Genomic DNA, 57,671 nt, shown 5'->3' with positions numbered 1-57,671 from the left:
TGGAGAACGGCGGCGGCAAGTCCGTACTCCTCAAGCTGATCTTCTCCGTGATGCTCCCCGGGCACCGCAACACGCTCGGTGGAGCCAGCTCCGGTGTGCTGCGGAAGTTCCTGCTCGCCGACGACTGCGGACATGTCGTCCTGGAGTGGCAGCACACGCTCACCGGTGAGCTGGTGGTGGTCGGCAAGGCGAGCGAGTGGCGGGGGCGGCAGGTCTCCAACGACCCGCGGAAGTTCGCCGAGGCCTGGTACTCCTTCCGGCCCGGCCCGGGGCTGAGCCTCGACAACCTGCCCGTCGCCGAGTCGACCGCCGTACGGCCGCCGGTGGAGGGCGCCTCCGGTGCCCAGGGGCGGCGCCGCACGATGAAGGGCTTCCGGGACGCGATCACCGACGCGGGCAAGGCGTATCCGCATCTCGAAGTGCACTGGGAGGAGATCCACGACCGCTGGGTCGAGCATCTGGGGGAACTGGGTCTCGATCCCGAACTCTTCCGCTACCAGCGGGAGATGAACGCCGACGAGGGTGAGGCCGCTGGCCTCTTCGCGGTCAAGAAGGACTCCGACTTCACCGACCTGCTGCTGCGCGCGGTCACCGACACCCGGGACACGGACGGGCTCGCCGACCTGGTCGGAGGCTTCGGCAACAAGCTGGGGCGACGGTCCGAACTGATCGCCGAACGGGACTTCACCGCCGGGTCCGTGGATCTGCTCGGCCGCATCGTCGAAGCAGCGGAAACACGTTCCCGCGCGCGGGACGTCCACGCCGGTGCGGAGCGCCGGACACGCACCCTGGCCCGGCGGCTGTCCGCGCGGGGCGTCCAGGAGAGGGTCAGGGCCGGTGATCTCGCCCAGCGGGTCACCGCGGCGGCGTACACCGTCACCCACTCCGAGGGCGGGCGGGAGCGCAGCGCGCTGATCGCCGCCGAACTCGCCTTCCGGCATGCCTCACTGGCCCTCGCCGCGGCGGAGAAGACGGCAGCCGCACAGAAACGCGAACTCGCCGACGCGCGCACCATGCACTCCGCCTGGCAGGCCGCCGAGCTCGTCCTGCGGCACCGCGCCGCCGCCGACCGCTCCGCGCGCGTGGCCGTCGCGATCCGCGAGGCCGAACGGGACGCGGCCCCGGCGCTCGCCGCCCGCGCCAAGGCCGCCGTGGACCTCGTACGGGCGCTGCACTCGGCGGCGGAAGGCGCGGAGGCGCTGGCCAACGAGGAGGAGGAGCGGTCCGCCGCCCTTCAGGAGATCAGCGAGGCCGCCCACCGGGACTCGACCGGCGCGGCCACCGAGGCACAGCGCGCCCGCAGCGAGGTCGGGCACCTGCGGCAGCGGCTCAGCGAGGTGGAACAGGAGACCGCCGAGGCGGTGCGCGCGGGCTGGCTCGACGACAGCGCTCCCGACGCGGACCCGGCCCGGGCCGCGCTCGCCGCCAGCGACGCCGAGAAGACGGCCGTAGAGGCCTGGGACACCTCCCGTGAGGCGTCCAGGCGGGCTTCCGAGCACGCGCGGGAGGCGGCTTCCGCCGAGTCCCGCGCGGAGCTGACGGCGGCCCGCGCGGCTGACGCCGCCACGGCGGCCGAGCGCGCGTACGACGCCGAGCGGCGCACCGCCGAGGCCCTGGCGGCGGAGGAACGGCTCGCCGACCTGCTGAGCCTGCCGTCTGCCGGTGGTACGCGACAGCGGGGACGGGCCGCGGTGCCGCGCCAGCACGGGGCGAGCGAGGGCGAGGGCCAGGGCCAGGACGGTGCCCGCGTCGACGCGGAAGGGGTCGACGGTGGGACCGGGGCAGTGGTGAAGGGTTCCCCCCGTGCCGCCGACGAAGGTCACCTGACCCCCGAGGAGCTGGACCGCTTCGCCGACGAACTCCATGAACTCCTCGACGGCGGAGTCACCTCCGCCGAGCGGCAGCTCTTCGAGCTGCGGACCGCCGCCGCCGACGACGCCCGGATCCTCGGCGCGCTCGGTGACGGCGGGCTGCTGCCTGCCGGCCCCGATGTGCTGGCCACCGTCGAGTTCCTCGGCGAGCACGGCATTCCCGCTCTGCCCGGCTGGCGCTATCTCGCCCAGGCCGTCGACCCCGTCGACCACGCGCGCGTGCTGGCCGCCCGCCCCGAACTCGTCGACGGCGTCATCATCACCGACCCCGGCACGCACGCGCGTGCCCGCGAGGCCCTCGCCGACGCGGCCCTGCTGCCCCGCTCGGCCGTGGCGGTCGGTACGGCAGCCGCCCTGCTCGCCCCGACCCCGGCCCCCGGACCGGGCGACGGCGACGTGTTCCTCGTACCGCCGAACCCGGCCATGCACGACGAACACGCCGCCGACGAGGAACGTCAGGCGCTGCGGGCCCGGGCGGGCGAGCGCGAGGAGGAGATCCGCACGCTCGCCGCGCGGCTCGGCAAGGACCGGGAACTGGGCGCGCGGCTCGCCTCCTGGCGCACGGGCTGCCCGGCCGGGCGGCTCGGCGAGCTGGCCCGGGCCGCGCACGACGCGCGTGCTTTCGCCGAGGAGGCCGAGGCCGAGCTGGCCGAGGCGCGGACCGTGCGGGCCGAGGCCGACGAGGTGGCGAGCGAGGCGTCCCGAGTCCGGGACGAGCGGCAGGAGGCCGCCCAGCGGGCCCGGCGTGCCGCCGACGCGCTCGCCGGCCTGGCGTTCCGGTTGCGCGAACGCGCCGGCTGGCAGGTCAAGGTGCGTGAACTGGCCGACGAGGCCGTCGAGTCCGAGGCCCGCGCCCAGGTCTGCCTGGAGCGTGCCCGGTCCGCCGACGAGGACCGGCGAGCTGTCCAGCGCGCCGCCGACGACGCGCGCCGCACGGCCCGCGCCCTGCGCGCCGAGCGCGCGGAGATCGCGGGCGCCCCCGATGAACTGCCGGAAGCCGACGAGGACGCCGCGAAGTCGTCGCTGCCCGCCCTCCGCGAGGCCTACCGGGCCGCCTCCCAGCTGTACGAGAAGGTCGGCGTCGGGGCCGACCTGCGGGCGGAGCAGGCGCGCTCCGAGAGCGACGAGAGCGCCGCGCGCGCGGACCTGGACCGGCTGAGCAACAAGGTGCGCACGCGCGCCGAGCAGTTGCTGCAGGCACCCGAGGGGTCCGACGGACCGTCACGGCAGGCCGCCTCCGCGCGGGCCGAGGAACTCGTCCAGCTCCTGGAGACCCGGGTGTCCACGGCCAGCGAGCAGCTCGGCCGACTGCGCGGCGAGGCCGAGCGGCACGCGCCCGAGGACGGCGAGGCGCACACCGAGCTGGCCGAGGAACTCGTCCCGCGCGACGCCGAACACGCTCAGGTACTGCTGCGCACCGCCACCACCGAACTCGCCTCCCGAACCGAGGCATTGGCCCAGGCCAGAGAGGCGCACGCCGAACTTCTCGGCTCGCACCGAGCAGCCGAGGACGCGGCCTCCGGGTTCGACGAGATCGCCGCGATGCTCCGCGACCTGCTGCGTGAGCACGCCTCGGACGATGAGCAGGAAGCCCCGGAGCCTTACCCCGGCAGTCCGGAGGAAGCCCGGCAGTCGGCCGCCGAGGCCCGCCGCTCCCTGCGCGGCTGCGCCGCCGACCTGTCCGCGGCCGAGGCCGCCGTGCGCGAGGCGAGCGACATTCTCGTACGGCATGCCAACTCCACGCGGTACGAGGCGGTGCGCACCCCCGCCCGCCAGCAGATCCGTGAACTGCCTGCGTCCGCGCTGCCCGAGCACGCGCAGAAGTGGGCTGACGCCTTCGCACCCCGACTCCGGGTCCTGACCGACGAGTTGGCGCAGCTGGAGCGGAACCGGGACTCGATCGTGGACCGGCTGCGCGGGCTGGTGGAGTCGTCACTGGCCACCCTGCGGTCCGCCCAGCGGCTGTCCCGGCTGCCCGAGGGACTCGGCGAGTGGTCCGGGCAGGAGTTCCTGCGCATCCGGTTCGAGGAGCCCGACCAGGCGACGCTCACGGAGCGGCTCGGCGAGGTCGTCGACGAGGCGACCCGGGCGGCCGTGAAGAAGAACTCCGACCTGCGCCGGGACGGAATGTCCCTCCTCCTGAGGGGAGTTGGCGCCGCCCTGCAGCCCAAGGGCATCGCCGTCGAGATCCTCAAGCCCGACGCCGTACTGCGCGCCGAACGCGTGCCTGTCGGGCAGATGGGTGACGTGTTCTCGGGCGGTCAGCTGCTCACCGCCGCCATCGCCCTGTACTGCACAATGGCCGCGCTCCGCAGCAACGACCGGGGCCGCGACAAGCACCGGCACGCCGGCACACTGTTCCTCGACAACCCCATCGGGCGAGCCAACGCGACCTACCTGCTGGAGCTCCAGCGAGCCGTGTCCGACGCGCTCGGCGTCCAACTCCTCTACACCACCGGCCTGTTCGACACGACCGCGCTCGCCGAGTTCCCCCTCGTCATCCGCCTCCGCAACGACGCCGACCTCCGCGCGGGCCTGAAGTACATCAGCGTCGAGGAACACCTCCGACCGGGACTGCCCCAGCAGGCCCCGGCCGGGGAGGGCGACGCGGTGCACAGCGAGATCACAGCGACGCGAATGTTCAAACGTCCGACGACATCAGCAAGTTAGGGGCGCGGGGAACTGCGCGACCAGCCACAACGGCGCGTCAGTTCCCCACGAACCGCACCACCCCTACGCGTCCCCCTTCAAGAGCTCCGCACACTTCTCCCCGATCATCATCGTCGTGATGCACGGATTCACCGTCACCAGATCCGGCATCACCGACCCGTCGGCAACCCGCAACCCTTCAACACCCTTGACCCGCAACCGCGCGTCCAGCGGAGCCGACGCGTCGTCGTCGGCACCCATCTTCACCGTGCAGGCCGGGTGGTAGACGGTGTTGTGGGTCTTGTGGATGTAGTCCAGCAGCTCGTCGTCCGTCCGGACATCCGGCCCGGGGGCCAGTTCCGCCCCCGCCCAGCCGCTCAGCGCGGGCTGGGCGGCGATCCGGCGCGCCAGCTTCAGCCCGTACGTCATCACGCGCGCGTCGTGCTCGTGCGTGAAGTACCGCGGATCGACCTTCGGCTTGTCCCGGTAGTCGCGGGTACGCAGCCTCACCGTGCCGCGCGACTTCGCCCGGGTGACGTTGGGAGTGAGGCAGAAGGCGTTCTCCGAGGTCGGGTAGCCCCAACGCGCCGTGTTCATGTCGAACGGCACCGAACCGTAGTGGAACATCAGGTCGGGCCGGTCCAGGCCCGGTTCGGTGTCGTAGAAGATGCCCGCCTCCCACCACTGGTTGGACATCGTGGGCATCGGCTGCTTGGCGTCCCACATGATGACGCCCTCGGGGTGGTCCTGCAGGTTCTCACCGACGCCGGCGGAGTCCACGACCACTTCGACGCCGACCTCGCGCAGCTGTTCGGCCGGTCCGATACCGGACAGCATGAGCAGCTTCGGGGTGTCGATCGCCCCGCAGGACACGATGACCTCGCGGCGCGCCCGGACGGTCCTGGTGTGGATGAGATCGGGGTCGAGGTACTCGGCGCCCACGCACCGACGCCCCTCCAGCACGAGCTGCTTCGCCCGCACCCCTGTCCGTACCTCCAGATTCGGCCGCCTGCCCATGACCGGATGGAGATAGGCGACGGAGGACGACTGACGGATGTTGTTCTCGTCGGAGTTGATCTGGAACCAGTTGGCCCCGCGGAGCACGGTGTTCCCGGAGTTGAAGGGCGTGGTGGGGATGCCCGCCTGTGCGCACGCCTCCAACAGGGCGGCGCCGCACGGGTCCTCGCTCTTCACCGTACGGAGCTTCACCGGGCCGGTGCGGCCGTGGTGGTCGCCGGGGGCGTCGTTGGTCTCCAGGCGCCGGTAGAGCGGGAAGAGGTCCGCCGCGCTCCAGCCCGTACAGCCCGCTGCCGCCCAGTCGTCGAGATCCTCGGCCGGGGCCCAGAAGGCGATGCAGGAGTTGTGGGAGGAACAGCCGCCGAGCACCTTCGCGCGGGCGTGCCGCATGAAGCTGTTGCCGCTGGCCTGCGGTTCGACCGGGTAGTCCCAGTCGTAGCCGGACTCCAGCAGGCCCATCCAGCGTTCCAGTTTGAGGACGTCGTCGTCGCCGACGTCGCTCGGGCCCGCTTCCAGCACGCACACGGTGACGGACGGGTCCTCCGAGAGCCGCGCGGCCACCACGTTGCCGGCGGTGCCTCCGCCCACCACCACGTAGTCGAACTCGTCGGTGGTCATGAGTGATTGGTCCATGGGGGATTGCTCCATCAGTGCTCGACCTCCTTCAGTCGGCCGCCGGGGCGGCGAGGGGAGCGACCGGCGCGGCCGGGGTTCCCTCAAGACGGTGTCCGGCGAGCACACCCGTCCGGTGCCGCTGGACGAACCAGTAGTAGGCGAAACCGCCACCCGCGATGACCGAGACGAACAGCACGGCGCCCCACTGGAGGTACCAGTGGAAGGGGGCGGTGGCGTTGTAGACCGAGGCCCGGGGCCAGATCAGGTTCGTCGTCATGGCGCCGCCCCAGATCACGGCCACGATGTTGACCAGCAGGCCCCAGCGGCCCAGCGAGAACTTGCCGTCGCCGGCCGGCTGCCACCTGCCGCGCAGCCGTGCCACCAGCATGGGTACGGTCACGCCCAGATAGGCGAGGTAGATCATGATGATGCCGATGCTGGTGACGACGGTGAAGATCTGCGGCTGGCGGATGTTGACCACCAGGATCGCCAGCGCCAGCACACCGACGATCACGGCGGGCAGCACCGGCGTCTGGAAACGCGGGCTGACCTTCGCGAGCAGGGAGGACGCCGGGAGGTTGTTGTCGCGGGCCATCGCGAACGCCAGCCGGATCGCCGCCGTGTGGACGGCCAGCGCGCAGACGGTGACCGCGATCAGCACGCACCACAGCATCGCCTTGCCGGCCGTCGGCCCGAGCACGTCGAGCACGACGTACTGCAGACCGTCCGTGGACAGCTCCTTGCCCTTCAGACTGGAGACGCTCATCAGCGCCAGAAGGAGGATCAGGCCGCCGAGGACGAAGGAGGCGACGATCGCCCGGATGATGGCGCGCGGCGCGTTCCGGGACGGATCGCGGGACTCCTCACCGAGCGAGGCGGCGGTGTCGAAGCCGTACATGACGTACGCGGACGCCAGCGAGGCCACGAGGAACGCGCTGAGGTAGCCGGCGCCGTGGCCCGCGCCCGTGCCGTTCGTCTGGGTGACGACCTGCGGGCCTCGGGTGATGTGCACGGCGAACAGGACGATCAGCACCACTGTGGCGACGAGCTCGATGAAGACACCCGCCGTGTTGATCGTGGCCATCAGCTTGACGCCGAAGGCGTTCACCACGGTCGTGAACAGGATCAGGACGCCGGCCAGGATCACCGCGTTGGTCGCCACGTCGTACTTGCCGGTGCCGTCACCGACGATCTGGAACACGCTGGAGATCTGCGGCAGCGTGAGCTGGTAGGCGAGTGCCACCGCGGCGATCGACACGATCGAGGCGATCAGCATCATCCAGCCGGCGAGCCAGCCCAGATGCGGATTGCCGATCTTCTTCGACCAGTTGTAGACCGAGCCCGCCACGGGATAGCGGGCGGCCAGCTCCGCGAAGCAGAGCGCGACCATGAACTGGCCGACGAACACCATCGGCCACGACCACCAGTAGGCGGGACCGCCGCTGCCGTAGCCGAAGTAGAACAGCTGGAAGGTGCCGGTCAGGATCGAGATGTAGCTGATCCCGGCCGCGAAGGTGTGGAAGTTGCCGAGGGTGCGCTTGAGCTCGGGTTTGTAGCCGAACTCGGCGAGTTCGGCGTCGTCCGTGTGCCCTGGGCCTGTCGGTTGTTCGGTGGTTGCCATGAGCGGACTCCTGGGGGACCGGGGAAGGGGAGGGAGCGGCTCGATGCGGGTGCCGGGATGAACGGGTGGGACCAATGGGGGCGCGCGTTCAGGACACACACGAGGGGAACGGTGCGAACAGGGCGCGTAAGGGGCGCGCAGGTGGCGCTACGAGAACCAGCCCTGCGGCGAGGGATCGGTGTTGCGGTAGATGTGCTTCGCCTCGCGGTACTCGGCGAGTCCCGAGGGCCCGAGTTCACGGCCGAAGCCGGACTGCTTGTAGCCGCCCCACTCCGCCTGGGGGACGTACGGGTGGTAGTCGTTGATCCACACCGTGCCGATCCGCAACCGGGCCGCGACCCGCTGGGCCTTGGCCTCGTCCGTGGTGAAGACGCCTCCGGCGAGCCCGTACACGGTGTCGTTGGCGAGGCGGACCGCCTCCGCCTCGTCCGTGAACCGCTCTACGGTGAGCACCGGCCCGAACGACTCCTCCTGCACGACGGCCATCCGGGCGTCGCACTCGTCGAGCACCGTCGGGGGGTAGTAGAAGCCGTCGTCGAGTCCCTCGGGACGCGCCCCGCCACAGCGCAGGACCGCGCCCTCGGCCAGGCCCTGGGCGACATACGCCTCGACCTTCGCACGATGTGCCTCGGAGATCAGCGGGCCGGTCTGGGCCTCTTCGTCGAACGGGCCGCCGAGCCGGATCAGCTGGGCCCGCCGGACGACCTCGTCGACGAACCGGTCGTGCAGTGAGTCCTGCACCAGCAGCCGGGCCCCGGCCGAGCAGACCTGTCCGGAGTGCAGGAACACCGCGGTGAGCGCCATGTCGACGGCGGTGTCGAAGTCGGCGTCCGCGAACACGATGTTGGGGTTCTTGCCGCCGAGTTCGAGCGCGACCTTCTTCACGGTGCCGGCCGCGGCGGCCATGAGCCTGCGGCCTGTCTGGAGTCCGCCGGTGAAGGAGAGGAGGTCGACGTCCGGATGGTCGCCGAGCGGTGCGCCCGCCTCCGGACCGGCGCCGAGGACGAGGTTGGCCACGCCTGCCGGCAGTCCGGCCTCCTCCAGGAGCCGCATCAGATGGATCGCGGTGTGCGGGGTCAGCTCGCTCGGCTTGAGGACGAAGGTGTTCCCTGCCGCGAGCGCCGGAGCGACCTTCCACGCGGTCTGGAGGAGCGGGTAGTTCCACGGGGTGATCAGGGCGCAGACACCCACCGGTTCGTACACGACCCGGCTGTCCACGTCCGGCGAACCGGTGTCGATGACCCGCCCGGTCTCGCTTGCCGCGAGCCGACCGAAGTAGCGGAAGCAGTTGACGATGTCGTCGATGTCGTAGGCGCTCTCCACCAGGCGTTTTCCGGTGTCGAGGGATTCCGCGCGGGCCAGTTCGTCCTTGTCGCGGACCATGAGGTCGGCGACACGCAGCAGCAGGTCACCGCGTTCGCTCGCCGGTGTACCGGGCCAGGGGCCCTCGTCGAAGGCGCGGCGTGCGGCCGTGATGGCCTCCACCGTGTCCTTGCCGCCCGCCTCGTCGACGACACCGACCAGAGAGCCGTCGGCGGGACAGCGGATCTCCCGGGTGCGCTCGTCGAGCGCTGACCTCCACGTACCGCCGATGAAGAGTTCGGGCATGTTCTCGTTCCTCCTGGTCAGCGCCGCATCAAAGGCGCCCCTTGCGAGAGGGCGCCTTACCGGCCGACGACGATTCATGCCAAATGTGATCTTCGACACGTCTGACCGGATGGTCGGCGGGCCATGGCCGAAAGGAGCGGCTCCCCTGGTGAGCCCTTTGTCCGGCACCAGCACACCACCGTTCGGGCGCGCCCGCGATTTCGTCGAGGGGGAGCGCTGCCGAGCATGGTGCTGAGGGAAGGGAACGGCGCGGAGGTGAGTGCGGGCCGGACCGTTGCGCGGCGGCGCCTCGTGACGCCTTCGATGATCAGCTATTGGCCGCGGTGCTCGCTCCAGCGGAACGCGATGCTCGTGCGGCGGCCGTCAGCGTTCGTTCATGCGGGCTCGCTCCGCCGAGCGAGGGGAGTGGCGCAGCCGCGGGGAGCGCGCCATGCATGCCCGGGCCGGCTCGGCTCGGACGCGTCCTGCCCGCCCGTGTCCTGCCCACCCGGGGCCTTCTCGCCCGGGCGCCTGCTAAGGGTGAGACAGCTGCCCGGACCCGCCGCTCTGCCTGCGTATGCGCTCCTGGGACCTGGCGGTCACCCGCGCTTGCCGCCGGGCCTTGCGGCGCTCGCGTCGCAGCGCCCGCGCCGTGCTGCTCGGGGTCGACACCACGCCGTTGCGCTGGTTCCAGACCTGGCGGGTCACCCACACGTCGAGCGCCGCCCAGGTGGCCACGACGGTGCTGGCCACGCTGCTGATCACCATCGGGAAGGCCAGCCAGGAGCCGGCCAGCGTGGACAGGAAGGCCACCATCGCCTGGATCAGCGTGACCGAGATGACGAGCACCGCTCGAACGGCCGCCGTACGCACCGGATCCGGCAGACGGCGCCGACGCGCGGGCTCCTCCACCCACAGCTGCCGGTATGCCGGCCGGGGCTCCGTCCGTGCGGACGAAGGGAGTTGCCCGGTCGCACCGGGGGTGGCGGACGGTTCACCGCCGCCGCCCGTGTCCTGACTCGCGCTGATACTCCTGGCGCCCTCGTGCACCACCAAAGGTGCCGCCACGTCGTTCCCGAGCGTTTCGCGTCGTTCCGCCGTGCCCATCACGTGTCACTCCCCACCGCCCAGCAGACCGCCCGTCCCGGTGTCGGTGACACCGGCTCCCCAGTGGTTGCCCGGCTAACGCTGTTTTACGCGGTCTGGACGCGGGATGCGGAACTGCTGACGGCTCCGGCACCCATTGCCCATGTACAAAGACGATCAGCGTGTCTCGAAGATTCCCATCAAACGTAAAAATCCAGCCAAACGGCCAAGTTGGCCCAGGGGTGCCGTGGCGCGGTCGGTGTCGGATTCGAGGAGGCAATCTCCCGCAATGACGGGACAACTCGCCATGTCTCGCCGGGAGCACGGCAGTTCAGTACCCAGACAGGTCTTCGAGTTAGCTGCGGGGCAGTAGTAGGCTCACGCCGATTATTGACGCACATGTGTACCCCCGCGTCGACGGGGGCGAGCTGGGGGAGGCCATGCGCTTTCGCGGGAAGTCCATCCGCCGGAAGATCGTGGCGCTGCTTCTCGTGCCGCTGGTGTCCCTGACCGCGATCTGGGGCTTCGCCACAGTGCTCACGGGTCGTGAGGCGGCCGAGCTGTTCAACGTCTCGTCGATCGTGGAGAAGGTCAGCTACCCCACGGAGGACGCTGTACGCGTGCTTCAGCAGGAGCGCCGCCAGACCCTCGTCTATCTCGCCGACCCCCGTGCCTCCGACGCGCTGGCCGCCCTGCGGCGCAGCCGCACCGCCACCGACGCGGTCATCGACAAGATCCGCGCCAACGCCGACAAGTCCGACGTGCGCAACTCGATCAGCGACAGCGACAGCGAGCGACTCACCGCCGTCCTCGAGGCGTTCGACGGCATCGGCCCCCTGCGCCGCAGCGTCGAGGAGGGCACCGTCACCCGGTCCCAGGCCCTCGACCTCTACAACCGCCTGGTCGACCCCTGTTACGTCCTGCTCTCCAACCTGCACATCATCGACAACCTGGAGATGGACAAGCAGGCCCGGGCGCTCGTCAACACCGCCCGCGCCCGCGAACTGCTCTCCCGCGAGGACGCCTTGCTCGGCTCGGCCCTGGTCGTCGGCAAGCTTTCCCGCGACGAGTCCCGCGACATCTCCGACCTCGTGGCCCAGCGCACCGTCATGTACGACGTCAGCCTGCCGCTGCTCCCGCTGTCGGACCGCGCACGCTACGACCGGTTCTGGAAGAACGCTTCCACCGCGCCGCTCAGGGTGGCCGAACAGGCCGCCATCGGCGCCGAGTCCGGCCACCCGAGGGGCGTCACCGCGAAGAGCTGGGACACCACCGCGGGCGATGTCCTCGACGAACTGCGCGAGCTCAACGACGAGTCGGGCGACCGCTACCAGGACCGGGTCCGTCCGGTCGTGATGGGCGTCATCGTCAAGGCCGTCGTCGCCGGCGTCCTCGGACTGGTGGCCCTGCTGTTCTCGCTCTTCCTGTCGGTACGCATCGGCCGCGCCCTCATCCGCGACCTGCGCCAACTGCGCCTGGAGGCCCACGAGGCGTCCGGCGTACGACTGCCCAGCGTGATGCGCCGGCTGTCGGCCGGCGAACAGGTCGACGTGGAGACCGAGGTCCCGCGCCTCGAGTACGACAAGAACGAGATCGGCGAGGTCGGTCAGGCCCTCAACACCCTCCAGCGCGCGGCCGTCGAGGCGGCCGTCAAGCAGGCCGAACTCCGCTCCGGAGTCTCGGAGGTCTTCGTCAACCTCGCCCGGCGAAGCCAGGTCCTGCTGCACAAGCAGCTCACCCTGCTGGACACCATGGAACGCCGGACTGAGGACACCGACGAACTCGCCGACCTGTTCCGCCTCGACCACCTGACCACCCGTATGCGCCGGCACGCCGAAGGCCTGGTGATCCTCTCCGGGGCCGCCCCCTCCCGGCAGTGGCGCAAACCAGTCCAGCTGATGGACGTCGTCCGCGCGGCCGTCGCCGAGGTCGAGGACTACGAGCGCATCGAGGTCCGCAGGCTGCCGCGTATGGCCGTCACCGGACCCGCCGTCGCCGACCTGACGCACCTCGTGGCCGAACTCCTGGAGAACGCCACGGTGTTCTCGCCCCCGCACACCGCCATCCAGGTTCTGGGTGAACGTGTCGCCAACGGCTTCACCCTGGAGATTCACGACCGGGGTCTGGGCATGGCCGCGGAAGCACTTCTCGACGCCAACCTGCGCCTCGCCGAGACACCCGAGTTCGAACTGTCCGACACGGACCGGCTCGGCCTGTTCGTCGTCAGCCGGCTCGCTCAGCGGCAGAACGTCCGGGTCTCCCTCCAGCCGTCCCCGTACGGCGGCACGACGGCCGTCGTCTTCGTCCCCGACGCGCTTCTCACGGACGACGTCCCGGACACCAACGGCATCGGCTTCCGCCTCGACCGCGCGCATCCCTCCAAAGAGGCCGAGTTCGAGGGGAGCCGCAGGGCCGCGCTCTCCCCGGCGCCCGTACGCCTCCCTGGCCTGCCCCCCTCGCTCATCGACGGGCCGGTCGAGCTCGAGGCGCCGGTCGACCTGGACTCCCTGAACGACTTTCCCGGTTCCTTCGACGACGCGGACAGCGAACAGGGCGTACTTTCCCGTAGTCGCCGCTCGGTCACCGGGGTGCCGGGCGACCTGAGCGACCCCTTGGAGCTGCCGCGCCGCCGGACCCCCAAACTGGTCAGTTCCCACGGCCGTCCGGTCACCGAGCAGTCGTCCCGCCGCAACCCGTCGCCGGACGAGCAGCCGGCGGAGAACGCGGGCGCGACGGATCCCGACACGCTGGCCCCGCTCCCGGCACGCCGCCGGGGCGAGGCAGCGATCCGCCGGGAAACCGACCCGCGTGAGGGCTTCGGCGACCGCTCGGAGTCCCCCGGGCGCCCCTGGGACGGCAGAGGGAAGTCGGTGGAACCCTTTGCCTCGCGCTTCGGCGACCGATCCGTCGGCGACCGTCCCGACGTGCCCGCCCGTGGCCCCGCCGGGCGAGCGGAGACGGCCCGTGACAGCCTCGGTGGCCGGTCGCCCGAGGCCCCGGAACTTCCGCAGCGTGACCGGCGCGGTGGTTCCGGTACGGCGCCCGACCCCGCCGCGTCCGGTACGGCGGGGCTGCCCCGCCGGGTCCGGCAGGCCAACCTGGCTCCCCAGCTCAGGGACGGCCCGGAGCGGCGCACCGAACGGATGAACCCACGTACCCAGGACGGGGCCGAGCTCCTCGATCGTGACGCCGACGAGGTCCGCAGTCGCATGGCCTCGCTGCAGCGCGGCTGGCAGCGTGGTCGTGAGGAGAACGCCGTGGGCGACGTCGCCACGGACGGCACAGCACAAGGAACGAGTAAGGGGGACGGTCGATGACCGCACCGAAGGCGACCGGCCAGACCGCGAGCGACAAGGCGTCGGGGGAGCTCAACTGGCTTCTCGACGACCTCGTCGACCGGGTCGCCAGTATCCGCAGAGCGCTTGTGCTCTCCGGCGACGGACTGCCCACCGGGGTCTCCAAGGACCTCAGCCGGGAGGACAGTGAGCACCTTGCCGCCGTCGCCTCCGGATTCCACAGCCTCGCCAAGGGTGTGGGGCGCCACTTCGACGCCGGCAACGTCCGTCAGACGGTCGTCGAACTCGACGACGCGTTCCTGTTCGTGACGGCGGCCGGGGACGGCAGCTGTCTGGCCGTGCTGTCGGACGCGGACTCGGACGTGGGCCAGGTCGCCTACGAGATGACTCTCCTGGTGAAGCGTGTCGGTGTGCATCTGGCGGCTGCTCCGCGCACCGATCTGCCCGCAGGCGGGTAGTGGGATGACATGAGCGCAGACGGTCAACCCAGAAGCCACTGGTTCGACGACGAGGCGGGACCGGTCGTCCGTCCGTACGCCATGACGCGAGGCCGCACCAGCCATGCGGCCCAGCACCGCCTCGACCTGATCGCGGTGGTCATCGCGGAGGCGCACGCCGACGACCCGGAAGCGGATCACACGCTGTCCCCGGAACACGTGGACATCGTCGAACTCTGCCGTGACGCTCCCCAGTCGGTTGCCGAACTCGCTGCCGAACTCAATCTCCCGATCGGCGTGGTGCGGGTGCTCATCGGGGACCTCGTGGACGAGGAAATGGTTCATGTGACGCGTCCCGTGCCCCCCGCCGAGCTGGTGGACGAGAACATTCTGCGCGATGTGATCAACGGCCTCCGAGCGCTCTGAGGAGCGCGCGGTGGGGGACAATGGCCCGGCGGAGAGGGGCGGTTCGCCGTCTCCGGTGCAACGAGCCGATGACGTCATCGAAACCCCCCGGCGGCGGGGGTCACGGCCCACCGCCGACCGATCCCGAACAAGCAGGAGAAGAGACCGATGATCTTCGGGCGTTCTGAACGCGGCAAGTCCCCGGTCGAGCCCGTCACGCTCAAGATCCTCGTGGCCGGCGGATTCGGCGCGGGCAAGACGACCCTCGTCGGCGCGGTCAGCGAGATCAGGCCGCTGCGTACCGAGGAACTGCTCACCGAGGCGGGCCGCCCGGTCGACGACCTCCGAGGGGTGGAGGGCAAGCACACCACCACGGTGGCCATGGACTTCGGCCGCATCACGCTCCGCGAGGACCTCGTGCTCTACCTCTTCGGTACGCCCGGACAGGACCGCTTCTGGTTCCTCTGGGACGAGCTCGCCACCGGAGCGCTGGGCGCGGTCGTCCTCGCCGACACCCGCCGGCTGGAGGACAGCTTCGCCGCGGTCGACTACTTCGAACGGCGCTCCATACCCTTCCTGGTCGGCGTCAACTGCTTCGACGGAGCTGCCCGTTACCCGTCGGAGTCCGTCCGGGCGGCGCTCGACCTCGACCCCAACGTGCCGCTCGTGCTGTGCGACGCGCGCAACCGGGAGTCGGTCAAGGAGGTCCTCATCGGAGTCGTCCAGCACGCGATGGCGTACGCGGCCGACCGCCGTGCGACCGTCACCACCTGACCGCCCCGCACCATCCCGCTCGCGCACGGCCCGTACCCCCGCCGACCGGGGTACGGGCCGCGGTCCAGTGCCACGCGCGCGCGTGGACCTGCGCGTGGACCTGTGTGACGACCGGTGGCGCTAGCCCCGGCCGTCGTCCTCCCAGCCGAAGCTCTTCTCCACGGCCTTGCGCCAGTTGTGGTATTCGCGGTCGCGGACCGTCGCCTCCATGGCGGGCGTCCACTCGACGTCCTTCTGCCAGTGCGACTTCAGCTCGTCGAGGTCGTTCCACACCCCGGTCGCCAGCCCCGCCGCGTACGCCGCTCCCAGGCAGGTCGTCTCGGAGACCTTCGGGCGGATGACCGGCACCCCGAGGACGTCAGCCTGGTGCTGCATCAGCAGGTTGTTCTTCGTCATGCCGCCGTCCACCTTCAGGGTCGTGATGCTCACCCCGGAGTCCTGGAACATGGCGTCCACGACCTCCCGCGTCTGCCAGCTCGTCGCCTCCAGCACCGCACGCGCCAGATGCCCCTTGGTGACGTACCGCGTGAGGCCCGTGACCACGCCGCGCGCGTCGGAGCGCCAGTAGGGCGCGAACAGGCCGGAGAAGGCGGGCACGATGTACGCGCCGCCGTTGTCGTCGACGCTCGCCGCGAGCGTCTCGATCTCGTCGGCGGTACGGATGATGCCGAGCTGGTCGCGGAACCACTGCACCAGCGCCCCGGTGATCGCGATGGATCCTTCGAGGCAGTAGACAGGAGCCTCGCCGCCGATCTTGTACCCCATCGTGGTCAGGAGACCGTTCTTCGAGGCGACGGGCCGGCTGCCGGTGTTGAGCAACAGGAAACTGCCGGTGCCGTACGTGTTCTTGGCCGTCCCCACGTCGTAGCAGGCCTGGCCGAACACCGCGGCCTGCTGGTCGCCCAGCGCGGAGGCCACGGGGACGCCCGCGAGCTGGCCCACCGCCGTGCCGTACACCTCCGAGGAAGACCTGATCTCGGGGAGGATCTTCTCGGGGACGTTCATCGCCGACAGGATGGACGCGTCCCATTGGAGGGTCTCCAGGTCCATCAGCATCGTCCGGCCGGCGTTGGTGACGTCCGTGACGTGCCGCCCGCCGTCCGTGCCGCCCGTCAGGTTCCAGATCAGCCAGGAGTCGATGGTGCCGAAGGCGATCTCGCCGCGCTCGGCGCGGGCGCGCAGGCCCGGCACGTTGTCCAGCAGCCAGGCCGCCTTGGGGCCGGAGAAGTAGCTGGCCAGGGGCAGTCCCGTCTGCTCGCGGAAACGATCCTGTCCGTCGGAGCCGCCGAGTTCGTGGCAGAGCGCGGCCGTCCGTGTGTCCTGCCAGACGATCGCGTTGTGGACCGGTTTTCCCGTGGCGCGGTCCCACAGGACCGTCGTCTCGCGCTGATTGGTGATGCCGAGCGCGCTGAGCTGGTCGGCGCGCAGCCCGGCCTTGGCGAGCGCGCCCGCGACGACCGCCTGCACCTTCGACCAGATCTCGGTGGCGTCGTGTTCCACCCACCCGGGCTTGGGGAAGATCTGGCGGTGCTCACGCTGGTCGACGGCGACGATCGCGCCGTCCTGGTTGAAGACGATGCAGCGACTGGACGTGGTGCCCTGGTCGATCGCGGCGACGAACTTGTCCGTCATGACGTCCCCTTCGTGGGAATCTCCGGAAGTCTGCAGCCCCGGAAAGGCGTGCGTGCGCGTCAGAAGGCTGCCTTGAAGACGAGCCCGGCCAGCACACCGCCGATCAGCGGCCCCGCCACCGGGATCCACGCGTAACTCCAGTCCGAGGTGCCTTTGTTGGGGATCGGGAGCAGCGCGTGGGCGATGCGCGGGCCCAGGTCACGGGCCGGATTGATGGCGTACCCGGTGGGCCCGCCGAGCGACAGCCCGATTCCGACCACCAGGAAGGAGACGATCAGGATCGACGTGCCGGACTCGCCGAGCCCCTTGGTCAGACCGAACGCGAGGATCGGCAGCACCAGACCCATGGTCGCGATGATCTCGGTGACGAGGTTCGCGACGGGATTGCGGATCGCGGGCGTGGTGGAGAAGATCCCGAGCGTCGGCTGGGCGATTTCCTCCTCGGCGTTGGCCTGGAACTGGGCGAAGTAGACCAGCCAGCACAGGACCGCGCCGAGGACGGCACCGACCATCTGCCCGGCGATGTAGACGGGCACCTTGTCCCAGTCCCCGGTGTCGACGGCGATCCCGATCGTCACTGCGGGGTTGAGATGCCCGCCGGACAGAGGCGCGGCGGTGTACGCCCCCGCCAGCACGCCGAAGCCCCAGCCGAACGTGATGACGACCCAGCCGGCGTCCTTCGCCTTGGAGTAGTTCAGTAGGACAGCGGCGACCACGCCGGTGCCGAAGAGGATGAGAATCGCCGTACCGATGATCTCGCCGACAAAGATGTCCCCATTGCTCATGGTGGCTCCTGGGCCCTCGCCCGGGGCGATCCGGCCCCGGGCGATCTTGCAGAGTGCGTTCCCATGGCTACTTCAGCCGAGACGAGCGTGCTGCCGCAGCCGCATCGCACCCAGAAACAGGGCCCATGATCCGGACGGGTCCCGAACGGCGCATTGTCTGCATACGCCGAGAATGTGCGGCGAGGCCGACTGACACCGGAAGTGTTCTCCGGCGTCCTGTGGGCGTCAAGGTGGGCGACGACAATGAACACGCCTCACCGCACCGCGATCACCGACGAACCGTGCCCGAACAGACCCTGGTTGGCCGTGATACCCACGCGTGCCCCGGCGATCTGCCGGTCACCGGCCTCTCCTCGCAGCTGCCAAGTCAGCTCGCACACCTGGGCGATGGCCTGCGCGGGCACGGCCTCTCCGAAGGAGGCCAGGCCGCCGCTGGTGTTGACGGGTATGCGCCCGCCCGGAGCCGTCGCGCCCTCCCGCAGCAGCTTCGCCGCCTCGCCCTCGCCGCACAGCCCCAGATCCTCGTACCACTGCAACTCCAGGGCCGTGGACAGGTCGTAGACCTCTGCCAGGGAAAGGTCCTCGGGACCGATGCCCGCTTCCGCGTAGGCCGCCTGCGCTATCGAGGACCGGAACGTCCCGTCCGCCGGCTCCACGGTCACCGCCGAGTCCGTGGCGATGTCCGGCAGGTCCAGCACGGTGGTGGGGTATCGGGGCGTCACTGTGGACACCGCCCGGATCCGCACCGGCTCCACCACCCCGTGCCGGCGCGCGAACTCCATACCGGTCAGCACCAGCGCGGCCCCGCCGTCGGAGGTGGCGCAGATGTCGAGCAGCCGCAGCGGATCGGCGACCACCGCGGACGCGGCGACCTCGTCGGCGGTGACCCGCTTGCGGTAGCGCGCGTTCGGGTTGAGCGCGCCCAGAGCGGCGTTCTTGACCTTGACCTGCGCGAAGTCCTCCAGGGTGTCGCCGTGCAGTGCCATCCGCCGCCGCGCGTACAGCCCGAAGTACGTCGGGTTCGTCGCCCCCAGGACCCGGAACCGCAGCCAGTCCGGGTCGTCGGCCCGGTTCCCGCCCGCAGGCCGGAAGAACCCCTTCGGTGCGGAGTCGGCGCCCACGACAAGCACCACTTCCGCGAGCCCGGCGAGGATCTGCGCTCGGGCGACGGCGACCGCCTGCGCCCCGGACGCGCACGCCGCGTACACGCTGGTCACCCGGGCACCCTGCCAGCCCAGCGCCTTGGCGAACGTCGCCCCCGCCACATAGCCGGGGTAGCCGCCGCGCACGGTGTCGGCACCGACGACCGAGTCGACGTCCCGCCAGTCGACGCCCGCATCCGCGAGTGCCGCGCGCGCGGCGGCCGAGCCGTACTCCGTGAAGCCGCGTCCCCACTTGCCCCAGGGGTGCATGCCCACGCCGAGCACTGCCACCTCTCCGGTCATTTCATCGCCCCCGTCGGCCGCCAGTGCCAGGTCGTCCAGGTCGTCTCCGCGTCCTCGTGGAGCACACCCGCAGCGACCTCCACCTCCATACCCACCGTCAGATCGGCGACGGTGACCCCGGGAACCGCCTGTCCCAGCACCACCATCCGCTCGGACTCCAGCTCCACAGCGATCAACGCGTACGGCTCCCACGGAAGTTCCGAATCGGTCACATACGGTGACGGAGGCCGGTACCGGCTGTCGGTGTACGACCAGACGCGACCGCGCCGGGACAGGGGCACCTCCGCCAACTCGCCGCCCGGGCACCCCGGATTGCGGCAGTGGACGTCCTCACGGGGGAAGAAGACGGAAGCGCAGGCCGAGCAGCGGGTGCCGAGCAGCCGGAACCCCTCCTCGTCCTCGGTGAACCACCCGGCGACCACAGGTGTACGGCTGCGTGCCACATCCCCTCCAGAGCTGAATCTGACGGAACGTCAGAAGTGTGGCACGGTCACATCGGATTGGGCAGCCGTCGCACAGAACCGCACAGGCCCTGTGTGCGTCGTCGTAGCGGGAGGGGACGGCCGGGGCCCACGGGGGTGGTTCCGGCCGTCCCCTCCCGCTACGGAGGTGTCCGGGGGTGCCCCCGGAAGGCCTTCGTCCACATGATCGGATACAGTCCGCGGCGTGTCCGTAAACCAACTCTCAACCGACAAGTCCGCGCCGAACTCCCACTGTTCGAGCTGCGGAGCGCCCTACGGAGAGGGCGTTTCCGGCTGGCCTCGTACCTGCCCCTCCTGCGGCACCGTGGCCTACCGCAACCCGCTGCCCGTCGCGGTGGCACTCCAGCCCGTGTACGACACCAAAGGCGCCGCCCTCGTCGTCATCACCCGAACCATCGCCCCCGCGCGCGGAGGCACGGCCCTGCCCGGCGGGTACGTCGACCACCGCGAGGACTGGCGGCAGGCCCTGGTCCGTGAGCTTCGGGAGGAGACGGGCATCGAGGCGGCGAGCCGCGACGTCCGTCTCGCCGACGCCCTGAGCTCGCCCGACGGGCACCTGCTGCTCTTCGGAGTCCTGCCCGAACGACCCGCCGACCACCTGCCGCAGTCCGCCGCCACGGACGAGACGGACGGCTGGCACCTTCTGCGCAGGCCGGAGGAGCTCGCCTTCCCGCTGCACACGGTGGCCGCACGCGCCTGGTTCGAAGGCCGCTACTGAGCCCGCTCAGAGCCCCTGGAGCCCTCGTACCCGCACGGGGTGGGGCGGCTGCTCGTTCACGCCGTCCTCCCCCTCCCGCTCGACGACCACCCGTCCTCCCTCCCAGCGTGTGACGTACCGCTCGATCTCCGACTCCTCCCACCCCTCACCCGCGTCCGGCACCACCAGCCCGCCTCCGGTACGCCCCCGCGCGGGCGCCCACGCCTCCAACTCCAGACGGCCGTCGTCGCCCCGTACGGGCACGACGGCGCCCGCGCGCGCGAGAACCGGGATCCGCGACAAGGGGGTGTCGACCAGCACCTGACAGGGCCCCTCGTACGCCTGCTCCGTCACCGTGTCGTACCAGCGCCCGCGCGGCAGCCGCACCGCACGCCGGTCGGCGCCCGGGGCGAGGACCGGCGCCACCAGAAGACAGTCACCCAGCAGGAAGGCGTCCTCGCAGTCCCGCAGAGCACGGTCCTCGGGCGCCCCCCACCACAACGGCCGCACATAGGGCGCCCCCGTGCGGCGCGCCAGATGCGCCAGCGTCATGAAATACGGCAGCAGGCGCCGGCGTTCGCCGAGTGCCTCACGCGCGTGGGCGAGGACGTCCGCACCGAACTCCCAGGGCGCCCCGCATCCCGCCCGCAGACCCGTGCGCGTACGGAACAGCGGCAGGTAGGCGCCCAGTTGCAGCCACCGCAGATACAGCTCAGGCGACGGACTCCCGTCGAAACCGCCCACATCGGATCCCGAGTGGGGCACCCCGCACAGCCCGAGGCCCATGACCAGGGACAGTGACGAGCGCAGCCCCGGCCAGCCCGTCCCAGCGCCTCCCGACCACGCTCCGCCGTAGCGCTGCATACCCGCCCACCCGGAGCGGGAGAATATGAACGGCCGCTCCTCGGGGGCGAGTTCGCGGAGTCCTTCGTAGGCCGCTTGGGCCATGCACAGGGCGTACACATTGTGCGCCTCACGATGGTCGCCGCCGCGTCCCTCCAACGCGTGGCGGGCCGAGCGGGGCAGGGTCGACTCTCCGAACGCGGTGAAAGACGTCGGCTCGTTCATGTCGTGCCAGAAACCGGCGAACCCCTGCCCGAGCCGCTCCTCGTACATCCGGCCCCACCAGGCACGCACGCGCGCATGCGTGAAATCGGGATAGACCGACTCACCGGGCCACCCGACTCCCCGCACCAGCTGCGCCGACGCGTCCTGTACGAAAACGTCCTCCGCGCTCCCGCTGTCGTACACCGCGTTGCTCGGCTCGGCCCTGACCGCCGGGTCGACGACCGACACCAGCCGTATGCCGTCGCGCCGCAGATCCTCGGCGAGGGCCGGCAGCTTGGGAAACTGCTCCTGGTCGACCGTGAACACCTGGTGCTCGTCGAAGTGGCCGATGCCGAGATGAACGGCGTCGAGCGGCAGCTCGTGCTCCTGACAGCCCGCGACGATCCGCCGCACCTCCTGCTCACCGCCGACGCCCCGGTACGCGTGATGGTGGCCCAGAGCCCACGCGGGGGGCAGCGCGGGCGCCCCAGTGAGGGTGGCCCAGGTGTGCAGCACGCGCGCGGGGGTGCCCACCATCATCCAGCAGCGCAGCGGCCCGCCGTCCGACCGCAGTTCGCACGTCCCGGTCCGGTCGTGTCCCGAACCCGCCCCTTCCTCACCCTCCCGCAGCGTCACCGTGGCGTCCCAGGTGGTGTCATGGAACACCAGATGGGTCGACGCGTCCGCCACCAACAACTGCACCGGCATGGTGATGTACAGCGGATCCTCGTCAGGACGGAAGGCACGACCGGGATCCCTGTTCCACAGGCGGTACGTTCCCTCGCGCAACCGGGGCCCCGAGGCGCGCCCGCCGAGCCCGTAGAACCGTGCGTCCGCGGCCACTTCGGAGCGTTGCGTCCAGCGGCTCGGACCGCCGCCCACGGGATCCCACCACCGAGGCGGAAGTTCCCGTCGCAGGCTCACCCCTCCGGGGGTCAGCACTTCCACCGCCCCGTGCCGGGAGACCACGACCGTCACCCGCTCGGCCACGACCCGCCAGCCACCCTCCGTGTCCGGCTCCAGCGAGGCGCGGGGATCCGGCTCCGGGCAGCGGTCGGCGAGTGCGTACGACGGCTCGGGACCGGCCCCGTCCCAGCCCCAGAAGACCGCCCCGTTGACGGCGACCATGATCCGCAGCTCGGACCTCGCGAACCGGATGACACCGCCACCCGGCCCCGGCTCCACCTCCCGTACGGGCCCGGGCACCCGCGCGCGCTCGGCGCCCCGCGGCGACAGCCCGGCGGCGTCGGCACGCCTTCTGCGCCAGGCGGCCCGAACGGTGCGCAGCCCGTGGGCAGCCCCCGCCGAACCGACCGCCTTCACCGAACGCACCAGGTCACGACCTTCCATGCTGCTCAGCCTGCCACTGACTTCCCCCGATGGACGCGCTGTTCAGCAGCCGTTCACCCCGGTAGGGACCACATCTTCATCTTCACGACACGGTCCCCGCGCGGCGCACCCTGGTGCCGGAGTCGATCAGATGGCATGGTCCGTGTCAGCCGAGTCACGCGCACAGTCCGGGAGCCGCCCCATGTCCACCACGAACCCCGCGCCCCTCTGGCAGCCCGACCGAGAACGCATCGCCCGGGCCCGGATCACCGGGTTCCAGGCCTGGGCGGCCGAGCACCACGGGGCCCCCGCCGACGGCGGCTACCCAGCACTGCACCGTTGGTCAGTGGACCGGCTCGACACGTTCTGGCAAGCAGTCACCGAGTGGTTCGACGTGCGCTTCTCGACGCCCTACGCGCGCGTGCTCGGCGATCGCACGATGCCCGGCGCGGAATGGTTTCCCGGCGCGACACTCAACTACGCCGAGCACGCCCTGCGTGCAGCCGACACCCGCGCGGACGAGCCTGCCCTCCTGCACGTCGACGAGACCCACGAACCACGCCCGGTTACCTGGTCCGAACTGCGCCGCCAGGTCGGTTCCCTCGCCGCCGAACTCCGTGCACTCGGAGTGCGCCCGGGAGACCGCGTGAGCGGCTACCTCCCGAACGTTCCCCAAGCCGTGGTCGCCCTGCTCGCCACGGCCGCCGTGGGCGGCGTATGGACGTCCTGCGCCCCCGACTTCGGAGCCCGCAGCGTCCTCGACCGCTTCCAGCAGGTTGAACCGGTCGTGCTGTTCACCGTCGACGGCTACCGATACGGCGGCAAGGAGCACGACCGCCGTGACACGGTCGCCGAACTCCGCCGCGAACTTCCCACCCTGCGCGCCGTCATCCACATCCCGCTGCTGGGCGCCGAGCCTCCCCAAGGCGCCCTGGAATGGTCCGCCCTCACCTCTGCGGATGTGGCACCCGTCTACGACCAGGTCGCCTTCGACCACCCCCTGTGGGTGCTCTACTCCTCGGGCACGACCGGCCTCCCCAAGGCGATCGTCCAGTCCCAGGGCGGCATCCTCGTCGAACACCTCAAACAACTCGGCCTGCACTGCGACCTCGGGCCCGAGGACCGCTTCTTCTGGTACACGTCCACCGGCTGGATGATGTGGAACTTCCTCGTCTCCGGCCTCCTGACAGGCACCACGATCGTCCTCTACGACGGCAGCCCCGGCTATCCCGACACGGGCGCGCAGTGGCGGATCGCCGAACGGACGGGGGCGACCCTCTTCGGCACCTCGGCCGCGTACGTCATGGCCTGCCGCAAGGCCGGCGTGCACCCGGCCCGGGATTTCGACCTCTCCAAGGTGCAGTGTGTCGCCACCACCGGATCGCCCCTGCCCCCCGACGGATTCCGCTGGCTGCACGACGAGTTCGCGAAGGACGGGGAGGCCCTGTGGATCGCCTCCGTCAGCGGCGGCACGGACGTGTGCTCCTGCTTCGCAGGAGCCGTGCCGACGCTCCCGGTGCACATCGGTGAACTCCAGGCGCCTGGCCTGGGCACCGACCTCCAGTCCTGGGACCCGAGCGGAAACCCCCTCGTGGACGAGGTCGGCGAACTGGTGGTCACCAACCCGATGCCGTCCATGCCCATCCACTTCTGGAACGACCCCGACGGCAGCCGCTACCACGACAGCTACTTCGACACCTATCCCGGAGTGTGGCGCCACGGCGACTGGATCACGCTCACCTCGCGAGGCTCCGTGGTCATCCACGGCCGTTCCGACTCCACACTCAACCGTCAGGGCGTACGGATGGGGTCGGCCGACATCTACGAAGCCGTCGAACGGCTGCCCGAGATCAAGGAATCCCTCGTCATCGGCGTCGAACAACCCGACGGCGGCTACTGGATGCCCCTCTTCGTCCACCTCGCGCCCGGAGCCGTCCTCGACGAGGCCCTGCTGACCCGCATCAAACAGACCATCCGTGAACAGCTCTCCCCGCGCCATGTCCCCGACGAGGTCATCGAGGTCCCGGGCGTTCCACACACCCTCACCGGCAAACGCATCGAGGTTCCGGTCAAGCGCCTTCTCCAGGGAAGCCCCCTGGAGAAGGCGGTCAACCCCGGCTCCATCGACAACCTCGACCTGCTGCACTTCTACGAGGAGCTGGCCCGCAAACGCGCCTGACCAGCTCACGGCAACAGCGGTCAACCGCCGTAGGCGGCCTCGGACTCGACCAGTACAGCGGCGCAGTCCGAGGCCAGCTCCTCCTCGACGACGCGGTCGTAAAAGTCGGCCTGCCCCTCTGTATCGCCCACACCGGCAGCGCGCCGACCGGCGTCACCCAGGGCGCGTACCTCGGTGTCAACGGACTCGCGCAAGCGGTCCAGCGCAGCATCGGACCACTGACCGTAACGGCGGCGATCGCGCCGGCCCTCTCGGTTGGACCACTTTTGGTGCCGGCATCGCTGTGACCTGCGTGATCCAACACCGCGTCGTCCGCGACCGCCTGACTCGAAGGGCTTTGTCAGTGCCTCCGGTTACTGTGAGTGAGCATTGATCGACAGCGCACAGGGGGAACCATGGCGAACACCGGGCAAACAACCACGCGGCGCGCGCTGCGCCGAGAAATCGCGGGCACCATCGGCCTGCTCACCGACGAGCACGACTTCCGGGCGATGCGGCGCTACCGCACCTTCACCTTCGACAACCACACGGCCTACCTCCGGGAGGTGGAGGCTCTCCTGAGGAGCCTCGCCGCCCAGGGCAACCACACCACCGTCGCGCTCTTCGATCCGGAGGAGTACGCCGAATTCTGCACCGCCACCGGCCTCGACCCGGACGCCCCGGCCAGCCGCACCCGCTTCACAGCGGAACTCGCGACCACGGGCCCGACCGTTCCGTACGACGGCCGACCTCTCGCCGAACTGCTCCCGGACCTGGTCGACGAGGCCGTCCGACAGGCGACCTGGGAGTACGCCGCCACACTCCTGGCACGTATCGGCGCCTGCGCGTCCTGCGGTGAGGACATCGGGCGCGCGGCCTTCGCCCGCGCTTCGAGCCTCCTCGTCCGCATCATCGACACTGCTCCACAAGGAAACAGGCATCTCGTCTGCAGTGTCACGACGCCGGTCGAAACACTGATCGCCGTCCTTCACGCCGACGACGACAGCGAGGGCGCCGCGGAACTCGACGAGGCCGAAGCCCTCGAATTCACGACGGTCCTGGCGCTCGGACTCGCCACGCAGAGCCCCGGCGGCCTCGTCATGCGCACCACAGCCCCCGGCGACTGCGACCGCATCTACGGCTGGCGCCTCCGCGCCAACGGCGTCGAGCCGCTGACCGCCGGCGAGGTCTTCGACGCCTACTGCACCGACGCCGAATCGGGCGACCTCATCTCCCCGGAACCGGACGTCGACTACTGCACACCCCCCGACCTCGCAGAAGGGGAGCCCACGACGGGACACGCTCACTGAAACGAGAACGGGCGAGGGGCGCCCCACGCCAAGTGGAACGCCCCTCGCCCGACGAACGGTCTGGACTGGGCCCGCCTGATCGAACAGGCGGGCAGACCGGCTACCTACTCGCCTGACAGCACCGCCTGAGCGGCATCGCGAGCCTCGTCGGCGCTGTCCACAGCGCGGGCCGCTGCGGCGGCCCGCTCACACTGAGCGAGCGTGTACTTGGCCAGCGACGCCCGTACGTAAGGAATCGAAGCCGCACCCATGGAAAGAGAGGTGACACCCAGACCGATCAGTACACACGCGAGCAACGGATCCGCCGCTGCCTCACCACAGACACCACAGCTCTTGCCCTCGGCCCTGGCCGCCTCGGCGGACAGCGCGACGAGGTCGAGCAGGGCGGGCTGCCACGGATCCTGCAAGCGAGAAACGGCACCCACCTGACGGTCCGCGGCGAAGGTGTACTGCGCGAGGTCGTTGGTTCCCAGGGAAAGGAACTCGACCTCCTGCAGGACCGAGCGCGCCCGCAGAGCGGCGGACGGAATCTCCACCATGGCGCCGAACTTCGCCCGCAGCCCGGCCGCACGGCACGCGTCCGCGAACGCCTTGGCGTCGGCGCGGTCCGCGACCATGGGGGCCATGACCTCAAGGTGGACAGGCAGCCCCTCCGCGGCTTTGGCGAGTGCCGTCAGCTGTGTCTGCAGCACATCGGGGTGATCGAGCAAGGTCCGAAGACCGCGCACACCAAGAGCCGGATTCGGCTCGTCGGCCGGTGTCAGAAAGTCAAGTGGCTTGTCCGCGCCCGCGTCGAGCACGCGTACGACAACGCGCCCCTCGGGAAAAGCCTCAAGAACCTGCCGGTACGCCTCGACCTGCTTCGCCTCGGACGGCGCGTTCTTGCTGTCGTCCAGGAAAAGGAACTCGGTACGGAAGAGACCGACACCCTCGGCCCCGGCCTCGATGGCAGCCGGCACGTCCGCAGGACCTCCGACATTCGCCAGCAGCGGCACCATGTGGCCGTCGGAGGTGGAGCCCGGCCCGGACGAGGCTGCCAGCGCCGCCTTGCGCTGGGCCGCTGCCGCCCGCAACTGCGCTTTCCGTTCTTCACTGGGTTCCACGAAGATCTCACCCGTGCTGCCGTCCACCGCGATCACGGTGCCCTCGGCGAGTTCACCCGCACCGGGCAACGCCACCACGGCGGGAACCCCCAGGGCCCTGGCCAGGATCGCGCTGTGGCTGGTCGGCCCGCCCTCCTCGGTGACGAAGCCGAGTACCAGAGTCGGGTCCAGCAGCGCGGTGTCGGCGGGAGCGAGGTCACGAGCGATGAGGACGTACGGCTCGTCGCTGTCGGGGACACCGGGCATGGGAACCCCAAGCAGCCGGGCGACGATACGATTCCGCACGTCGTCAAGATCGGCCACGCGACCAGCCAGGTACTCGCCGGCACCCGCCAGCAAAGCACGGTATGCGGCGAACGCGTCGTACACACCCCGCTCGGCCGTACTGCCGACCGCGATTCGCCGGTCCACATCCGCCATGAGCTCGGGATCCTGGGCCATCATGGCCTGCGCCTCGAGCACCGCCTGGGCCTCGCCGCCCGCCAGATTGCCGCGCGCGTTGAGGTCCGCCGCTACAGCGTCAACGGCCTGGCGCGCACGTCCTTGTTCGCGTTCCGCATCCTCCGCCGGAATCTGCTTGGCAGGCGGTTCGAGTACCGCCGTCCCCATGTGTCGAACCTCGCCGATCGCCACCCCGTGGCTCACGCCGACGCCTCGCAGCGTTGTCTCCATCTCACCGTCTCCGATAGTGCGGCGGGTCCCGCCACCGCGGTGGTCTTCCTGCTCGCCGTCATGGAACGGCGCTGACGTCACTGCCAACCGAAGAGGGCGTCCCCGGCCTTCACGGCGCCGTCTTCAATGAGACCGGAGAGGGAATCAGCCGTGGCTTCGAGTGCCACGATCGGGCACACCGGGGACTTGCCCGCAGCTTCCACGGCGGCCGGGTTCCAGCGCACCACGCTCTGACCACGTGTCACGGTGTCGCCCTTGTTCACAAGCAACTCGAAGCCCTCGCCATTGAGCTGCACGGTGTCGATACCGAGGTGAGTGAGTACGCCGTGTCCCTCGTCGTCAACGACCACGAAAGCATGCGGGTGGAGCGAGACGATGACTCCGGTGACGGGGGCGACGGCCTCCGAGGGCTCACGTACGGGGTCGATCGCGGTGCCGGGGCCGACCATGGCTCCGGAGAAGACGGGGTCCGGCACGGCGGCCAGTCCGATGGCACGCCCTGCTAGAGGGGACGTCACGCTGGTCAAGGGAAGCCTCCCGGGGGTGGAGATTCATTACCGGCCGTCGCTGCCTGTCCCGGACGGCACACTGTTGAGCAGCGTATGTCATATGAAGTGCCGGTTCCGTGTGAGAGACGTCGGTTGGCGTCCCTGGCTCACCGCGGAATCGATTTGCGCCTGCTCCGAACGCCCGTGTACTGTTGCACTCCTGCTTGAGGCCGAGTGACGAGATCAAATGTCCTCGCCCGGCAGCATCCAACTTTGTCAGATCCCCTCCAGGATCTCGTTCCGCATGCCTGCTGAACGGTGGTCAGGGAGACGGAAAAACGCTGATAGAGTTTGGAACACCGAAGGGAAGCGCCCAGAGGAAAGTCCAAGAATGTTTCTTGGGTGAGTACGAAGGAAGCGTCCGTTCCTTGAGAACTCAACAGCGTGCCAAAAATCAACGCCAGATTTGTTGATACCCCGGCTCACGGAATGTTCTGTGAGTTCGAGGTTCCTTTGAAGTAACACAAACACAGCGAGGACGCTGTGAACGGTCGGGCTTATTCCGCTTGACTGTTCCGCTCTCGTGTGTGTGCACCGGATATCCGGTAAACATTCACGGAGAGTTTGATCCTGGCTCAGGACGAACGCTGGCGGCGTGCTTAACACATGCAAGTCGAACGATGAAGCCTTTCGGGGTGGATTAGTGGCGAACGGGTGAGTAACACGTGGGCAATCTGCCCTGCACTCTGGGACAAGCCCTGGAAACGGGGTCTAATACCGGATAATACCTTCCCTCGCATGGGGGTGGGTTCAAAGCTCCGGCGGTGCAGGATGAGCCCGCGGCCTATCAGCTTGTTGGTGAGGTAGTGGCTCACCAAGGCGACGACGGGTAGCCGGCCTGAGAGGGCGACCGGCCACACTGGGACTGAGACACGGCCCAGACTCCTACGGGAGGCAGCAGTGGGGAATATTGCACAATGGGCGAAAGCCTGATGCAGCGACGCCGCGTGAGGGATGACGGCCTTCGGGTTGTAAACCTCTTTCAGCAGGGAAGAAGCGAAAGTGACGGTACCTGCAGAAGAAGCGCCGGCTAACTACGTGCCAGCAGCCGCGGTAATACGTAGGGCGCAAGCGTTGTCCGGAATTATTGGGCGTAAAGAGCTCGTAGGCGGTCTGTCGCGTCGGATGTGAAAGCCCGGGGCTTAACCCCGGGTCTGCATTCGATACGGGCAGACTAGAGTGTGGTAGGGGAGATCGGAATTCCTGGTGTAGCGGTGAAATGCGCAGATATCAGGAGGAACACCGGTGGCGAAGGCGGATCTCTGGGCCATTACTGACGCTGAGGAGCGAAAGCGTGGGGAGCGAACAGGATTAGATACCCTGGTAGTCCACGCCGTAAACGGTGGGAACTAGGTGTTGGCGACATTCCACGTCGTCGGTGCCGCAGCTAACGCATTAAGTTCCCCGCCTGGGGAGTACGGCCGCAAGGCTAAAACTCAAAGGAATTGACGGGGGCCCGCACAAGCAGCGGAGCATGTGGCTTAATTCGACGCAACGCGAAGAACCTTACCAAGGCTTGACATACACCGGAAACATCCAGAGATGGGTGCCCCCTTGTGGTCGGTGTACAGGTGGTGCATGGCTGTCGTCAGCTCGTGTCGTGAGATGTTGGGTTAAGTCCCGCAACGAGCGCAACCCTTGTTCTGTGTTGCCAGCATGCCCTTCGGGGTGATGGGGACTCACAGGAGACTGCCGGGGTCAACTCGGAGGAAGGTGGGGACGACGTCAAGTCATCATGCCCCTTATGTCTTGGGCTGCACACGTGCTACAATGGCCGGTACAATGAGCTGCGATGCCGTGAGGCGGAGCGAATCTCAAAAAGCCGGTCTCAGTTCGGATTGGGGTCTGCAACTCGACCCCATGAAGTCGGAGTTGCTAGTAATCGCAGATCAGCATTGCTGCGGTGAATACGTTCCCGGGCCTTGTACACACCGCCCGTCACGTCACGAAAGTCGGTAACACCCGAAGCCGGTGGCCCAACCCCTTACGGGGAGGGAGCTGTCGAAGGTGGGACTGGCGATTGGGACGAAGTCGTAACAAGGTAGCCGTACCGGAAGGTGCGGCTGGATCACCTCCTTTCTAAGGAGCATCTAGGCCGCCAAGCTTGCTTGGTGGTCCAGGGCCAGTACATCGGCGCATGTCCGATGCTGGTTGCTCATGGGTGGAACGTTGATTATTCGGCACTCTTGACTGTCTTCTCCTTCCAGTACTGTCCTTCGGGGCGTGGAACGTTGAGGGAAGCGGTGAGAGGGCCGGGCACGCTGTTGGGTGTCTGAGGGTACGGCCGGAAACGGTCGCCTTCAGTGCCGGCCCCAGTGAACTCGCCCGTGTGGGTGGGGTGGTGGGTGGTTGGTCGTTGTTTGAGAACTGCACAGTGGACGCGAGCATCTGTGGCCAAGTTTTTAAGGGCGCACGGTGGATGCCTTGGCACCAGGAACCGATGAAGGACGTGGGAGGCCACGATAGTCCCCGGGGAGTCGTCAACCAGGCTTTGATCCGGGGGTTTCCGAATGGGGAAACCCGGCAGTCGTCATGGGCTGTCACCCACATCTGAACACATAGGGTGTGTGGAGGGAACGCGGGGAAGTGAAACATCTCAGTACCCGCAGGAAGAGAAAACAACCGTGATTCCGGGAGTAGTGGCGAGCGAAACCGGATGAGGCCAAACCGTATACGTGTGAGACCCGGCAGGGGTTGCGTGTGCGGGGTTGTGGGATCTCTCTTTCACAGTCTGCCGGCTGTGAGGCGAGTCAGAAACCGTTGGTGTAGGCGAAGGACATGCGAAAGGTCCGGCGTAGAGGGTAAGACCCCCGTAGTCGAAACATCAACGGCTCGTTTGAGAGACACCCAAGTAGCACGGGGCCCGAGAAATCCCGTGTGAATCTGGCGGGACCACCCGTTAAGCCTAAATATTCCCTGGTGACCGATAGCGGATAGTACCGTGAGGGAATGGTGAAAAGTACCGCGGGAGCGGAGTGAAATAGTACCTGAAACCGTGTGCCTACAAGCCGTGGGAGCGTCGCGCATTGAGTTTACTCAATGCGTCGTGACTGCGTGCCTTTTGAAGAATGAGCCTGCGAGTTTGCGGTGTGTTGCGAGGTTAACCCGTGTGGGGAAGCCGTAGCGAAAGCGAGTCCGAATAGGGCGATTCAGTAGCGCGCTCAAGACCCGAAGCGGAGTGATCTAGCCATGGGCAGGTTGAAGCGGAGGTAAGACTTCGTGGAGGACCGAACCCACCAGGGTTGAAAACCTGGGGGATGACCTGTGGTTAGGGGTGAAAGGCCAATCAAACTCCGTGATAGCTGGTTCTCCCCGAAATGCATTTAGGTGCAGCGTCGTGTGTTTCTTGCCGGAGGTAGAGCACTGGATAGGCGATGGGCCCTACCGGGTTACTGACCTTAGCCAAACTCCGAATGCCGGTAAGTGAGAGCACGGCAGTGAGACTGTGGGGGATAAGCTCCATGGTCGAGAGGGAAACAGCCCAGAGCATCGACTAAGGCCCCTAAGCGTACGCTAAGTGGGAAAGGATGTGGAGTCGCACAGACAACCAGGAGGTTGGCTTAGAAGCAGCCACCCTTGAAAGAGTGCGTAATAGCTCACTGGTCTAGTGATTCCGCGCCGACAATGTAGCGGGGCTCAAGCGTACCGCCGAAGTCGTGTCATTCCAGCAATAGGGCCAACGCCTGCTGGGATGGGTAGGGGAGCGTCGTGTGCCGGGTGAAGCTGCAGCGGAAGCTAGTGGTGGACGGTTCACGAGTGAGAATGCAGGCATGAGTAGCGATACACACGTGGGAAACGTGTGCGCCGATTGACTAAGGGTTCCTGGGTCAAGCTGATCTGCCCAGGGTAAGTCGGGACCTAAGGCGAGGCCGACAGGCGTAGTCGATGGATAACCGGTTGATATTCCGGTACCCGCTGTGAAGCGTCAAACATTGAACCAGGCGATGCTAAGTCCGTGAAGCCGCCCCGGAGCCTTCGGGCAAGGGGGAGTGGTGGAGCCGACGGACCAGACCTGCAGTAGGTGAGTGATGGGGTGACGCAGGAAGGTAGTCCATCCCGGGCGGTGGTTGTCCCGGGGTAAGGGTGTAGGCCGTGCGATAGGCAAATCCGTCGCACATTAAGGCTGAGACCTGATGCCGAGCCGATTGTGGTGAAGTGGATGATCCTATGCTGTCGAGAAAAGCCTCTAGCGAGTTTCATGGCGGCCCGTACCCTAAACCGACTCAGGTGGTCAGGTAGAGAATACCGAGGCGTTCGGGTGAACTATGGTTAAGGAACTCGGCAAAATGCCCCCGTAACTTCGGGAGAAGGGGGGCCATCACCGGTGAGGAAACTTGCTTTCCGAGCTGGGGGTGGCCGCAGAGACCAGCGAGAAGCGACTGTTTACTAAAAACACAGGTCCGTGCGAAGCCGTAAGGCGATGTATACGGACTGACGCCTGCCCGGTGCTGGAACGTTAAGGGGACCGGTTAGTCACATTTCGGTGTGGCGAAGCTGAGAACTTAAGCGCCAGTAAACGGCGGTGGTAACTATAACCATCCTAAGGTAGCGAAATTCCTTGTCGGGTAAGTTCCGACCTGCACGAATGGCGTAACGACTTCTCGACTGTCTCAACCATAGGCCCGGTGAAATTGCACTACGAGTAAAGATGCTCGTTTCGCGCAGCAGGACGGAAAGACCCCGGGACCTTTACTATAGTTTGATATTGGTGTTCGGTTCGGCTTGTGTAGGATAGCTGGGAGACTGTGAAGTGGGCACGCCAGTGTCTGTGGAGTCGTCGTTGAAATACCAGTCTGGTCGTGCTGGATGTCTAACCTGGGTCCGTGATCCGGATCAGGGACAGTGTCTGATGGGTAGTTTAACTGGGGCGGTTGCCTCCTAAAGAGTAACGGAGGCGCCCAAAGGTTCCCTCAGCCTGGTTGGCAATCAGGTGTTGAGTGTAAGTGCACAAGGGAGCTTGACTGTGAGACCGACGGGTCGAGCAGGGACGAAAGTCGGGACTAGTGATCCGGCGGTGGCTTGTGGAAGCGCCGTCGCTCAACGGATAAAAGGTACCCCGGGGATAACAGGCTGATCTTCCCCAAGAGTCCATATCGACGGGATGGTTTGGCACCTCGATGTCGGCTCGTCGCATCCTGGGGCTGGAGTCGGTCCCAAGGGTTGGGCTGTTCGCCCATTAAAGCGGTACGCGAGCTGGGTTTAGAACGTCGTGAGACAGTTCGGTCCCTATCCGCTGCGCGCGCAGGAACATTGAGAAGGGCTGTCCCTAGTACGAGAGGACCGGGACGGACGAACCTCTGGTGTGCCAGTTGTCCTGCCAAGGGCATGGCTGGTTGGCTACGTTCGGGAGGGATAACCGCTGAAAGCATCTAAGCGGGAAGCCTGCTTCGAGATGAGTGTTCCCACCCCCTTTGAGGGGTTAAGGCTCCCAGTAGACGACTGGGTTGATAGGCCAGATCTGGAAGCCCGGTAACGGGTGGAGGTGACTGGTACTAATAGGCCGAGGGCTTGTCCTCAGTTGCTCGCGTCCACTGTGTTGGTTCTGAAACCACGAACAACCCCACCCCCGTTGGTTATGGGGGGTGGTGCGGTTGATATGTGTTTCACCGTGTTTCGGTGGTCATAGCGTGAGGGAAACGCCCGGTTACATTCCGAACCCGGAAGCTAAGCCTCACAGCGCCGATGGTACTGCAGGGGGGACCCTGTGGGAGAGTAGGACACCGCCGAACTCCTTTTAAAGCTCCGGCTCTTGGGCATACCGCCCGAGAGCCGGAGCTTTTTTGCGTTGAGGTAAGGTCAGGGGGCATCATTGGCTCATTTTCCTCAGGAGGCCCCCGGGTGGAGGTCCAGGAGACCCGCGTCCAGACAGACCGGGTCCTCACCATCCCGAACATCCTCAGCATGGCGCGCCTCGTCGGCGTCCCCATCTTTCTCTGGCTGATCCTTCGGCCTGAGTTCGGTGGTCCGCAGAGCGACGGCTGGGCACTCCTGGTGCTGATGCTGAGCGGGATCAGTGACTATCTGGACGGCAAGCTCGCGAGGCGCTGGAACCAGATCAGCAGCCTTGGCCGGCTCCTCGATCCCGCCGCCGACAGGCTCTACATTCTCTCGACTCTGGTTGGGCTCACCTGGCGCGAGATTCTGCCAATCTGGTTGACCGCTGCACTGCTGGCGCGAGAGCTGGTTCTGCTGGTGATGGTGGGCATCCTCAGGCGTCATGGGTACCCGCCGCCGCAGGTGAACTTCCTGGGGAAGGCGGCTACCTTCAACCTGATGTATGCCTTCCCCCTACTTCTGCTCAGTGACGGAAGTGGATGGATCTCGTCACTCGCTGCTATTTTCGGATGGGCGTTCGCAGGATGGGGTACAACCCTGTACTGGTGGGCAGGAGTCCTCTACGTGGTACAAGTCCGCCGGCTGGTCCGTGCGGACGCCATGGCCGATTGAGCTCGCCGATTGGGCGACTGTAGTGGCTCGATGGCCCGCGTCGTAAATGTGCGGGACAATCAGGACGGGTGAAGTCGGCTAGACCGTCTCTTCAAGGAGGACGCTTCCGACATGAAGGCCGTCGTGATGGCCGGAGGCGAAGGCACACGCCTTCGCCCAATGACCTCAAGCATGCCCAAGCCGCTCCTGCCGGTGGCCAACCGGCCGATCATGGAGCACGTGCTGCGGCTGCTCAAAAGGCATGGGCTCAACGAGACAGTCGTTACTGTCCAGTTCCTGGCATCGCTCGTCAAGAACTACTTCGGTGACGGCGAAGAGCTCGGGATGGAGCTCTCCTATGCCAATGAGGAGAAGCCACTCGGTACTGCCGGAAGCGTCAAGAACGCCGAAGACGCGTTGAAGGACGACACTTTCCTCGTCATCTCCGGTGATGCCCTGACCGACTTCGACCTCACCGAGCTCATAAATTTCCACAAGGAAAAAGGTGCGCTCGTCACCGTCTGTTTGACGAGAGTGCCGAATCCACTGGAATTCGGTATCACGATCGTCGACGAGGAAGGCAAGGTCGAGCGTTTCCTCGAGAAACCGACCTGGGGTCAGGTCTTCTCCGACACCGTGAACACGGGCATCTACGTCATGGAACCCGAGGTCTTCGACTATGTCGAGGCCGATACTTCCGTCGACTGGTCCGGTGATGTCTTCCCTCAGCTGATGAAGGAAGGGCGGCTGGTCTACGGCTACATCGCCGAGGGGTACTGGGAAGACGTCGGTACGCACGAGAGCTACGTGAAGGCACAGGCCGATGTCCTTGAGGGCAAGGTCGATGTCGAACTCGACGGGTTCGAGATGTCCCCCGGTGTGTGGGTCGCGGAGGGTGCCGAGGTGCACCCCGATGCCGTGCTCCGCGGGCCCCTCTACATCGGGGACTACGCCAAGGTCGAGGCCGGTGTGGAAATTCGCGAACACACCGTTGTCGGCTCGAACGTCGTCGTGAAGAGCGGAGCGTTCCTGCACCGGGCCGTGGTGCACGACAACGTGTACATCGGCCAGCACAGCAATCTGCGCGGCTGCGTGGTCGGAAAGAACACCGACATCATGCGCGCGGCGCGGATCGAGGACGGAGCGGTCATCGGCGACGAGTGTCTCGTCGGTGAAGAATCGATCATTCAGGGGAACGTACGCGTTTACCCGTTCAAGACGATCGAGGCCGGCGCCTTCGTCAACACCTCGGTGATCTGGGAGTCGAGGGGGCAGGCACATCTCTTTGGTGCCCGTGGGGTGTCCGGAATCCTGAATGTGGAGATCACGCCAGAGTTGGCGGTGCGGCTGGCCGGCGCCTATGCGACCACCTTGAAGAAGGGGTCCACCGTCACCACTGCCCGCGACCACTCCCGCGGTGCTCGCGCGCTGAAGCGGGCGGTCATCTCCGCTTTGCAGGCCAGCGCCATCGACGTACGAGACCTGGAAAACGTACCGCTGCCGGTGGCGCGGCAGCAGACCGCCCGGGGGAGTGCCGGCGGGATCATGATCCGGACTACACCCGGGGTGCCTGACTCCGTCGACATCATGTTCTTCGACGGGCAGGGGGCCGACCTCTCGCAGGCAAGCCAGCGGAAGCTGGACCGGGTGTTCGCGCGGCAGGAGTATCGGCGGGCGTTCCCGGGGGAGATCGGGGATCTGCATTTCCCGGCCAGTGTCTTCGACTCGTACACGGGGTCGTTGCTGCGGAATGTGGACACGACCGGTATCGCGGAGGCCGGGCTCAAGGTTGTCGTGGATGCGTCCAACGGCAGTGCGGGACTTGTGCTGCCCAGTCTGCTCGGGAAACTCGGAGTCGATTCGCTGACCATCAATCCCGGCCTGGACGAGTCCAGGCCGACGGAGACTGCTGATACGCGGCGGTCCGGGATGGTGCGGCTCGGAGAGATCGTGGCGTCGGCAGGAGCCGCATTCGGCGTGCGTTTCGATCCGGTGGGTGAGCGGCTTTCACTCGTCGACGAGAAGGGGCGGATCATCGAGGATGACCGAGCTCTGCTCGTCATGCTCGATCTGGTGGCTGCCGAACGGCGCAGTGGGCGGGTGGCGTTGCCGGTGACGACGACGCGCATCGCCGAGCAGGTCGCCGCCTATCACGGTACGCAGGTCGAGTGGACCACCACCTCGCCCGACGATCTCACCCGGGTCGGGCGTGACGAGTCGACCATCTTCGGTGGAGACGGGCGCGGTGGGTTCATCGTGCCCGAGTTCAGCAGCGTGTTCGACGGTTCGGCGGCCTTCGTACGGCTTATCGGACTGGTTGCGCGGACGCAGCTCACGCTCAGCCAGATCGATGCCAGGATTCCGCGGGCGCACGTCCTGAAACGGGATCTGGCGACTCCGTGGGCCGTCAAGGGACTTGTCATGCGGCGGGTTGTGGAGGAGGCCGGAGAGAGGTTCGTCGACACCACTGACGGGGTGCGAGTGGTCGAGACCGACGGGCGGTGGGTGATGGTGCTGCCCGACCCGGCGGAGGCTGTCACGCATCTGTGGGCCGAAGGACCCGACGACGCTTCCGCCCAGGCGCTGCTCGACGAGTGGTCCGCCGTGGTGGACGGCGCCGGTCGCTGAATCGAGGTACACGCGCGCGTGCCGGGCAGGAATCCCCAATGGGGCCTGTCCGGCGCGTCGGTGGGGCCGTTCGGAGGCACTGGTCGCGACGTGGGACGATGTGCGGCATGCCGCAGCAGCCCCCCGTTCGGAGCATCCCCACGAGTCGTTCCCGTCCGGACGCGTCCATGTCGCTGCTCACCAACGTCATGGACCACAGCCTCGACGAGGGGTATGCCGAGGCTGCCGCGCGTCGGAAGGCCACGGGTGACGCCGGTCTGGCGAGGCCACTGAGGGCGAAGCTCGGCCTTGCCGCCGGCCTGGTGCTGGCTGCTCTCGTGGTCACCGTGGGGGCGGCTCAGGCACGGATCGCGGCGCCCGGAGTCGCCAAGGAGCGCGAGGAACTGATCGATCGCATCGACCGCGAGACCGATGCGGCCGACAAGCTGGAGGAAGCGGTCGACCAACTGCGCGACAACGTGAGCGCGCGTCAGCGTGCGGCGCTGAAGTCGGAGGGCGGCAGCGAACAGGCCGATCTGGTGGGCATCCTGTCGGGTGCGACCGAGGTGCACGGGCCAGGCGTCAAGCTGGTCGTGGACGACGCGAAGGAAGCGAGTACCGGTGCTGGTGGGGATGCCCGGGAGACCTCCGGATTCTCCGACACCGGGCGGGTGCGCGACCGGGACATGCAGCGGGTCGTGAACGGGCTGTGGCAGTCCGGCGCCGAGGCCATCGCGATCAACGGGCAGCGGCTGACGGCGCTGTCGGCGATCCGGGCCGCGGGAGACGCGATACTGGTCGACAACAAGCCGCTGGTGCCGCCGTACACGGTGCTCGCGGTAGGGGACGGGAAGCGATTGAGCACCAGGTTCCAGGACAGCGCCGACGGACTCTATCTGCACGCGCTGCAGGAGAACTTCGACATCCGGACCGGCATCTCCGTGGAGAGCGATCTCCGGCTGCCCGCCGCACCGAGCGTGATCGTACGTACAGCACAGCCGAGAACAGAGAAGGGCACATCGTGATCGCGGTACTGGGCCTCGTCGTGGGCGTCGTGGCTGGGTTGTTGGTCCGGCCCGAGGTGCCGGCGGTTGTCGAGCCTTACCTACCCATCGCTGTCGTCGCGGCCCTGGACGCCGTGTTCGGCGGTCTGCGGGCCATGCTCGACGGCATCTTCGTCGACAAGGTCTTCGTGGTGTCGTTCCTGTCGAACGTCGTCGTGGCCGCGCTGATCGTCTTCCTGGGCGACAAGCTGGGTGTGGGTGCCCAGTTGTCCACCGGTGTCGTCGTGGTCCTCGGTATCCGTATCTTCTCGAATGCCGCGGCGATCCGTCGGCACGTGTTCCGGGCCTGACGCCGATGACTGACAACGGCGAGAACGACAAGAACGACGCGGGCGTCAAGGATCCAGGGGCGGGCGAGAGGCGATTGCGCGAGGAACTGCCCGAGGAGATCTCTGCCACTCCTGCGGACGCTCCGGACGCGCACACCGCGGACGCGGCGGCCGACGAGGAGACCGCCGCCCCGTCCCTGACCGGCCGTCAGCGGCTGGTGAAGGGGCTGTGGCCGCCACGGGTGACCCGGGCGCAACTTATCGTCGCCCTGTTGCTGTTCGGGCTCGGATTCGGGCTTGCGGTGCAGGTCGCGTCCACCAGTGACAGCGACGGTGCGCTGCGCGGGGCGCGACAGGAAGATCTCGTGCGCATCCTCGATGAACTGGATGACCGTACGCAGCGTCTTGAGGACGAGAAGCAGGGTCTCGAAGATCAGCGGGCCGAGTTGGAGAACAGCTCGGACCAAGCTGAGGAGGCCCGTAAACAGACGGTTGAGAAGGAGCGGCAACTGGGCATCCTCGCGGGCACGGTGGCCGCGCAGGGGCCCGGGATCACGCTGACCATCGAGGACACGAAGGGAACGGTCGAAGCCGACATGCTGCTCGACGCGATCCAGGAGTTGCGTGCCGCCGGTGCCGAGGCGATCCAGGTGAACGGGGTACGGGTTGTCGCGGGGACCTTTCTGGCGGACGAGGACGGTGGGGGAGTGAGTGTCGACGGGAACAAGATCGACGCTCCCTATCGTTTCAAGGTCATCGGGAAGCCGCAGGACCTCGAACCGGCGCTCAACATCCCCGGAGGTGTGGTGCAGACCCTGGAGAAGGAGCAGGCCACCGCTACCGTGGAACGGGCGGCCAAGATCGTCGTGGACGCCTTGCGAGCCGCGAAGCAGCCTGACTACGCTCGGTCGTCCTCCGAGTGAACCGGTGGTGCATGGGGGTTGTCCGCGGAGGGCATGAGGTTGCGGGGGGTCGGCGCACCGAATGGGTGGTGCGTGGTGGAAACTGTCAGGTGGCGGCGGACGTTGTGAGGATGTCCGGGTCGACCGGTAGGTGCAGTCAGGGTTCGTCCTGCCCCACGGGCGGGTCTGTTTCGGTCAAGGGGAATCGCCCGTGAAGTTGTTTGGGAAGTTGTTCGGCAAGAGCGCGCGAGAGGGCAGCAGCGACAACGCGACCGCCCGCCATCGCGCACAGCCCGACGCGGACGGTCAGCGTCCGTTGTTCCGGGACCAGGTCGGCGGTCCGGGTGGTGACGTTCCGGGAGGTCAGGGCGCGCCTTCTGTTGACCCTGCCCAGTCCGGGCGCATAGGTTTCGGGGAACCGTCAACCTCAAGTACGGGTGGAGAGTTTTCCTCCGGTCCGTATGCGTCCAATGCCCCGGCGGGGCAGCCGCGGCAGGAGGATCCGTCGATGTCGGCCCTGGTTTGTACGAGGTGCGGTAACCGCAACGCGGAGAACAGCCGCTTCTGTTCCAACTGTGGCGCGCCGCTGCGGGCCGGGGTCACCCCCGAGCGCCCGTCGGAGACGACGTCCACCATCTCGATCTCCGGTATCGAGGCGTACGACGCCGAGGTCACCGGTCAGACGCAGATGCCGATGCTCTCGCCCGAGGCGCAGGCCGCGGTGGACGCTCTGCCGCTCGGGTCGGCGCTCCTGGTGGTGCGTCGTGGCCCGAACTCGGGCAGCCGCTTCCTGCTGGACGGCGAGCTGACCACGGCCGGGCGTCATCCGCAGAGCGACATCTTCCTGGACGACGTGACCGTGTCGCGTCGGCATGTGGAGTTCCGCCGTGGCCAGGACGGCATGTTCACGGTCGCTGACGTGGGCAGCCTCAACGGCACGTACGTCAACCGTGAGCGGATCGACCAGGTCGATCTGTCCAACGGTGACGAGGTGCAGATCGGCAAGTACCGGCTGGTGTTCTACGCGAGCCAGCGGGGCTACTGACCCTCCTCCGGACCGAGTCCGGGGGGATCCACAGGGAAGGTCCATGCTTCAAACACCGAGCGGCGGTGCCGGGCACGGCATCGCCGCCGCGGACAGTGGGCTGATGAGCATCGGCACAGTGCTGAACGCGCTGCGCGACGAGTTCCCCGAAGTCACCATCTCCAAGATTCGTTTCCTGGAGTCGGAGGGGCTCATCGAGCCGCAGCGGACCCCGTCGGGGTACCGCAAGTTCAGTCCGAGGGACGTCGAGCGCCTCGGGCATGTCCTGAGAATGCAGCGGGATCACTATCTGCCTCTCAAGGTGATCAGGGAGTACCTGGAGGCCATGGAGCGTGGGGAGGCGGCCCCGCCCCCCACCGTCGGCCGGCAGCGGGACGGTGAGCCCGTTCTGGAGCCCGAGGGGCCCACCGCCGTCCGGATCGGCCGCGCCGAGCTGCTCGCCGCCGCCGAGATCGGCGACGAGGAACTCGAGGAGTGGCAGTCGTACGGGCTGATCGCGCCACTGCCCGACGGAGCGTACGACGCGGAGTCGGTCACCGTCGCCGCGCTCGTCGCCGAGCTGGGGCGGTTCGGGATCGAGCCGCGGCATCTGCGGGCGATGAAGGCCGCCGCGGACCGTGAGGCCGGCCTGGTCGACCAGGTCGTGGCCCCGCTGAAGCGCCACCGCAATCCGCAGACCAGGGCGCTCGCGGAGGCCCGTAGCAAGGAGCTGGCAGGGCTCACGGTGAAGCTGCACGCGGCCCTGGTGCGGATCGCTCTGGGAGTGCGGCAGCCCTGAGCGGGGAGGGTCGGCGGAGGGCGGATCGGGCACCCGTTCCGTGCCCGACTACCCAAACATCCCGGGCACGGCCTAGGGTTGCTGTGTGAACGAGCTCGATGTCGTAGGTGTCCGGGTCGAAATGCCCTCCAACCAACCGATCGTGCTCCTGCGTGAAGTGGGAGGCGACCGCTACCTTCCCATCTGGATCGGACCGGGGGAGGCGACGGCGATCGCCTTCGCCCAGCAGGGCATGGCCCCCGCACGACCGCTGACCCACGACCTGTTCAAGGACGTGCTGGAGGCCGTCGGTCAGGAACTCACCGAAGTGCGCATCACGGACCTGCGCGAAGGTGTTTTCTACGCGGAGTTGGTGTTCGCCAGCGGAGTCGAGGTGAGCGCCCGCCCGTCCGACGCCATAGCGCTGGCGCTGCGTACCGGTACGCCGATCTACGGCAGCGACGGGGTACTCGACGACGCCGGGATCGCGATCCCGGACGAACAGGAGGACGAGGTGGAGAAGTTCCGCGAGTTCCTCGACCAGATCTCCCCCGAGGACTTCGGGACCAACAGTCAGTGAGCCGCGTCGGCGTCGTCTGACGAAGCTCGGCGGCCCCACGGACCCCATGGTCGGTGGGGCCTGTCTTTTGCCCGGTGACGTCACGGATGATGGCAATTGCCAGCGGCGTGTGAGAGCGTCGTGCGGCCCTGGCGGAGCGCATTCGGCTAGCCTTTCCCCGCGGTGGGGTACGGGAAACCACTCCTAGGGTGATTATCACTCGGCGTGCCGAGTGTGGCGATCGTTGACGCACCCCTGGTGACTGCCTACCGTCGAGAAGGCAGGTCAAGGACGGAGGTCGGCGTGAGAAGCAGCGGCGACGGTACGGCTGGGGGTGCCCCTGGACGCGTTCCGGGGGAGAGCGGCCCGTACCCGCTTCACGGCAACGCGGCCGATCACGTTCCGCGGCGGCCGACGGCTGTAGCAGGCAGCGGAGGGGCGACATCCATGGCGTCCGAGGAGATCGGCTACCGCGGCCCCACGGCGTGCGCGGCGGCCGGCATCACCTATCGGCAGTTGGACTACTGGGCGCGTACCGGCTTGGTCGAGCCGAGTGTGCGGCCCGCGCACGGGTCGGGGACGCAGCGGCTCTACAGCTTTCGGGACGTTGTCGTCCTGAAGATCGTCAAGCGCTTTCTGGACACCGGTGTCTCGCTGCAGAACATCCGCACGGCGGTGCAGCATCTCCGGGCGTGCGAACTCCACGACCTGGAGCGCCTGACGCTGATGAGCGACGGCGCGACCGTCTACGAGTGCACTTCCCCCGATGAGGTGCACGCGCTCCTCCAGGGTGGACAGGGCATTTTCGGAATCGCCGTCGGCGTGGTCTGGCGAGACGTGGAAAGCGCTCTCTCGCAGTTGCACGGCGAGCGTGTCGACACCGGGGAGACCCTCGTCGGGCACAACCCCACGGACGAACTGGCGCGGCGGCGCAACCGGGCGGTCTGACCGGCGCCCCTGTGTTCCAGGGCATTGTCAGTGGCGTAGGGCAGCATCGGTGATGTGAGAAACGCGCCCACGATCCTGCATCTCGACATGGACGCCTTCTTCGCCTCGGCGGAGCAGGCGTCCAAGCCGAGTCTGCGTGGGAAAGCCGTGGTGGTGGGGGGACTCGGGCCACGTGGGGTGGTGGCCACCGCATCGTACGAGGCCCGGGTTTTCGGGGTGCACTCCGCGATGCCGATGGCGCAGGCCCGAAGGCTCGCGCCGAACGCCGCCTACCTCGTGCCCAGGGGCGGCTTCTACCGGTCGATCAGCGAGCAGGTCATGGGGCTCCTGCACGAGCTGTCGCCTCTGGTGGAGCCGTTGAGCCTGGACGAGGCGTTCGTGGACCTGGAAGCCGGCGAGACGGCCTGGGACGAGGCGTCGGCGCGGCTGGCCGGGAGCAGGCTGCGCGCGGACATACGAGCCGTCACGGGGCTCACGGGATCGGTCGGGCTGGCCGCCTCCAAGATGCTCGCGAAGATCGCCTCGGAGCAGGCCAAGCCGGACGGGCTGGTGGTGATCGAGCCCGGGACCGAGCGGGCGCTGCTCGCCCCGATGTCGGTGCGGACCCTGCCGGGGGTCGGCCCGGCCACCGGGGACCATCTGAGGCGGGCCGGGATGAGCACGGTCGACGACCTGGCGGAGGCGGGCGAGGACGAGCTCGTACGGCTGCTGGGAAAGGCTCACGGGCACGCGCTGTACGCGATGGCGCTGGCGCGCGACGAGCGGCCCGTGGTGTCCGAGCGGGAGACGAAGTCCGTGTCGGTCGAGGACACGTACGACGTGGACATCCATGACCGGGGCCGGGTGGGGACGGAGGTGCAGCGGCTGGCGGACCGGTGTGTGCGGCGGTTGCGCGGTGCCGGGCTGTCCGGGCGGACCATCGTCCTCAAGGTGCGGCGGTACGACTTCTCCACGCTGACCCGGTCCGAGACGCTCCGGGGGCCCACGGACGACCCCGCGGTGGTGCGGGAGGCGGCGGCCCGGCTCCTTGAGGCGGTGGACACCACCGGGGGCGTCCGGCTGCTCGGGGTCGGGGTGAGCGGCCTCGCCGACTACACGCAGGAGGACCTGTTCGCCCAGGCCGCCGGGGAGCTGGCGGCACTGGAGCCGTTGGAGGAGGCGGAGCGCGAGGTCGTCGAGGAGCGGGAGGCGTCTGCCGAGCGGCACTGGACCACCGGGCACGACGTGCGGCATGACGACTTCGGGCACGGGTGGGTGCAGGGGAGCGGGCTGGGGCGGGTGACCATCCGGTTCGAGACGCCGGACTCCGAGCAGCCGGGGCGGGTGCGTACGTTCCGGACCGAGGACCCCGCGCTGGAGCCGGCGGATCCGCTGCCGCTGGTGGCCGACCCGCCGCGAAGACCCGGTCGTCCGGATGGCGGATCGGGGGATCAGGCGTCGTCCGTGCCCGCCAGCCTGCCGAAGTCGTGGTCGGGGAACGGGGGAGGAGGAGCGACGTCGAGGCCGTAGTGGTGGTAGAGCTGGAGTTCCTGCTCCGGGGAGAGATGGCGGCCCACGCCGAAGTCGGGGGCGTCCTTGATCAGGGCTCGCTCGAAGGGGATGCGCAGGGTGCCGTCGATCAGTTCGCTGGGCTCCAGGGGCACGAAGGCGTCCCTGCTGAACAGCCCTGTTCTTATGGCCGCCCACTCCGGCACTCCCGTCGCGTCGTCGAGGTAGACCTCGTCGATCGTGCCGATCTTGGTGCCGTTGCGGTCGAAGGCCTTGCGGCCGATCAGGTTGCGCGGATCGATATCGGTCTGCACGGCGCCTCCGTATGGTCGCAACTCATCCGTAAACACTACAAAAGAGCACATCCGGTGAGGCGGCCACTCGAAGGAGTGTGCGTGGAGCCCGCTGGTAGGCTGGCCAATGGCTGCTGACCCCGTGCGGGAGAGTCCTCCGGAACGTCGGAGGGCGCCGAAGGAGCAAATCCTCCCCGGAATCTCTCAGGCCCCTGTACCGCACGGACGAGGTCACTCTGGAAAGAAGAGCGGATGTCGAAGACTTCCGCTCTCACCGACGGTGAAAACCGGTACGCCAGTGTGTTGGCGGCCCGGTGAAGCTCTCAGGTTGAGATGACAGAGGGGGAGGCCGTTCGGGCACCCGTGTCGTGGTGCCCCTCGAAGGTCGCGACGACCAGGAGGCCTCCGTAATGACCGCCCACCGCACTCCGCTCGCCGTACTCGAACAGGGAACGCCCTTCGAGCGACGTCATATCGGGCCGGACCACGGGGACCGGGCCAAGATGCTCGCGCAGGTCGGCTACGGCTCGCTCGACGAGCTGACGGCCGCCGCGGTCCCGGATGCGATCAGGAACGCCGACGCGCTCGATCTGCCGGGCGCCCGCACCGAGGCCGAAGTGCTGGCCGAGCTGCGGTCGCTGGCCGACCGGAACCAGGTTCTCGGGTCCATGATCGGGCTCGGGTACTACGGGACCTTCACCCCGCCGGTCATCCTGCGGAACGTGATGGAGAGCCCGGCCTGGTACACCGCGTACACGCCCTACCAGCCCGAGATCTCGCAGGGACGCCTCGAAGCGCTGCTGAACTTCCAGACCATGGTCGCCGACCTCACCGGGCTGCCCACCTCGGGTGCCTCGCTGCTCGACGAGGGCACCGCGGCCGCGGAGGCGATGTCGCTGTCGCGGCGTATGGGCAAGAACAAGAAGGGGCTCTTCCTCGTCGACGCGGACGCCCTGCCGCAGACCATCGCCGTGATCGAGACGCGGGCCGAGCCCACCGGTGTCGAGGTCGTCGTCGCCGACCTGAGCGCGGGCATTCCGGACGACATCGCGGGCCGTGAGATCAACGGTGTGCTCCTTCAGTACCCGGGCGCCTCAGGTGTCGTACGGGACCTGAGGCCGGTCGTCGAGCAGGCGCACGGGCTCGGTGCCGTGGTCACCGTGGCCGCCGATCTGCTGGCTCTGACGCTGCTCACCTCGCCCGGTGAGCTCGGCGCGGACATCGCGGTCGGGACGACCCAGCGGTTCGGCGTGCCGATGGGCTTCGGCGGGCCGCACGCCGGATACATGGCCGTACGCGAGCAGTTTGCGCGCAGTCTGCCGGGGCGGCTCGTGGGTGTCTCCGTGGACGCGGACGGGCACAAGGCGTACCGGCTCGCCCTGCAGACGCGGGAGCAGCACATCCGCCGCGAGAAGGCGACCAGCAACATCTGCACGGCGCAGGTCCTGCTGGCCGTGATGGCCGGCATGTACGCCGTCTACCACGGACCCAAGGGGCTGCGGATCATCGCCCGGCGCACCCACCGGTACGCCACGATCCTCGCCGCGGGGCTGACGGCGGGCGGTGTCGACGTCGTCCACGGCGCCTACTTCGACACCCTCACCGTGCGGGTGCCGGGGAGGGCCGGAGAGGTCGCCGCCGCCGCGCGCGAGCACGGGGTCAATGTGCATCTCGTCGACGCCGACCGGCTCTCCGTCTCCTGCGACGAGACCACCACCCGGGACCAGCTGGGCGCCGTCTGGACCGCGTTCGGGGTCGACGGCGACGTCGAGGCGCTCGACGCCGACGCCGAGGACACGCTGCCGGAGGCGCTGCTGCGCACCGACGAGATCCTGACCCACCCCGTCTTCCACCAGTACCACTCCGAGACCGCGATGCTGCGCTACCTGCGCCGGCTCGCCGACCGGGACTACGCGCTCGACCGCGGCATGATCCCGCTGGGCTCCTGCACCATGAAGCTCAACGCGACCGCCGAGATGGAGCCGGTCACCTGGCCCGAGTTCGGGCAGCTGCATCCCTTCGCGCCCGCCGAGCAGGCACAGGGCTATCTGACGCTCATCCGGGAGCTGGAGGAACGTCTCGCCGAGGTCACCGGCTACGACAAGGTGTCGCTGCAGCCGAACGCCGGTTCGCAGGGCGAGCTGGCCGGGCTGCTCGCCGTACGTGGATACCACCGGGCCAACGGTGACGACCAGCGGACCGTCTGCCTGATTCCGTCGTCCGCGCACGGCACCAACGCCGCCAGCGCCGTCATGGCCGGAATGAAGGTCGTCGTCGTGAAGACCGCCGGCGACGGTGAGATCGACGTCGAGGATCTGCGGGCGAAGATCGAGCAGTACCGGGACGAGCTGTCGGTGCTGATGATCACGTACCCGTCCACGCACGGGGTGTTCGAGGAGCATGTCGCCGACATCTGTGCCCAGGTACACGAGGCCGGCGGCCAGGTGTACGTCGACGGGGCCAACCTCAACGCGCTGGTGGGGCTGGCCAGGCCGGGGCACTTCGGTGGGGACGTCTCGCACCTGAATCTGCACAAGACGTTCTGCATCCCGCACGGGGGCGGCGGTCCGGGCGTCGGCCCGGTGGGAGTGCGCGAGCACCTTGCGCCCTATCTGCCCAACCACCCCCTGCAGCCCGCGGCCGGGCCCGAGACGGGTGTGGGGCCGATCTCGGCGGCGCCCTGGGGCTCGGCGGGCATTCTGCCGATCTCGTGGGCGTACGTGCGGCTGATGGGCGGCGAGGGGCTCAAGCGGGCCACGCAGGTGGCGGTACTGAGTGCCAACTACATCGCCAAGCGGCTCGAGCCGCACTTCCCGGTGCTCTACACCGGGCCCGGCGGGCTGGTCGCGCACGAGTGCATCATCGATCTGCGGCCGATCAGCAAGACGACGGGCGTGAGCGTCGACGACATCGCCAAGCGGCTGATCGACTACGGCTTCCACGCGCCCACGATGTCCTTCCCGGTGGCCGGGACGCTGATGATCGAGCCGACCGAGTCCGAGGACCTGGGCGAGCTGGACCGCTTCTGCGAGGCGATGATCGCCATTCGCGGCGAGATCGAGAAGGTCGGCGCGGGCGAGTGGCCGGCCGACGACAACCCGCTGCGCAACGCGCCGCACACCGCCGCCGCGCTCGGCGGCGAGTGGACGCATGCCTACACGCGCGAGGAGGCGGTCTTCCCGGCCGGGGTCTCGGCGGCCGACAAGTACTGGCCGCCGGTACGCCGGATCGACCAGGCCTTCGGCGACCGGAACCTGGTCTGCTCCTGCCCGCCGCTGGACGCTTACGAGGAGTAGTCGCCCTCGGACATGCGTCAGGGCCGGTTCGCAGCGGATGTCTGCGGGCCGGCCCCTCTTCGTCTGTTCAGCTGTCCGGGCAGTCGCTCCTGACGTCGGGAGGCTGCCCTTCGTCCCTGCGAGCAGGCCGTCAGGCGGCTGTCATCACGCGGTGCGGGGCGATGATCTGGCCGTCGGGCAGGAGCTCACCCGTGTCCTCGAAGAGGAGGACGCCGTTGCACAGCAGGCTCCAGCCCTGCTCCGGGTGGTGCGCCATGAGGCGGGCGGACTCCCGGTCGGTGGAGTGGGCTGTCGGGCACGGTGGCTGGTGCTGGCACATTGGTGGGATCTTTCGCTCTGTCATGGAGTGTGAGATGGCTGTGGTGTCCGTCTTGCGGCTCGAAGCACTGTTCATGGCCGCTCCCCGTTGTGATAAATCGGTTTGAACCCAGTGTTGCCCCACGGGCGTCAATCCGCAGGTATTTGGCAGCACCGCTTCTCAAAGGTTCAAGACGTGTCACCCGGGCGGCCGGTTCAGCCCAACTGGGCTGTCCCTTTGGGTGGTTCCTGGGGGCCGGATAGGGCTAGTCCGGGCGGGGCGTAAGCACTTAGTGGCTCGTACGAACGTAATGCCGCTCGAAAGAGCAACCTGCCCCGCCGTCGGGAATTCGACGGCGGGGCACAGGTGAATACGGAGAGTGTCGTGGTGTGTGCGATCAGGCGGAGGAACTCAGGAGCGGGGCCGGAGTCACCCGATGGGTCAGGACGGGGAGCAGTTCGGCGACCCGGTGCGGACGATGGGCGGCGATACCGGGCGGGGCGGGCGCCAGTGGGACGAGCAGGTCGGTAGCGGCCGGATGGCCCTCGGCTCCGTCGGCGGTGATGTCGCCGTGCAGCCAGAGCGTGAGCATGTACAGCTTGGGAACGGACAGCAGGCGCGCCTGGTAGGGCTGTTTCATCGCCTCGGCCTGACGCAGCGCGAGCTCGGTGGAGGCGATGTAGGGCCCTTCGAAGAAGTGCGAGAAGGCCCAGCCGTCAGGCGTCAGCATGGTCTCGGCGGCGGCCACCGCGCGGTCGCCGCAGCGGATCAGGAAGCGCCACCCGGTCAGCCGGGTGGCGGACGCGCCCGCGGGGGTGATGTGGTCCAGGACGTGCACGGGCAGCGGGAGTTCGGGGGTGGTGGGCCCCTGGGCGGTACGGAGGGACGGGGTGCGTGCCTCGCGGACCGCGGTGGGGGAACCGAGTGCCGTGAGGACGGTGCGCAGTGCGGGTGCGGGAGCCGGGGGGACATGCAGGGGCATGGTGGAACGCCTCTCGTTCGACAGGCAGGGTGGCGCGAGGGCGGGGGCGGACGGCGCTGTCAGCTCTCGAAGTCTGTCGGGGGTGAAGAGGCGGGGCCGGGGGCGCCGACGTGGATGCGGCCTGCCGTACGACACCTGGATGGCAGGACCCGGGACCTGGGCGCCGACTCTCTTCCCTTGTTCGCGGAGTTTATACGACACGTGTTCTGACTATGTTTCGTCTAACTGTTTTCCGCGTGAAGAGCAAGGGCTTGTTCGGTCGGCGTTGCGTGGTGTTTCTACCGATTCCCGGCCGGTCGCACGGCGATGACCTCGGTAGACGGGCCGGAGGTGGTCGGCCAATTACCGTCGGCGTTTTTCACGAGTTCGCAAGTGCGCGAAACTGTCCGGTCGCCCGGCCTGAACCGGCCGCGGCGCCATGCCGGGTGAATGTGCCGCGGGTCATGTTGGCCAGCGTAGCGGGTGACGAGAACCCGCGGGACGTTATCGATCGCGTTTGGTGGGCATCATCCCACGTGACCCGGGACGTCAGCGGCCGATCTTCGGCCTGCCCATTCGAGGAGGAGGGACGCTTCCGATGGGGGAGAAGGTCGTGGCGGGGCCGTTCGACCTGTCCGCTCGCCAGCAGTACCGCACCAAGCTCCGGCAGTGTCTGACGGGGCTGGAGCGACTGCTGGCCGAGAAGCGGTTCGACCGCCCGAAGAATCTCCTGGGCCTGGAGATCGAGTTGAATCTCGTCGGGCCCGACGGGATGCCGAAAATGATGAATGGGCAAGTACTCGAAAGGATCGCGAGCCGAGATTTCCAAACAGAACTCGCCATGTTCAATCTGGAAGTCAACATCGCCCCCCACCGTCTTGCCGGGCGGGTATTCGACCGGCTCGCCGAAGAGCTCCGTACGTCGCTGGCATATGCCCACCGGAAAGCGAACGAGGTCGACGCGGGAATCATGATGATCGGCATTCTGCCGACGCTCGACCGTGACGACCTGGTTTCCTCCAACCTTTCCGACGTCGACCGCTACGCCCTGCTGAACGACCAGATCGTGGCGGCCCGCGGTGAGGACTTCACCCTCGACATCGAGGGCGTGGAACGTCTCTCGTGCACGTCGAGGTCGATCGCTCCCGAGGCCGCCTGTACGTCCGTACAGCTGCATCTCCAGGTCACTCCGGCGCGGTTCGCCGATGTGTGGAACGCGGCGCAGGCGATCGCCGCCGTGCAGGTCGCGATCGGGGCTAACTCGCCGTTCCTGTTCGGCCGTGAGCTGTGGCGCGAGTCGCGGCCCCCGCTGTTCACCCAGTCCACGGACACGCGTCCGCCGGAACTCCAGGCGCAGGGCGTACGGCCGCGCACCTGGTTCGGGGAGCGCTGGATCACGTCGGCGTACGACCTCTTCGAGGAGAACCTGCGTTACTACCCGCCGCTGCTGCCGATCTGTGACGACGAGGACCCGCTGAGCGTCCTCGACGCCGGAGGTGTGCCGAAGCTCGGTGAGCTCGTGCTGCACAACGGCACGGTGTACCGCTGGAACCGGCCCGTCTACGGCATCGCGGACGGGGTTCCCCATCTGCGTGTCGAGAACCGGGTGCTGCCCGCCGGTCCCACCGTCACGGACGTCATCGCCAACGCGGCCTTCTACTACGGGGTCGTCCGGGCACTCGCCGAGGAGTCGCGGCCCGTGTGGAGCCGGCTGCCCTTCGAGGCCGCCGCCGCCAACTTCGACGCCGCCTGCCGGCACGGCATCGACGCGCGGCTCCAGTGGCCCCGGGGCGGCCGGTTCGGCGGCACGGCGGAGGTCGACGCGGTGCGACTCGTACAGGACGAGCTGCTGCCGCTCGCCGAGGCCGGCCTCGACGCGTGGGGGGTCGAACCCGCCGACCGAGACCTGTACCTCGGGGTGATCGAGGAACGGTGCCGGCTACGGACCAACGGAGCGTCCTGGCAGTCGGCCACCTTCCACCGGGCGCTCGACAAGGGGCTGTCGCGGGAGGCAGCGCTGGCCGCGACCACCCGGCGCTACAGCGAGCTGATGCACCTCGGGGAGCCGGTGCACACCTGGCCGGTGGGGCTGCCGGAAGCGGTGCCCCTGGGGTGATCCCCGAGGTCGGGGCAGGGGCTCAGGGGTTACCTGCGGGTGAGATCCGGGGCCCCGGTGCCTTCGCGCGGTGGTCGTTATAGCCGCGGTGGTGGCGATACCGAGGACCGCGCCGATGGTGACCGTGCGCCGCAGGGTGGGCGCGGGGGTCGGTCACGCTCGTCTCAGGTGGATCGGGCAGACTGCGATGGCCCGTGACGGTCGTATCCCTCGCCGGTGCGCGGAACGCGCGGCGCGAAACAGTCGTATGAGGTGAATCGGCCGCATCAGCCGTAAGGCAGGGAGCAGGGGAGGCACGCCGGAAGCGGCCCCGCCCCTGGCGGCCTGTCGCGCACGATCTTCGCAGCGTGTCGCCAGACTGCGGTCGGGTGAGGGCGGGGATGCGGCGGATGACACAACTGGAGGCAGGAGTGCAGGTGGAGGCGGGCGCTGTGGCTGAGGCTTTTCCTGAGGAGCGGCCGTCGCGGCGGACTCTCCGGGACGAGACGCTGTTGGTTCTGGGGCTTTCACTCGGTGCCAGCGGTGTCTCCGCCCTGATCAGCTTTGTCGGGTCGGTCACGAAGCCGGGCGGCCTCAAGGATCAGGCGGCCACCCTCAACGCCTCGGCGGCTCCGGGCCGGCCATGGCTGGACCTCGCCTGGCAGCTCTTCGGCATCACGACGGCGCTGGTGCCGGTCGCCCTGGTTGCGCATTTCCTGCTGCGGGAGGGGAAGGGGCTGCGGACGCTGGGCTTCGACCGCACCAGGCCCTGGCCCGATCTGGGGCGCGGGGCCGCGATCGCGGCGGTGATCGGCAGCACCGGAATCGCCTTCTACCTGGCGGCCCGTGGCCTCGGTTTCAACCTCACGGTGGTGCCGGAGGCGCTGCCCGAGGTGTGGTGGAAGTACCCGGTGCTGATCCTCTCGGCTGTGCAGAACGCCGTACTGGAGGAAGTGATCGTCGTCGCGTATCTGCTGCGCCGGCTGGGCCAGTTGGGGTGGACCCCGGGGACGGCACTGGTGGCTAGTGCCGTCCTGCGCGGGTCGTACCACCTGTACCAGGGCATCGGCGGGTTCATCGGCAACATGGTGATGGGGGTGGTGTTCGTGTACCTCTACCGGCGCTGGGGGCGGGTGGGCCCCCTGGTCGTGGCGCATTCGCTGCTCGACATCGGGGCGTTCGTGGGTTACGCCCTGCTGGCGGGCAAGGTGGGGTGGCTGCCCACCGCCTGAGGGTTCCGGGGGACGGGAGTGAGGGGCGTACGAGGGTTTCGTACGCCCCTTCCCTGTGCCCTCAGGTTTCGCGTGCCCTCAGGCGAGTAGCTCGCCGTCGATGGTGGTGACCGCTCGGCCGGTCAGCAGGGTGCGGTCGCCGCGGAGTTCCGTACGGACCAGGCCGCTGCGGGCGGAAGCCTGGAGGCCGGTGAGGTCGGGGCGGCCGAGACGCTCGGACCAGTAGGGGGCGAGGGCGGTGTGGGCGCTGCCGGTGACCGGGTCCTCGTCGATGCCGATCCGTGGGAAGAAGCAGCGCGAGACGAAGTCGTAGCCCCCGGCGGGGTCGTCGGCGCGGGCGGTGGCGATGACCCCGCGTTCCGAGCGGGCGGCGAGGGCCTTGAGGTCGGGGGCGAGAGACAGGACCGTTTTCTCGTCGGCGACCTCGATCAGCAGGTCATTGATGTTCGGGCCGGTGTCGAAGACCGCGAGAGGTTCGGCGCCCAGGGCCTCGGCGACCCCGGCGGGGGGTTCGACGCGGGTGAGGGGGGCGGTCGGGAAGTCGAGGGTGATGGAACCGTCCTCGTGGGGCGTCGCGGTGAGCACGCCGCTGAGGGTGGAGAACCGTACGGGTCCCGTGTGGCTGCCTGTGGTGTGCAGGACGTGGGCCGTGGCGAGCGTGGCGTGGCCGCACATCGCGACCTCGGCGGCCGGGGTGAACCAGCGCAGCGCCCAGTCGGCCTCGCCGCCGTCGGACAGCGGGTGCGCGAACGCCGTCTCGGCGTGGTTGACCTCCAGGGCGATCCGCTGCAGACGGGTGTCGTCCGGGAAGGCGTCGAGGAGCATGACGCCGGCCGGGTTGCCGGCGAAGGGGCGGTCGGTGAAGGCGTCGACGATTCGTATGCGCATGGGGATGACGCTAGAGGGGGAGCGGGGAGGCGGGCCAAGGCCAATTTCCGGCTGCTGGACCTGTCGGGTGGGGCGGAGCGTCAGGCGGCCGCCGGTCGGACGAGGCCGGACTCGTAGGCGAAGACGACGGCCTGCACGCGCGCGCGTGCGCCGATCTTCGCGAGGATGCGGCTGACGTGGGACTTGACCGTGGTCGGCGAGATGGACAGCCGGGTGGCGATCTCGGTGTTGGACCAGCCGGCGGCGACCGCGGTGAGGACGTCGCGTTCGCGACTGGTGAGCGCGTCGAGCTCGCTCACCCGCTCGGGTGAGCCGAAGGCGCGCTCGAGCCGGACGGTGTCGATGAGAGCGCGGGTGAGGCCGGGGGTGGTGACGGCGTCTCCGGCGGCCACGATACGGACGGCCGCGGTCAGTTCCTCGGGGGTGGCGTCCTGGGGGAGGAAGCCGCCGGCTCCGGCGCGCAGGGCCGCGTAGGCGTGCCGCTCGTGGTCGGTGGGGGTCAGTACCAGCACGCGCGGGCGCTGTGCTGCCACTCTCGCGGGCTCGGCGACCGGCAGCAGGGTGGGGGGCCGGCTGATGCGACGGATGACGTCGACGCCGTCTATGTCGATCACCAGGCTGTCCATCAGCACGACGTCGGGTCCGAGCGCGGCGCTCATACGAACGGCCTCGGCGCCGCTCGTCGCCTCGCCGACGACGGTCAGGTCGGGCTGGGCCGCGAGCAGCATGCGCAGTCCGAGACGTTGCAGGGACTGGCGATGTACGACGAGTACGGAGGCCATGGGGGGCACTCTCCTTGTACGAAACCGTTTCGTTCACTTCGGTGTCGTCAGCCTAACTCTCACCTCTATCGAAACGTCATCGTTTCTACTGTGGCCTGGGTCACTTCTTGCCACTTCCCGCGAGGGTTGTCGTGCGAGCTATTCCGATATATCGTTGACGCATCGCGACAGATCAACGACAAGACAACGAATGGAGTGGTTGCGATGCGTTCCCATGGAGAGGAATTCGGTCCGGGCTTCGGTCCCGGGCACGCACATGGTCATGGCGGCCCCCGACCCTTCGGGCGGGGTGGCTTCGAGGGGCGGCGCGCCGCCTTCGGCCCCTTCGGGCCCGGTTTCGGCGGTCCCGGCGGTCCGGGTGGACCCGGCTTCGGCCCGGGGCCCTGGGGCGGGCGTGGCGGCCGGGGCGGACCGCGGGGCAGGGCGCGGCGCGGTGACGTCCGCGCGTCGATCCTGGCCCTGCTGAAGGACCGGCCCATGCACGGCTACGAGATGATCCAGGAGATCGCCGAGCGCAGCGGAGGGGCGTGGAAGCCCAGCCCGGGCTCGGTCTACCCCACCCTTCAACTGCTGGAGGACGAGGGCCTGATCGCCAGCGAGAGCGAGGGCGGCAAGAAGCTGTTCGCGCTCACCGAGTCCGGTCGCACGGCGGCCGACGAGGGCCCCGACGCACCCTGGGAAGAAGCCGGGCGCGGCGTCGACTGGGAGGCGCTGAACGACATCCGCCAGGCCGGCGTCGGTCTGATGGAGGCCTTCGGCCAGGTCTGGAAGACGGGCAGCAAGGAGCAGCGCGAGAAGGCGCTCACGGTGATAAACGAAGCGCGCAAGAAGCTGTATCTGATCCTCGCCGACGAAGACTGATGGGCCGCCCTCGGAGACGTGACCGCCCCGGCGGCGTGTCCCCCAGAGCGCACAGGCGCCCCGCGGAAGTGTCCGCGGGGCGCCTTTGTGCTGTCTGTCGTACGGTCGTGGCGGCCGGGCTCAGCTCACCAGGCCGGCCAGCTTGCGCAGGGACTCGTTGAGGGCGGCCGTCCCCGAGTCCTTCAGTTTTCCGGCCATCAGGGAGACGGCCGCGCCGGTGAACTCACCGTCGATCCGGACCGTCGTGGAGTCGCCGTCGGGTGTGAGGGTGTAGCGCGTGGCGACGTTCACGGCCATCGGTCCCTTGCCCCGGATGGCCAGTGTGCGGGCGGGCTCCAACTCCGCGATGGTCCATTCGACCTCGGCCGGGAAGCCCATCAGCTTCATGTTCTCCTCGAAGGTGCCGCCGACCTCCAAGGTGGAGGGGCCGCCCTTCGGGAAGCTCGTGTGGGTCGCGTTCCACGCTCCGTACGCCGACCAGTCCGTCAGCTGCGCCCAGATCTTCTCCGCCGGTGCCTGGATCTGAGCCTCCGCGCTAATTTCGGCCATGCGACCACCTCTGTGTCTCGGGCTGCGGTGTCGCGGAACGTAGTCGCACGGGCCGGAACATTCAATACTGACGAGTCGTCAGAAATAGACGCGCCGAGCCGGCGGGCGGGACCGGCTCAGCCGACCCGCCGTATCACAGCCGCGTCGAACAGGTCCCACGCGCGCGGGAAGGGCCCTTCGTCGTGACAGTGCCACGCCTCCCAGAACAGGTCGGCGAGCAGTGCGTCCTCCGGGGCGTACACCCGGTACACGTACTGCCTCCCGTCCGTGGACGGCAGCGCCACCAGCCAGCACCTCTCCATGTTGGTGTGGGACGTGGGAGGGGTTTCTCCGGTTGCGCCCGGGGCGTGCGGAATGAGGGTGCGCGCCCCTTGTGTCGATCTCGTGGGGGAGCGGCGTGATGTCCTCCGTAAGGAGGAGATTCCGCCGCCGGTGCACACCCTCCGTGGGACACGGAAATGGTGCGTCGCGGGGATGACCGGGAGAGCGGGGACTGATGGGGTGGGGGTGTGCGATCCAGTATTCCCCGGCAGTCGACCACCGAGCACGGCGCGAACCGCTTGGACAACGATGCCAGGCTCACTTCCGAGCTGGCAGCGGTGGTCGCCGGCGCGCGCAGACGGGCGCTGCGGGACGGGGACCGGCAGATCGACACGGCCCATCTGCTGCACACGCTCCTGGAGTCCGATCCCGAGGTGCGATCGGTGTTCGAGGGCGGCGACCCGCAGGTCGCACGGCTGCTCGGCTATCTCGTGCAGCGCAGCATCGGTTACGGGCTGCGCTGGCAGGGCTCGGTCGAGGACTCCGGGGCGCTGCCCGTGCTGCCGGGCGCAGCCGGAACGATGGGCTGGTCACCGGTCGCGGCGAGCGCGTTGGAGGAGGCGTTCGAACGGGCCGCGCGACGCGGAGACGCACCGGCCCGCGGCGTCGATCTGCTCGCGGCGATCATCCAGGATCCCCAGTCCCGGGCCGTCGAGGTGCTGCGCCGGGGCGGAGTCGACGCGCGGGAGCTGCCGGAGCGGCTGAGGCAGGTCGAGAGGCAGGTCGAACTGAGGGTGGCCGGATGCGAGGAGTACGCCGAGGGACTCGACGGTTACCGCTGAGTCGTGAGTCGTGAGCTGTGACCCTGTGTGGGCTTGCGCGACAGGTTCCTGCGGGGCGGTCCAGTCGGTGAGACAGGTGTCATCCGGGGTGACGCTCATGTCGTCGCCTGCCATCATGTTGCCGGTGCGTACGTCAGGGAGTGGTGAGGTCGGTCGGGGCAAGGGCGTGGGGCTCGGGCTCGCGCTGGTGTCGGCGGTCGCGTTCGGCGGGTCCGGGGTCGCGGCCAAGCCGTTGATCGAGGCGGGACTCGATCCGCTGCACGTGGTGTGGCTGCGGGTGACGGGCGCGGCCCTCGTGATGCTGCCCCTGGCCGTCCGGCACCGTGCGCTGGTGCGCAGGCGGCCCGCGCTGATCGCCGGGTTCGGACTGCTCGCCGTGGCCGGGGTCCAGGCCTGCTACTTCGCGGCGATCTCCCGGATCCCGGTCGGGGTCGCCCTGCTCGTCGAGTACCTCGCACCCGCCCTGGTGCTGGGCTGGGTGCGGTTCGTGCAGCGGCGGCCCGTGAGCCGTGCCGCCGCGCTCGGAGTCGTCCTCGCGGTCGGCGGCCTCGCCTGTGTCGTCGAGATCTGGTCCGGGCTCGGCTTCGACGCCGTGGGGCTGCTGCTCGCGGTCGCCGCCGCCTGCTGTCAGGTCGGCTACTTCGTCCTGTCCGACCAGGGCAGCGACGCGGGTGACGAGGCG

43 protein-coding genes, 3 rRNA genes and 1 riboswitch (2 of these 47 cut by a window edge) are annotated in these 57,671 nt (G+C 68.5%); of the genes, 27 read left to right on the top strand and 19 right to left on the bottom strand.

The window, feature by feature from the left end; translation table 11 throughout:
* On the top strand, positions 1 to 4,541 hold the 3' portion of the coding sequence (locus tag OG241_RS10300; protein ID WP_405814914.1) for a hypothetical protein. It extends 187 nt beyond the left edge of the window; the window shows 4,541 of its 4,728 coding nt (coding positions 188-4,728); its start codon lies beyond the left edge, outside the window; the stop codon is at positions 4,539 to 4,541.
* Between the two features lie 63 nt (positions 4,542 to 4,604).
* Here the strand turns inward: OG241_RS10300 and OG241_RS10295 are convergent, their stop codons facing one another.
* The 4 genes from OG241_RS10295 to OG241_RS10280 all read right to left on the bottom strand — a co-directional run bounded on the left by OG241_RS10295 (position 4,605) and on the right by OG241_RS10280 (position 10,467).
* The gene (locus tag OG241_RS10295; RefSeq protein ID WP_405826122.1) at positions 4,605 to 6,155 is read right to left on the bottom strand and encodes a GMC family oxidoreductase; all 1,551 of its coding nucleotides are present in this window, start codon (positions 6,153 to 6,155) and stop codon (positions 4,605 to 4,607) included.
* A gap of 46 nt (positions 6,156 to 6,201) precedes the next feature.
* Positions 6,202 to 7,773, bottom strand: coding sequence for an APC family permease (locus tag OG241_RS10290; protein ID WP_405814913.1), 1,572 nt, complete (start codon positions 7,771 to 7,773; stop codon positions 6,202 to 6,204).
* Between the two features lie 147 nt (positions 7,774 to 7,920).
* Entirely contained in the window at positions 7,921 to 9,381 is a 1,461-nt protein-coding gene (locus tag OG241_RS10285) for an aldehyde dehydrogenase family protein (protein ID WP_405814911.1), read from the bottom strand.
* Positions 9,382 to 9,894: 513 nt separating this feature from the next.
* Complete coding sequence (locus OG241_RS10280; RefSeq protein WP_405814909.1) at positions 9,895 to 10,467, bottom strand: hypothetical protein; 573 nt, start codon at positions 10,465 to 10,467, stop codon at positions 9,895 to 9,897.
* A gap of 419 nt (positions 10,468 to 10,886) precedes the next feature.
* On the opposite strand from OG241_RS10280, the gene OG241_RS10275 reads away from it, so the two are divergent.
* The 4 genes from OG241_RS10275 (at position 10,887) to OG241_RS10260 (ending at position 15,358) form a co-directional block, all read left to right on the top strand.
* Positions 10,887 to 13,763, top strand: coding sequence for a nitrate- and nitrite sensing domain-containing protein (locus OG241_RS10275; protein WP_405814907.1), 2,877 nt, complete (start codon positions 10,887 to 10,889; stop codon positions 13,761 to 13,763).
* Positions 13,760 to 14,200, top strand: coding sequence for a roadblock/LC7 domain-containing protein (locus tag OG241_RS10270; RefSeq protein WP_318318697.1), 441 nt, complete (start codon positions 13,760 to 13,762; stop codon positions 14,198 to 14,200). Before OG241_RS10275 ends, OG241_RS10270 begins: the two co-directional genes overlap by 4 nt.
* 9 nt (positions 14,201 to 14,209) lie before the next feature.
* Positions 14,210 to 14,605, top strand: coding sequence for a DUF742 domain-containing protein (locus OG241_RS10265; protein WP_405814905.1), 396 nt, complete (start codon positions 14,210 to 14,212; stop codon positions 14,603 to 14,605).
* Between the two features lie 147 nt (positions 14,606 to 14,752).
* Positions 14,753 to 15,358, top strand: a complete 606-nt coding sequence (locus tag OG241_RS10260; RefSeq protein WP_405814904.1) for a GTP-binding protein — start codon at positions 14,753 to 14,755, stop codon at positions 15,356 to 15,358.
* A gap of 120 nt (positions 15,359 to 15,478) precedes the next feature.
* Here OG241_RS10260 and glpK read toward each other — a convergent pair whose 3' ends face one another.
* The 4 genes from glpK to OG241_RS10240 form a co-directional block, all read right to left on the bottom strand.
* Positions 15,479 to 16,990: a glycerol kinase GlpK gene (gene glpK / locus OG241_RS10255; protein WP_405814903.1), complete on the bottom strand. Its 1,512-nt coding sequence runs from the start codon at positions 16,988 to 16,990 to the stop codon at positions 15,479 to 15,481.
* A gap of 59 nt (positions 16,991 to 17,049) precedes the next feature.
* Positions 17,050 to 17,775 (bottom strand): MIP/aquaporin family protein, encoded by a 726-nt coding sequence (locus OG241_RS10250; RefSeq protein WP_405814902.1) that lies wholly within the window; start codon positions 17,773 to 17,775, stop codon positions 17,050 to 17,052.
* Positions 17,776 to 18,029: 254 nt separating this feature from the next.
* Positions 18,030 to 19,220, bottom strand: a complete 1,191-nt coding sequence (locus OG241_RS10245) for a lipid-transfer protein (RefSeq protein ID WP_405814900.1) — start codon at positions 19,218 to 19,220, stop codon at positions 18,030 to 18,032.
* Positions 19,217 to 19,642, bottom strand: a complete 426-nt coding sequence (locus OG241_RS10240; RefSeq protein WP_405826120.1) for a Zn-ribbon domain-containing OB-fold protein — start codon at positions 19,640 to 19,642, stop codon at positions 19,217 to 19,219. Before OG241_RS10240 ends, OG241_RS10245 begins: the two co-directional genes overlap by 4 nt.
* Positions 19,643 to 19,886: 244 nt before the next feature.
* On the opposite strand from OG241_RS10240, the gene OG241_RS10235 reads away from it, so the two are divergent.
* A complete protein-coding gene (locus OG241_RS10235; RefSeq protein WP_405814899.1) occupies positions 19,887 to 20,420 on the top strand; it encodes an NUDIX domain-containing protein in 534 nt (177 codons plus the stop codon).
* A gap of 6 nt (positions 20,421 to 20,426) precedes the next feature.
* Here the strand turns inward: OG241_RS10235 and OG241_RS10230 are convergent, their stop codons facing one another.
* Positions 20,427 to 22,796 carry a glycoside hydrolase family 31 protein gene (locus OG241_RS10230; protein ID WP_405814898.1) on the bottom strand — a complete coding sequence of 790 codons (2,370 nt, stop codon included), beginning with the start codon at positions 22,794 to 22,796 and terminating at the stop codon, positions 20,427 to 20,429.
* Positions 22,797 to 22,977: 181 nt separating this feature from the next.
* Between OG241_RS10230 and OG241_RS10225 the strand changes: the two genes are divergently transcribed.
* Positions 22,978 to 24,954: an acetoacetate--CoA ligase gene (locus OG241_RS10225; RefSeq protein ID WP_405814897.1), complete on the top strand. Its 1,977-nt coding sequence runs from the start codon at positions 22,978 to 22,980 to the stop codon at positions 24,952 to 24,954.
* A 20-nt stretch (positions 24,955 to 24,974) separates the two neighbouring features.
* On the opposite strand, the gene OG241_RS10220 is transcribed toward OG241_RS10225, so the two are convergent.
* Positions 24,975 to 25,148 (bottom strand): hypothetical protein, encoded by a 174-nt coding sequence (locus tag OG241_RS10220; protein WP_405814896.1) that lies wholly within the window; start codon positions 25,146 to 25,148, stop codon positions 24,975 to 24,977.
* A gap of 201 nt (positions 25,149 to 25,349) precedes the next feature.
* Here OG241_RS10220 and OG241_RS10215 point away from each other — a divergent pair, with 201 nt between their 5' ends.
* Positions 25,350 to 26,243 carry a hypothetical protein gene (locus OG241_RS10215; protein ID WP_405814895.1) on the top strand — a complete coding sequence of 298 codons (894 nt, stop codon included), beginning with the start codon at positions 25,350 to 25,352 and terminating at the stop codon, positions 26,241 to 26,243.
* A 104-nt stretch (positions 26,244 to 26,347) separates the two neighbouring features.
* Here OG241_RS10215 and ptsP read toward each other — a convergent pair whose 3' ends face one another.
* Both ptsP and OG241_RS10205 read right to left on the bottom strand, forming a co-directional pair.
* Positions 26,348 to 28,018 carry a phosphoenolpyruvate--protein phosphotransferase gene (gene ptsP, locus OG241_RS10210; RefSeq protein WP_405814894.1) on the bottom strand — a complete coding sequence of 557 codons (1,671 nt, stop codon included), beginning with the start codon at positions 28,016 to 28,018 and terminating at the stop codon, positions 26,348 to 26,350.
* Positions 28,019 to 28,095: 77 nt separating this feature from the next.
* Positions 28,096 to 28,545, bottom strand: a complete 450-nt coding sequence (locus OG241_RS10205) for a PTS glucose transporter subunit IIA (protein ID WP_405814893.1) — start codon at positions 28,543 to 28,545, stop codon at positions 28,096 to 28,098.
* A 573-nt stretch (positions 28,546 to 29,118) separates the two neighbouring features.
* On the opposite strand from OG241_RS10205, the gene OG241_RS10200 reads away from it, so the two are divergent.
* From OG241_RS10200 to OG241_RS10140, 13 genes are all read left to right on the top strand, one after another.
* A 16S ribosomal RNA gene (locus OG241_RS10200) occupies positions 29,119 to 30,645 on the top strand.
* Positions 30,646 to 30,958: 313 nt separating this feature from the next.
* Positions 30,959 to 34,082: ribosomal RNA gene (locus tag OG241_RS10195) — 23S ribosomal RNA — on the top strand.
* A 96-nt stretch (positions 34,083 to 34,178) separates the two neighbouring features.
* Positions 34,179 to 34,295, top strand: a 5S ribosomal RNA gene (gene rrf / locus OG241_RS10190).
* The 16S, 23S and 5S rRNA genes sit together here, the layout of an rRNA operon.
* Before the next feature lie 109 nt (positions 34,296 to 34,404).
* Positions 34,405 to 35,013, top strand: coding sequence for a CDP-alcohol phosphatidyltransferase family protein (locus tag OG241_RS10185; protein ID WP_405814892.1), 609 nt, complete (start codon positions 34,405 to 34,407; stop codon positions 35,011 to 35,013).
* A 111-nt stretch (positions 35,014 to 35,124) separates the two neighbouring features.
* Positions 35,125 to 37,620 carry a sugar phosphate nucleotidyltransferase gene (locus OG241_RS10180; RefSeq protein WP_405814891.1) on the top strand — a complete coding sequence of 832 codons (2,496 nt, stop codon included), beginning with the start codon at positions 35,125 to 35,127 and terminating at the stop codon, positions 37,618 to 37,620.
* 167 nt (positions 37,621 to 37,787) lie between these two features.
* On the top strand, positions 37,788 to 38,624 hold the full coding sequence (locus OG241_RS10175) for a DUF881 domain-containing protein (RefSeq protein WP_405826118.1): 837 nt from the start codon (positions 37,788 to 37,790) through the stop codon (positions 38,622 to 38,624).
* Positions 38,621 to 38,953 carry a small basic family protein gene (locus OG241_RS10170; RefSeq protein WP_006376801.1) on the top strand — a complete coding sequence of 111 codons (333 nt, stop codon included), beginning with the start codon at positions 38,621 to 38,623 and terminating at the stop codon, positions 38,951 to 38,953. The genes OG241_RS10175 and OG241_RS10170 overlap by 4 nt, the downstream gene beginning before the upstream one ends.
* 5 nt (positions 38,954 to 38,958) lie before the next feature.
* Positions 38,959 to 39,855: a DUF881 domain-containing protein gene (locus OG241_RS10165; RefSeq protein WP_405814889.1), complete on the top strand. Its 897-nt coding sequence runs from the start codon at positions 38,959 to 38,961 to the stop codon at positions 39,853 to 39,855.
* Positions 39,856 to 39,985: 130 nt separating this feature from the next.
* A complete protein-coding gene (locus OG241_RS10160) occupies positions 39,986 to 40,879 on the top strand; it encodes an FHA domain-containing protein (RefSeq protein ID WP_405814887.1) in 894 nt (297 codons plus the stop codon).
* 43 nt (positions 40,880 to 40,922) lie between these two features.
* The gene (locus OG241_RS10155; RefSeq protein WP_405814885.1) at positions 40,923 to 41,657 is read left to right on the top strand and encodes a MerR family transcriptional regulator; all 735 of its coding nucleotides are present in this window, start codon (positions 40,923 to 40,925) and stop codon (positions 41,655 to 41,657) included.
* Between the two features lie 85 nt (positions 41,658 to 41,742).
* Entirely contained in the window at positions 41,743 to 42,216 is a 474-nt protein-coding gene (locus tag OG241_RS10150) for a bifunctional nuclease family protein (protein ID WP_006123076.1), read from the top strand.
* 282 nt (positions 42,217 to 42,498) lie between these two features.
* Positions 42,499 to 43,143, top strand: coding sequence for a MerR family transcriptional regulator (locus tag OG241_RS10145; protein ID WP_405814883.1), 645 nt, complete (start codon positions 42,499 to 42,501; stop codon positions 43,141 to 43,143).
* Positions 43,144 to 43,197: 54 nt separating this feature from the next.
* On the top strand, positions 43,198 to 44,652 hold the full coding sequence (locus tag OG241_RS10140; RefSeq protein WP_405814881.1) for a DNA polymerase IV: 1,455 nt from the start codon (positions 43,198 to 43,200) through the stop codon (positions 44,650 to 44,652).
* Here OG241_RS10140 and OG241_RS10135 read toward each other — a convergent pair.
* Positions 44,574 to 44,945 (bottom strand): PRC-barrel domain-containing protein, encoded by a 372-nt coding sequence (locus OG241_RS10135; protein ID WP_405814879.1) that lies wholly within the window; start codon positions 44,943 to 44,945, stop codon positions 44,574 to 44,576. The genes OG241_RS10140 and OG241_RS10135 overlap by 79 nt on opposite strands.
* Before the next feature lie 114 nt (positions 44,946 to 45,059).
* Positions 45,060 to 45,154: riboswitch (glycine riboswitch) on the top strand.
* A gap of 180 nt (positions 45,155 to 45,334) precedes the next feature.
* Between OG241_RS10135 and gcvP the strand changes: the two genes are divergently transcribed.
* Positions 45,335 to 48,220 (top strand): aminomethyl-transferring glycine dehydrogenase, encoded by a 2,886-nt coding sequence (gene gcvP / locus OG241_RS10130; RefSeq protein WP_405814877.1) that lies wholly within the window; start codon positions 45,335 to 45,337, stop codon positions 48,218 to 48,220.
* Positions 48,221 to 48,350: 130 nt separating this feature from the next.
* On the opposite strand, the gene OG241_RS10125 is transcribed toward gcvP, so the two are convergent.
* Both OG241_RS10125 and OG241_RS10120 read right to left on the bottom strand, forming a co-directional pair.
* The gene (locus OG241_RS10125; RefSeq protein WP_044472287.1) at positions 48,351 to 48,539 is read right to left on the bottom strand and encodes a DUF5999 family protein; all 189 of its coding nucleotides are present in this window, start codon (positions 48,537 to 48,539) and stop codon (positions 48,351 to 48,353) included.
* 376 nt (positions 48,540 to 48,915) lie between these two features.
* Positions 48,916 to 49,500, bottom strand: coding sequence for a hypothetical protein (locus tag OG241_RS10120; RefSeq protein WP_405814874.1), 585 nt, complete (start codon positions 49,498 to 49,500; stop codon positions 48,916 to 48,918).
* A 577-nt stretch (positions 49,501 to 50,077) separates the two neighbouring features.
* Here OG241_RS10120 and OG241_RS10115 point away from each other — a divergent pair.
* Together OG241_RS10115 and OG241_RS10110 are read left to right on the top strand one after the other, a co-directional pair.
* On the top strand, positions 50,078 to 51,595 hold the full coding sequence (locus OG241_RS10115; protein ID WP_405814872.1) for a glutamate-cysteine ligase family protein: 1,518 nt from the start codon (positions 50,078 to 50,080) through the stop codon (positions 51,593 to 51,595).
* Positions 51,596 to 52,005: 410 nt separating this feature from the next.
* The gene (locus tag OG241_RS10110) at positions 52,006 to 52,806 is read left to right on the top strand and encodes a CPBP family intramembrane glutamic endopeptidase (protein WP_405826116.1); all 801 of its coding nucleotides are present in this window, start codon (positions 52,006 to 52,008) and stop codon (positions 52,804 to 52,806) included.
* A 78-nt stretch (positions 52,807 to 52,884) separates the two neighbouring features.
* Here the strand turns inward: OG241_RS10110 and OG241_RS10105 are convergent, their stop codons facing one another.
* Entirely contained in the window at positions 52,885 to 53,694 is an 810-nt protein-coding gene (locus tag OG241_RS10105; protein ID WP_405814870.1) for a PhzF family phenazine biosynthesis protein, read from the bottom strand.
* 80 nt (positions 53,695 to 53,774) lie between these two features.
* On the bottom strand, positions 53,775 to 54,476 hold the full coding sequence (locus tag OG241_RS10100) for a LuxR C-terminal-related transcriptional regulator (RefSeq protein ID WP_405814868.1): 702 nt from the start codon (positions 54,474 to 54,476) through the stop codon (positions 53,775 to 53,777).
* A gap of 204 nt (positions 54,477 to 54,680) precedes the next feature.
* On the opposite strand from OG241_RS10100, the gene OG241_RS10095 reads away from it, so the two are divergent.
* Complete coding sequence (locus OG241_RS10095) at positions 54,681 to 55,337, top strand: PadR family transcriptional regulator (RefSeq protein WP_405814866.1); 657 nt, start codon at positions 54,681 to 54,683, stop codon at positions 55,335 to 55,337.
* A gap of 120 nt (positions 55,338 to 55,457) precedes the next feature.
* Here OG241_RS10095 and OG241_RS10090 read toward each other — a convergent pair whose 3' ends face one another.
* Both OG241_RS10090 and OG241_RS10085 read right to left on the bottom strand, forming a co-directional pair.
* The gene (locus OG241_RS10090; protein ID WP_405814864.1) at positions 55,458 to 55,886 is read right to left on the bottom strand and encodes an SRPBCC family protein; all 429 of its coding nucleotides are present in this window, start codon (positions 55,884 to 55,886) and stop codon (positions 55,458 to 55,460) included.
* Positions 55,887 to 56,002: 116 nt separating this feature from the next.
* Positions 56,003 to 56,170 (bottom strand): hypothetical protein, encoded by a 168-nt coding sequence (locus OG241_RS10085; RefSeq protein WP_405814862.1) that lies wholly within the window; start codon positions 56,168 to 56,170, stop codon positions 56,003 to 56,005.
* A 225-nt stretch (positions 56,171 to 56,395) separates the two neighbouring features.
* Here OG241_RS10085 and OG241_RS10080 point away from each other — a divergent pair, with 225 nt between their 5' ends.
* The gene (locus tag OG241_RS10080; RefSeq protein ID WP_405814860.1) at positions 56,396 to 56,989 is read left to right on the top strand and encodes a Clp protease N-terminal domain-containing protein; all 594 of its coding nucleotides are present in this window, start codon (positions 56,396 to 56,398) and stop codon (positions 56,987 to 56,989) included.
* A gap of 118 nt (positions 56,990 to 57,107) precedes the next feature.
* Positions 57,108 to 57,671: the 5' portion of an EamA family transporter gene (locus tag OG241_RS10075; RefSeq protein ID WP_405826114.1), read on the top strand. 438 nt of this gene lie beyond the right edge of the window; the window shows 564 of its 1,002 coding nt (coding positions 1-564); its start codon is at positions 57,108 to 57,110; the stop codon falls past the right edge of the window.

This window comes from Streptomyces sp. NBC_01390, from assembly GCF_045040105.1.
GTDB lineage: Bacteria > Actinomycetota > Actinomycetes > Streptomycetales > Streptomycetaceae > Streptomyces.
This window is presented reverse-complemented; position numbering and strand designations above follow the sequence as displayed.

Excerpts from the sequence above, each read along its gene's own strand:
- OG241_RS10295 (WP_405826122.1), bottom strand. The coding sequence starts at position 6,155 with ATGACCACCGACGAGTTCGACTACGTGGTGGTGGGCGGAGGCACCGCC.
- OG241_RS10290 (WP_405814913.1), bottom strand. The coding sequence starts at position 7,773 with ATGGCAACCACCGAACAACCGACAGGCCCAGGGCACACGGACGACGCC.
- OG241_RS10285 (WP_405814911.1), bottom strand. The coding sequence starts at position 9,381 with ATGCCCGAACTCTTCATCGGCGGTACGTGGAGGTCAGCGCTCGACGAG.
- OG241_RS10280 (WP_405814909.1), bottom strand. The coding sequence starts at position 10,467 with ATGGGCACGGCGGAACGACGCGAAACGCTCGGGAACGACGTGGCGGCA.
- OG241_RS10275 (WP_405814907.1), top strand. The coding sequence starts at position 10,887 with ATGCGCTTTCGCGGGAAGTCCATCCGCCGGAAGATCGTGGCGCTGCTT.
- OG241_RS10270 (WP_318318697.1), top strand. The coding sequence starts at position 13,760 with ATGACCGCACCGAAGGCGACCGGCCAGACCGCGAGCGACAAGGCGTCG.
- OG241_RS10265 (WP_405814905.1), top strand. The coding sequence starts at position 14,210 with ATGAGCGCAGACGGTCAACCCAGAAGCCACTGGTTCGACGACGAGGCG.
- OG241_RS10260 (WP_405814904.1), top strand. The coding sequence starts at position 14,753 with ATGATCTTCGGGCGTTCTGAACGCGGCAAGTCCCCGGTCGAGCCCGTC.
- glpK (WP_405814903.1), bottom strand. The coding sequence starts at position 16,990 with ATGACGGACAAGTTCGTCGCCGCGATCGACCAGGGCACCACGTCCAGT.
- OG241_RS10250 (WP_405814902.1), bottom strand. The coding sequence starts at position 17,775 with ATGAGCAATGGGGACATCTTTGTCGGCGAGATCATCGGTACGGCGATT.
- OG241_RS10245 (WP_405814900.1), bottom strand. The coding sequence starts at position 19,220 with ATGACCGGAGAGGTGGCAGTGCTCGGCGTGGGCATGCACCCCTGGGGC.
- OG241_RS10230 (WP_405814898.1), bottom strand. The coding sequence starts at position 22,796 with ATGGAAGGTCGTGACCTGGTGCGTTCGGTGAAGGCGGTCGGTTCGGCG.
- OG241_RS10225 (WP_405814897.1), top strand. The coding sequence starts at position 22,978 with ATGTCCACCACGAACCCCGCGCCCCTCTGGCAGCCCGACCGAGAACGC.
- OG241_RS10215 (WP_405814895.1), top strand. The coding sequence starts at position 25,350 with ATGGCGAACACCGGGCAAACAACCACGCGGCGCGCGCTGCGCCGAGAA.
- ptsP (WP_405814894.1), bottom strand. The coding sequence starts at position 28,018 with ATGGAGACAACGCTGCGAGGCGTCGGCGTGAGCCACGGGGTGGCGATC.
- OG241_RS10180 (WP_405814891.1), top strand. The coding sequence starts at position 35,125 with ATGAAGGCCGTCGTGATGGCCGGAGGCGAAGGCACACGCCTTCGCCCA.
- OG241_RS10175 (WP_405826118.1), top strand. The coding sequence starts at position 37,788 with ATGTCGCTGCTCACCAACGTCATGGACCACAGCCTCGACGAGGGGTAT.
- OG241_RS10165 (WP_405814889.1), top strand. The coding sequence starts at position 38,959 with ATGACTGACAACGGCGAGAACGACAAGAACGACGCGGGCGTCAAGGAT.
- OG241_RS10155 (WP_405814885.1), top strand. The coding sequence starts at position 40,923 with ATGCTTCAAACACCGAGCGGCGGTGCCGGGCACGGCATCGCCGCCGCG.
- gcvP (WP_405814877.1), top strand. The coding sequence starts at position 45,335 with ATGACCGCCCACCGCACTCCGCTCGCCGTACTCGAACAGGGAACGCCC.
- OG241_RS10125 (WP_044472287.1), bottom strand. The coding sequence starts at position 48,539 with ATGTGCCAGCACCAGCCACCGTGCCCGACAGCCCACTCCACCGACCGG.
- OG241_RS10120 (WP_405814874.1), bottom strand. The coding sequence starts at position 49,500 with ATGCCCCTGCATGTCCCCCCGGCTCCCGCACCCGCACTGCGCACCGTC.
- OG241_RS10115 (WP_405814872.1), top strand. The coding sequence starts at position 50,078 with ATGGGGGAGAAGGTCGTGGCGGGGCCGTTCGACCTGTCCGCTCGCCAG.
- OG241_RS10105 (WP_405814870.1), bottom strand. The coding sequence starts at position 53,694 with ATGCGCATACGAATCGTCGACGCCTTCACCGACCGCCCCTTCGCCGGC.
- OG241_RS10100 (WP_405814868.1), bottom strand. The coding sequence starts at position 54,476 with ATGGCCTCCGTACTCGTCGTACATCGCCAGTCCCTGCAACGTCTCGGA.
- OG241_RS10095 (WP_405814866.1), top strand. The coding sequence starts at position 54,681 with ATGCGTTCCCATGGAGAGGAATTCGGTCCGGGCTTCGGTCCCGGGCAC.
- OG241_RS10090 (WP_405814864.1), bottom strand. The coding sequence starts at position 55,886 with ATGGCCGAAATTAGCGCGGAGGCTCAGATCCAGGCACCGGCGGAGAAG.